This window comes from Streptomyces sp. NPDC107765, from assembly GCF_055657085.1.
On record NZ_JBVKBL010000005.1, the window covers coordinates 280,408 to 336,326 of the forward strand.

Genomic DNA, 55,919 nt, shown 5'->3' on the forward strand with positions numbered 1-55,919 from the left:
GCCAGATCACCCGGGCGCACAAGACCAAGATGTAGGCCCGCGCGTCCCGGCTGCGGCCGGGCCGCAGGGTCATCTGACCGGCGGGGGCGTCCGCTCCTTCCGGGCGGCGAACAGTTCCGCCTGGCGGTCCGGCGGCAGATTGCCCAGCGCGATCAGCGCCGGGGCCTGCGCCCGCGCCTGTGCCCGGCCCGCCTCGTGGGCCGCCCACAGGGCCCGTACGGTGCCCTGGACCGCCTCGGTCGGCTGGGCGGCGAGGGTGGCGGCCCGGCGCAGCGCGACCTCGGCCGCGGCGCCGGGCGCGGTCAGCTCGGAGACCAGGCCGATCGCGTACGCGCGCGGGGCGCCCAGCCGCTCGGCGGTGCCCATCAGGGCCAGCCGCGCGGCCTCCCCGTAGGGCATCCGCTGCGCCATGGTGAGCGACTCGTAGGCGCTGACCATCCCGTAGGTGGTGTGCGGGTCGAAGAAGGTGGAGTTCTCGGAGGCGACGATGAACTCGGCCTCGCCCAGCAGGTAGAAGGCGCCGCCGCAGGCCATGCCGTCGACCGCGGCGATGACCGGCTTCCACAGGTCGTTGGCCTTCGGGCCGATGGTGAGCAGCGGATCGTCGAGGGAGTAGGGCGAGGACGGCTGGGGGACGTCGGCCGCGCGGTCGATGCCGGTGCAGAAGGCGCGGCCGCCGGCGCCGGTGACGACCGCGGCCCGTACGGAGTCGTCGCACCGGAACTGCCGCCATACGGCGGCGAGTTCACGGGCGGTGGCCAGGTCGATCGCATTGTGTCGCGCCGGCCGGTCGAGGGTGACCAGCGCGACGCCGTCCTTCACCTCGATGCGCAGGGTCATGGCCGCTCCAGGACCCAGCGCGGCACGGTCATGCCTCCGGGCGGCGTGTGGAAGACGGCCTTCACCGGGGCGCCGATCCGCAGCCGGTCCGGGGCGACGGAGTTGAGCGGGGCGTCCGCGGCGGTGACGAGGTTGCCGACGAGGCGGATGCGGGGGGCGTCGGCCAGTTCCACCACGATCGCGTTGTAGCCGGGCAGGTCCGCGTACGCGGGCAGCAGCGGCGGGTGCGGGACGACGTAGGACCAGATGCGGCCGCGGCCGCTCATCTTCCGCCAGTGGGCGGCGAAGGACTGGCAGTGCGGGCAGCACGGACGGGGCGGGAAGCGGAGCTCGTCGCAGTCGGCACAGGACTGGACGCGGAGTTCGCCCCGCGCGGCGTACTCCCAGAAGGGGGCGCCGTCGTCGTCGACGACCGGTGTCAGCAGCATCTCAACTCCTCAGCAGCAGCGCGGAGGTGGGCACACCCTCGCCCGCGGTGACCAGGCAGGTCGCGGCGTCCGGCACCTGTGCGGTGCTGGTGCCGCGCAGCTGCTTGACGCCCTCGGTGATCAGGTTGAAGCCGTGCACGTACGCCTCGGAGAGGCCGCCGCCGCCGGTGTTGAGCGGCAGCCGGCCGCCGATCTCCAGGGCGCCGCCCTCCGTGAAGGCCGCGCCCTCGCCGCGCCCGCAGAAGCCGTAGCCCTCCAGGGAGAGCGGGATGAGCGGGGTGAAGGCGTCGTAGATCTGCGCGACATCCACGTCCTGCGGCCCGAAGTCGGCCTGTTTCCACAGTTGCCGGGCGGCGGTCCAGGCCGGGCCGGTCAGCGGGTCGTCGTTCCAGTAGTTGACCATCCCGTGGTGCTGGGCGGGCAGGCCCTGGGCGGCGGAGTGGACGTACACGGGTCGGTGGCGGCAGTCGCGGGCCCGCTCGGCGGAGACGAGGACGCACGCCAACGCCCCGTCGGTCTCCAGGCAGTTGTCGAAGAGGCAGAGCGGTTCGCTGATCCACCGGGAGGTCATATACATGTCCCTGGTCAGCGGGCGGTCGTACATCATCGCGGCCGGGTTCTGGTTGGCCCGGTTGCGGCAGGCGAGCGCGACGTTGAAGAGGTGGTCGCGGGTGGCACCGTATTCGTGCATGTAGCGGCGGGCCAGCATGCCGATCTCGTCGGCCGGGCGCAGCAGTCCGAAGGGCCGGGTCCACTGCCCGGGGGTCGGCAACTGCACCTGGGTGTTCTTCCAGGGCCGCGGCCCCGAGCCGCGCTTGCGGGAGCGCCAGGCGACGCCGACGTGCGCCTGGCCGGTGGCGATGGAGGCGGCCAGATGGGCGACCGTCGCGCAGGAACCCCCGCCCCCGTAGCCGACCTTGGAGAAGAAGGTGACGTCCCCGGCGCCGATCGCCTTGGCGATCTCGACCTCGTCGGTCTCCTCCATGGTGTACGAGGCGAAGGCGTCCACCTCCGAGGCGGCGATCCCGGCGTCGTCGAGTGCGGCGACGATCGCCCGGCAGGCCAGCGTCCGCTCCGGATCCTGGAGCCGTTTGGCGAACGGGGTCTGTCCGATGCCGGCTATCGCCGTCGCGTCCTTGAGGGTCGCCCCCATCGCCACCTCCGGGGTTCGTCGTCCGTACTGACAGCCGAGGAGGCTACCGCTAATCTGACGGACAGTCAGCTACCGGGCGGCGACCGGTCTCCGGTCGGCGCCGGAACTTCTTCCGCGGGAGGCAGTGCGATGGGCGACGACGCGGCGGTGCGGGCGGACCTGGAGCACGGCACCATCCCCCGCCTGGTGCGCGCCGCCGCCCGGCGGTACGGCCCCCGGGAGGCGGTGGTCGAGGGCCGCACCCGGGTGACCTACGCCGAACTCGGCGCACGCGTCGAGCGGGCGGCCGCCGCCTGCCTCGCCTCCGGAATCACGCCCGGCGACCGGGTCGCCGTCTGGGCCCCCAACACCCTCGACTGGATCGTCTCGGCCCTCGGCGCGGTCACCGCCGGCGCCGTCCTCGTCCCCGTCAACACCCGCTTCAAGGGCGCCGAGGCCGCCGACCTCCTGCACCGCACCCGCGCCCGGCTGCTCTTCGTCACCGGCACCTTCCTCGGCACCTCCTACGTGGCCGCCCTGCGCCGCGCGACCGCGGAGACCACCGGCGGACTCCCGCACCTGGAACAGGTGGTGGTGCTCTCGGACAGCGCCCCCGAGGGCTACCGGACCTGGAAGCAGTTCCTCACCGCCGGCGACCGCATCACGAACGAAGAGGTCCGGCGCCGCGCCGACGAGGTGCAGCCCGCCGTTCCCTCCGACATCATCTTCACCTCGGGCACCACCGGCCGCCCCAAGGGCGCCGTCATCACCCATGAGCAGACCCTGCGCTGCTACGGCATCTGGAGCGAACTGGCGGGCCTGCGCGCGGGCGACCGCTACCTGATCGTCAATCCGTTCTTCCACACCTTCGGCTACAAGGCGGGCATCATCGCCTGCCTGCTCCGGGGCGCGGTGATGGTGCCGCAGCCGGTGTCCAGCGTGGACACCACGCTGGCCAACCTCGCCGCCGAACGCATCTCGGTGCTGCCCGGCCCGCCCACCTTGCACCAGTCCCTCCTGGACCACCCGGCCCGCGGCACGCACGACCTGAGCGCACTGCGCCTGGTGGTGACCGGCGCGGCCGTGGTGCCGCTGCAACTCGTCGAGCGGCTGCGCGGCGAACTGGGCGTCCGCACGGTCCTGACGGCGTACGGGCTCTCCGAGGCGAGCGGCCTGGTCACGATGTGCCGCCGCGACGACGACCCGGCGGTCATCGCCGCCACCTCGGGCCGCGCGATCCCCGACACGGAGGTACGGGTCCTCGCCGGGCCGGGCGAGCCCGGCGAGGTGCTGGTACGCGGCCACCAGGTCATGCGCGGCTACTTCGAGGACCCGGAGGAGACCGCCAAGGCCGTGGACGCCGACGGCTGGCTGCACACCGGCGACGTCGGCGTCCTCGACCCGGCGGGCAATCTCCGGATCACCGACCGCATCAAGGACATGTTCATCGTCGGTGGCTTCAACGCCTACCCGGCCGAAATAGAGCAACTCCTCGGCCGCCACCCGGACATCCTCGACGTCGCCGTCATCGGCATCCCCGACCCACGCCTCGGCGAGGTCGGCAAGGCCTACGCGGTCCGCCGCCCCGGCGCGGCCCTCACCGCGGACGACCTGATCGCCTGGTCCCGCCGCGAAATGGCCAACTACAAGGTTCCGCGGGAGGTGGCGTTCGTGACGGAACTGCCCCGCAACGCCAGCGGCAAGCTGTGCAAGCGGTTGCTTTGACTCCCCACGTACCTGGCCGTCCCGCCGCGGGGCTTGCTCGCCGTTGCGCTTTGCGGTGCCGCCCACGTACCTGGCTGTCCCGCCGTGGGGGTTGCTCGCCGTTGCGCTTTGCGGCGCGCCGCACGTGGCTGTCTGCGGCGCCGCGGGTGGTCTCGCCGTTGCGCCTGCGGCGGGCTGGGTGGTTGTCGGGTGCGGTGACGGGCCTGCGGGGCCTTGTTCGTGGACTGCTGGCGCTTTACGTCCACGAACAAGGCCCCTCCGGCCCGTCCCCTCCCGTTGGGGGAGTGTGCGGGTGTGTGGGGGCGCGCGTTGTTGAGTGAGCATCTGGTGTTGTGAGGTTTTGGGAATGCCTTGCCCGGCCCGGTTGGTTGTGGCCCCGCAGGGGGCCCTTGCGACCCTTAGGGGTTCTGTTCGACCGTCCCGTAGGGGTTCCCAGGCTCCCTTGCATGCCTCAACGCCCGCCCCCACGCACCGCATTCCTTCTCCCTCAACGGGAGGTGACGGGCCGGAGGGGCCGGTTGTGTGGACGTAAAGCGTCAGCAGTCCACACAACCGGCCCCGCAGGCCCGTCACCGCACCCACCACAAACCCAGCCCGCCGCAGGCGCAACGGCGAGACCACCCGCGGCGCCGCAGACAGCCACGTGCGGGGCGCCGCAAAGCGCAACGGCGAGCAACCCCGACGGCGGGACAGACGGGTACGTGGGGCTAACGCACTGGCGGCTGCCAGTGTGCGCGGCGGCCCGCGAGGCCCACGACCTTGTCGAGGAGGGGCGCGTCCTCCGGGACGGGGACCACCGGTCCGAACAGTGGCCCGGTCGTCGCGTCGCTCTCCGCCCAGGAGGTCAGGAGCGCGTACGAGACCTGGAGGGCGTCGGGGTCGGGCACGTACTCCTGGCCGGTGGCGCGGGCCAGGTCCCAGCCGTGGAGCACCAGCTCGTTGAGTGCGACCTGGCCCGCGACCGCGCCCGGGAGCGTGACGCCGCCCGCTTGTGTCTCGCCCTGCCAGGCGTCCGGGGCCCGCCAGGCCGCCGTCATCCCCGCCAGGTTCCGGTCCAGCTCCGCCCGCCAGCCGGGGTCCACGTCCGGCCGCATCGCGTCGGGGGACAGCCGGGTGGCCGGTCCGAGTTTCTTGCGGGCCACGTCCTGGAAGGCGGCGGCCAGGCCGACGAGATGGCCCAGCAGATGGCGTACCGCGTACTTCTCGCACGGCGTGGGCGCATCGAGCTGCTGCTCGGCCGTCCCGGCGGCCAGCCGCGAGACCTCCCGGGCCTGCGCCGCGAAGTCGATCATCTCGGTCATCGTGCGGTTCCTTCCGTCCTGCGGGGCCCTTGTCGGCTGTCTGCCGGCGGCTGTCGTATCCGCCGTACCGCCGGCCACCTCCACAGTGCAGACCCCACCCCGGAAGAACTCCGCGCCACACCGGGCCTCCGGCGAGGTCGCCCCGCACCGCCCCGGGTCCGGCCCGGACCCGGACCCCCGGCGGTGGGCCGAGCGGCTCACCGCCGGTCGTACCGCTCCCGCAGCGTCGTCTTCAGCACCTTGCCGAGTGGGCCGCCGCGTGGCAGCTCGGCGGTGATTTCCAGCTGTTCCGGCAGCTTCTGCGTCATCACGCCGGCCGCCCGCAGATGCGCGGTGAGCGCGTCGAGGGTGAGGGGCGGGGCGGCCGGGTCGGCGGGTGTGATCACCGCGCAGACCCGTTCACCGCGCTCCCGGTCCGGCAGTCCGATGACGGCCGCCTCGGCGACCGCCGGATGGGTCTGCACCAGTTCCTCGACCTCCTGCGCCGAGATGTTCTCGCCCTTGCGGATGATGATGTCCTTGAGCCGCCCGGTGAGCACGAGGTGCCCGTCGGGGCGCAGTCGGCCCAGGTCACCGGTGCGGAAGTACCCGTCGGCGTCGAACGCCTCCGCGGTCAGTGCCGGGTCGGTGTACCGCCGGAAGAGCATCGGGCCCTTGAGGGTCACCTCCCCGGTCTCCCCCGGCGCCGCCGCGCTCCCGTCGGGCCGGACGATGCGGATCCGGGCGCCCGTCACCGGCCGGCCCACCGTCCGCGCCAGCTGGTCGTCGCTGTCGTACGGCGTGCCCATCGCGATCATCGGGCACTCGGTCATCCCGTAGCCGTGCACCACCGCACAGCCCAGCTCCCGCCCGGCCGCCGCGTACAGCTCCGGCGACATCGGGGCGCCGCCGCCCGACAGCACCCGGAGCGTCGGGATCAGCCGCCCGGCGTCCGGCCGGGCCCGCCGGTACCGCCGTGACGCGTCGAGGAACGCCTGGTAGAACGCGGTACTGCCGCCGGCCATGGTCACTCCGTACCGGCGGTAGACCGCGGCCGCCCGGTCCGGCTCGAAGGTGTCCAGCACGACCGCGGGAAAGCCGCTGACCAGCATGGCGATGACGTAGTCCGGCCCGGCGATGTGCGCGTAGGGGAAGGCGATCGAGCCGATGTCCTCCGCGGACATCCCGAGCGCGGTCGCCAGCCCGACGCCGCCGGCGATCAGGCTCGCGTCGGAGTGCTCCACGCCCTTGGGCGACGAGGTGGTCCCGGACGTGTAGTAGATCCACCGCGTCCCGTCGCGCTCGGGTGCGGCGACGTCCGGGAGCTCCGAGGGGTCCCCTGTGGGTAGCCCGGCTTCTACCGCTACCACCCGCACGCCGTCCGGGGCCGCCTTACGTGCCATCGCGGCGTAGTCGAACCCGCGCCACTCGCCCGGTACGAGCACGTACTCCGCCGCCGACTCCGCCAGGATGAAGCCGACCTCGCGCTCCCGGTGCAACGGAATGACCGGCGTCTGCACGGCCCCGAGCCGGGCCAGCGCCAGCGAGACGATCACCGTCCCGATCCGCGTCGGCAACTGCCACGCCACCCGCGTCCCGGCCCCGATCCCCAGCCCCCGCAACCCGGCGGCCACCCGCAACGCCTCGTCCCGCGCCCCGTCGAAGCTGACGCTCCGCCCCTCCGCGTCGAAGAACATCGGCGCCCCCCGCGACGCCTCGGCCCGGTACTCCACCAGCTCCCACAGCGACCGCACACGACCAACTTCGAACACGACGCGCCTCCTGGCTGCCGGGGTCGGGTGGGCGCACTGTAGCAGCGGAGCTGATGGAGCGTCAGATGCCTTGCGCGCGCCGGATGGCGTGCACATGCGACGGCAGCGGGACCATGCGCCGTGGCATGGTCCCGCTGCCGAGATGCTCCGGCCGTGCCGTCGCTCGGCCTGCGCCGGTCAGGGCGTGTGATTGTCGCCCTGGGCGACGGCGGTGCCGGACGTGACCTGGCTCCCGGTGATCGGGGCGTGGTGGTCGAACGTCGAGACCTGGCCGGTTACCGGGCGGGTGCTGTCCGCCATCGCCGGGGCGGCGGCCGCACCCGCGGCGGCGACCGCGAGAGCGGTGAGAAGGGCGGCCTTGTAAGCGCGGGTCATGCTGGTTCCTCCGTTAGCGATGGGGTGGCAGTGCATCGAGCGTAAGGAGGGTTCCGCGGACTTCAGCGCACTCGTTCGAGCGCATGGCCGGAAACCGGTGCAGGTCGGCCGGATTGCCGAAGTCTGTGCAGATATGCGCGTGCGCGGAAAGGCCGCAGGGACCGTTGCCGATGGCTCCCCTCCGTGCCATCGGAACGGCCCCTGCGATCCCCCGAAACCCCTCCGCTGTGCGCTACTTGGGATCGCCCAAGATGTCACCGCGCGGCGTGCCGATGGGCTGGTGGTGGTCCAGCGGCTTGATGATGTCGTCGCCGGGCGTCACCGGCTGGTCGTTCTTGCCCACGATGCGACGGCCCTTGGGACCGGCGATGGGCTGGTGGTGGTCGAGCGGCTTGATGATGTCCCGCTCGTCGGGCTGGGTGTTCTCGGTGGCCAAGCTGATCAACTCCAGTGTTTGGGCGCTTGTTTCCGGCCACCCGGCCGGCGACTCCCCCGTGGGTCGCCGGACAGGTGCGTCGGGGCCGAACACCATAACGGTGGGGCCAACTGACCGAACCGCTTGCCCCCCGAGGCGGCGGGTCGGTGAGTAAAAGACTGGCCTGACGCGATGAACGATCGATAAACGTCCGCGTCCAGCGCCGTCGCCGCGTGCGGCCGGCCGCGGTTGGCGCAGGTCAGGCGGCTGCCACCGGACGCAGCAGACGGCGCACCGCGGCGGTTTCCGGGGAATCCAGCCGTTCGTAGACGCTCAGCGCCTCCTGCCAGCACACCCGGGCCCGGCCGGACTGCCCCACCCCGTCCAGGGCGCGCCCGAGCAGGGTCAGGACGTTGGCGTGCCACCACTCGCCGCCGATGGCCCGAAGGGCGGTCAGCGCCTGTTCGGCGTGGTTGGCGGCCTGTGCGGGGTGACCGGCGGTCAGGTCGGTCTCGGCCAGGCGGAAGTACGTCATGCCCTCCCAGAAACGCTGCCGGCTCGCCTGGAAGATCGCCAGGGCCTTGTTGAGCTGCTCGGTGGCGTCCTCCAGCCGCTGGGCGCGGGTGAAGGCCAGCCCGAGCGCGTACATGCCGTTGGCCAGCCGCCGGGTGGCGCCCAGCTCCCGGTAGATCGCGATGCCTTCCTGCGCCAGCCGGATCGCGGTGTCCACCCGGTCGGTGGCCAGGTGGACCCGCGAGAGGTTGCACAGGGCGCTGGCCTCCGACGGCTTGTTGCGGTCCTCACGGAACGCACTGAGCGCCTGCGTGAGGTACGCCTCGGCGTCGGCGTGGCGGCTCTGCGAGTTCGCGATGATGCCGCGGTCGTTGGGTGCGTACGAGGAGGCGAAGGCGTCCTCGGTGGCCAGGCCCAGCAGCATGGCCGACTGGGCGTGTTCGTCCGCCTTGTCGAACCGGCCGGCGAGGGTGTGCACGTTGGTGAGCGCGACGTGGATGCGGGCCTGGGCGCGCTGGTCGTCCATCGCCCGGGCGGCCTCCAGCAGGGCCATGTTCACGTGCTCGTACTGCCGGGAGTCCGCACCGGATTCGGCGAGGTCCTGGGCCAGCAGCAACAGGTCCACCGCCCGCCGCAGGGTCTTCGGCCCGGCCGACTGCTGGGCGCACGCCAGCAGGCACCGGGCCTCGGCGAAGAGCCACTCCAGGGCTCCTATGCGGTCGGTGAAGGTGAGCCCGGCGTACTGCGGGCGCGCCATGTGGTCGGCCAGCCGGTCGCCCGGGCGCTCCAGGGTGTAGACCTCCTTGGCCGTCGCCAGGTAGAAGTCCAGCAGCCGGGAGAGTGCCGCGTCCCGTTCCGTGGGCGGGTGTTCGTCCCGTTCCGCGCACACCCGGGCGTACAGCCGGACCAGGTCGTGGAAGCGGTAGCGGCCCGGCGCCGCGGACTCCAGGAGGCTGGCGTCGACGAGGGATTCGATCAGGTCTTCCGCGGACTCGACGTCCATGTCGAGCAGGGCGGCCGCGGCGGCGAGTGAGATGTCCGGGCCGTCGGCGAGGCCCAGCAGCCGGAACGCCCGGGCCTGGTGCGGCTCCAGCTGCCCGTAGCCCAGCTCGAAGGTGGCGGTGACCGCGAGGTCACCGGCGCGGAGCTCGTCCAGCCGGCGGCGTTCGTCGGCGAGCTTGCGGGCGAGGGTGGAGACCGTCCACGTACGGCGGGCGGCGAGCCGGGAGGCGGCGATGCGGATCGCCAGGGGCAGGAAGCCGCAGGCGCCGACCACCGCCATCGCCGACTGCCGTTCGGCGCCGACCCTTTCCTCCCCGACGATGCGGGTGAAGAGCTTCAGCGCCTCCTCGGGGCTCATCACGTCGACGTCGATGAGGTACGCGCCCGCCAGGTCGATCAGCCGGGCGCGGCTGGTGATCAGCGCCGCGCACCCTTCCGAGCCGGGCAGCAGCGGCCGTACCTGCGCCGCGTCCCGGGCGTTGTCCAGCAGGGCCAGCACGCGGCGTCCGGCGAGGGTGGAGCGGTAGAGGGCCGAGCGTTCCTCCAAACCGTCCGGAATGGAGGAGTCCGGTGTGCCGAGGGCGCGGAGGAAGGAGCCCAGCACGGCTTCGGGCTCGGACGGGGTGTGGCCGGCGCCCTGGAGGTCGACGTAGAGCTGGCCGTCGGGGAAGTGCTCGCGGGCGGCGTGCGAGACGTGTACGGCGAGGGTGGTCTTGCCGACGCCGCCGATGCCGGTGAGCGCGGAGACGGCCATGACGCTGCCCTCGGCGGTGGCCAGTTGCTTGCCGAGCTCGTCGACGAAGGCGCTGCGGCCGGTGAAGTCGGCCACCGTGGCCGGAAGCTGCTGTGGCCGGACCACCACGGGGTCGGCGGCGTCCGGGCCGTCGATGACGACGGGCGGCGCGTCGAGGTCGGTGTCCGCCCGCAGGATCCGCTGCTGCAGCTCCGACAGCGAGGCGCAGGGCTCGACGCCCAGTTCGTCGTCGAGGAGCCGTCGGGTGTCGGTGTACACCGCGAGTGCCTCCGCCTGGCGGCCGCTGCGGTACAGGGCCAGCATCAGCAGTTCGCGCAGGCGCTCGCGCAGGGGGTGGGCGGCGGTGAGGGCGGTGAGTTCGGAGACCGCGTCGGCGTGGTGGCCGAGTTCCAGGTCCAGTTCGAGGCGGGCCTCGATGAGGGACAGCCGCCATTCGTGGAGGCGGGTGCGCTGGGTCTCGGCGTACGGGCCGGCCAGGCCGGCCAGCGGCTCGCCGTCCCACAACGCCAGGGCTTTGTCGAGGAGTTCGCGGGCGCGGGCCCGGTCGCCGGCCGCCCTGGACTTCTCCGCCTCGGCGGCGTACTGCTCCGCGTGGTCGTGGTCGAGGTCCAGCGGGTGGCCGTCCACCGGCCGGATCGCATAGCCGCCGGACTCGCTGACCAGCGCCTCGGCGTCCGCACCCAGTGCCTTGCGGAGCCGGGAGGCGTACGTCCGCAGCGCGGCGAGCGCGGCGTGCGGCGGTTCGTCGCCCCACAGGGCGTCGACCAGCTCGGGCGCGGTGGCGGTCCGCCCGCCGCGCAGCAGTAGTGCGGCCAGCAGCGCTCGCTGCTGCGGGGAGCCCGCCGCCAGCGGCGTTGCGCCGCGCCAGGCCCGTACGGGACCGAGCACGGTGAAGCGGAGCCGCTCCCGCCCCGGACCGTCGTCCATGGTGTCCCCCTGCCCTGTGGCGTCCATCCGCGCTGTATGCGCCCTCTCGCTGTATGCACCTTCTCGCTGTGCGCAACGGCCAGTCTGCCTTGTCGCGGCCCCTTACGTCAGTAGGGGTCCGGACCGTGCACAAAGCCTCCCCGGCTGACGGGGCCGGGGGCGCCGGGGGCGCACGGCAGGGGCGCGGAGGGTGACCTTCCGTGCGCCCCTGGGGGGAGTTGGCCCGGCGCGCGTGGCGTCCGGGCCGCACCGGGAGGCCGTCCGCAGTAGCTGACGGTACGTCAGATAAGCGCTACCGTGGCCGCTATGGAGACCTTCCCCAGGATCATCTCGGTGGACGACCACACGGTGGAGCCCCCCACCGTCTGGCGGGACCGGCTCCCGTCGAAGTACCAGGACACCGGCCCCCGCATCGTCCGGGCACCGCTCGCGGAAATGACCTTCGTGGGCGGGAAGTTCGCCCCGAAGATGGGCGCCCCGGGTGACGACGGGCCGATGGCCGACTGGTGGGTCTACGAAGACCTGCACCGGCCGCTGACCCGCCTCGACACCGCCGTCGGCTACGCCCGCGACGAGATCAGGCTCGAAGGCATCACGTACGAGCAGATGCGCCCCGGCTCCTACAGCGTCCCCGAGCGGCTCGCCGACATGGACGTCAACCACGTGCAGTCCGCCTTGTGTTTCCCCACCTTCCCCCGTTTCTGTGGCCAGACCTTCACCGAGGCCAAGGACCGCGAGCTCGGGCTGCTGGGGGTGCGCGCGTACAACGACTGGATGGTGGAGGAATGGTGCGGCCCCGAGGCGCAGGGCCGGCTGATCCCGCTCACCCTCGTCCCCCTCTGGGACGCGGAACTGGCCGCCGCGGAAGTACGGCGCAACGCGGCCCGCGGCGTACGGGCGGTCTGCTTCAGCGAGATCCCGCCCCACCTGGGGCTGCCCAGCATCCACACCGACCACTGGGACCCGTTCCTGCGGGCCTGCGACGAGACCGGCACCGTCATCGCCATGCACATCGGCTCGTCGTCGAAGATGCCGTCCACCTCGGCCGACGCGCCGCCCGCCGTCGGCTCGACGATCACCTTCGCCAACTGCTGCTTCTCGATGACCGACTGGCTGATGAGCGGCAAGTTCGACCGCTTCCCCCGGCTGAAGATCATGTACGCCGAGGGGCAGATCGGCTGGATCCCGTACATCCTGGAGCGCGCCGACGTGGTCTGGGAGGAGAACCGCGCCTGGGGCGGCGTCGCCGACAAGGTCCTCCGCCCGCCCTCCGAACTCTTCGCCGAGCACGTCCACGGCTGCTTCTTCGACGACGCCTTCGGCCTGCGCAACCTGGACGCGATCGGCGTCGGCAACGTCCTGTACGAGACGGACTACCCGCACTCCGACTCCACCTGGCCCAAGTCGCGCGAGGTCGGCGAGACGCAGATGGGCCATCTGCCGCCGGACGTCGTGGCACGCATCGTCCGCGGCAACGCGATCGACCTGCTCGGCCTGACGCCGGAGGGCCTCTGGGCGGGCTGAGCGGAGGGCCGCGCGCCCGCCCCTACGGCCGGCCGGTACGTGGGGCGCTACGTGCGTCGGCACGCGGGCCGGTACGTGAGCCGGTACGCGGGTCAGTACGTCTTCCAGGGCCAGTGCGGGTCGTCCCAGCGGTCCTCGCCCGTGAGGCCGAGCAGCCGCACGTGGTGCAGCAGCTCCTCCGGGGCGCCCTGGGACCGCAGCCGGGCCGGTGCGTGCCGGACCAGCCAGCCGGTGAGTTCGGCACACCGCTCGTCCCTGTCCTCCTGGGAGTCCCAGGCGTCCCAGGGCAGCTCGTCCCGGAGCAGGTCGTACTCCCACCGGTCCACCGCCTCGACCAGCTGCCGGTCGGCCACGGCACCGCTCTGCTCCGCCCACGCCGCCAGCCACGGGGCGAGCGTGCCGGAGGCCTCGGCACAGCAGGCGAGGACCTCGTGGGCGGGGACGGCGGCGCTGGGGTCCGTGAGCGTGTGCGCCCACCAGGCGCGCAGGAACTCCCGTACCGCCGCGGCCTGCCCGTCCGGCCACGCCTGCCACCGCCCGCGGGCGAACGCCCGGCCGAGCTCCTCCATGCCGGAAAGCGCCTCGATCCGCCCGGCAACGATCTCCCCGGTGAGCTGCGGCAGGATCCGCCGCAGCACCTGGTCGGGGAAGGACCAGTCGACCGCCTGCCACGTGCGCCGCAGCAGATCGGGCTCCAGCACCACGTCCGGCACCTTCAGCTGCGCCAGCTCCTCGGCGCTGCCCCAGTGGCAGTCACAGTTGGATTCGTCGGGATGGGCCGTCATCCCGCGGAAGGCGACGGCCACGCCCTCCAGCGCGACGTCGAGCCGAAGCGGGATGCGGGAACCGCCTGCGCTGACTGTCACCGTGAACCGGCTTTCCTGACTCCGCACACCGGCTCCCGCCGGGCGAAGAGAGCGACCTTACCGGACGGGGAGCGGTTCGGCGACGCAGCGGCCTTGTCTGCTGACGCGCCAGGCACGACGATGTCCGCGCGAGGCGTAGCTGACGGAGTGTCAGCCAAGTGGTGCGTCCGGGCGGAGGCAGCAATGGGCGGTGGAGGCGTGTGGCGGCCTGGGGGTGACGGGCGGCTGGCGTACGGGATGCAGTTGCCGGTGCAGGCGCAGAGCAGGGTTTTCGCGGAGGGGTGGGAGGCCGGGGCGGGGCCGCGGGACCTGGTGGAGATCGCGCGGGCCGCGGACCGGTGCGGGTTCGCGTATGTCGCCTGCTGTGAGCATCTGGCGATTCCGCGGCGGCTGGCGGAGGCGATGGGGACCGTCTGGTACGACCCGGTGGCCACGCTGGCGCATCTGGCCGCGGTGACCGAGCGGGTGCGGCTGCTGAGTCATGTGGCGGTGGTCGCCTTCCGGCATCCGCTGCTCACGGCGAAGCAGTACGCGACGCTCGACCGGCTGTCGGGCGGGCGGCTGGTCCTGGGCGTGGGCGCCGGGCACGTGGCGGAGGAGTTCGAGGCGCTGGGGGTGGATTTCGCGCGGCGGGGCGCGGTGCTCGACGAGACGATCGACGCGCTGAAGGTGGCGCTCGGGCCGGAGGAGTTCCCCGCGTTCGCGGGGGAGCGGTTCGCGTTCGAGGGGCTGGGGCAGGCGCCGCGGCCCGTACAGGCGCCCCGGCCGCCGATCTGGGTGGGCGGCTCCTCGCCCGCCGCCGTACGCCGGGCCGCGGTGCGCGGGGACGGCTGGCTGCCGCAGGGGGACCGGCGGGAGCAGCTGCCCCGGCAGATCGCGCGGCTCCGGGCGGCGCGGGAGGCGGCGGGGGTCACGGAACCGGTGGTGGTCGGGGCGATCGCCGAGCCGGTGTACGTGGGGGAGCCGGGCTGGGACGTCGGGCGGCACACCGTCCGGGGCAAGCCGGAGGCCGTCGCCGAGTCGTTGCGGGCGTACGCGGAGATGGGCGTGCAGCAGATCCAGGTGCGGTTCCGCAGTCGGAGCCGTGCCGAACTCGTGGAGCAGATGGCGGCGTTCGCGGCGGAGGTCGCCCCGCAGCTCTGTGTGTGACATCCGGATCGCCCACCGATGTGGCTCCGCATCGCAAGCGCGGAACGGCCCGGGTGGCCCGCATCTTCGGCGGCGGGAGGAGTCCGCACCTTCATCCAGTAGGGAGTACCGGCATGGGCAAGCTCGACGGGCGGGTCGTCCTCATCACCGGGGCGGCGCGTGGGCAGGGTGAGCAGGAGGCGCGGCTGTTCGCGGCGGAGGGGGCGGGGGTCGTGCTGGCCGACGTCCTCGACGAGCAGGGCGAGGCGGTCGCCAAGGAGATCGGCGACGCCGCCCGCTATGTCCATCTGGACGTGAGCCAGGAGGAGCAGTGGGTGGCCGCGGTGGCGGCCGCCGAGCGGGCGTACGGGAAGGTCGACGGGCTGGTCAACAATGCCGGGATCTTGCGGTTCAACGAGCTGACCGCCACCCCGCTGGCCGAGTTCCAGCAGATCGTGCAGGTCAACCAGGTCGGGGCGTTCCTCGGGATCAAGACGGCCGCGCCGGAGATAGCGGCGGCCGGCGGCGGCACGATCGTGAACACGGCGTCCTACACGGGCGTGACGGGGATGGCGTACGTCGGGGCGTACACCGCGACCAAGCACGCGATCGTGGGGCTGACCCGGGTCGCGGCCCTGGAGCTCGCGGCGAAGAAGATCCGGGTGAACGCCGTCTGTCCGGGCGCGATCGACACCGCCATGAGCAATCCGGCCCGGCTCGACCTGGCCGCCGACGCCGACGGGTCCTCGGCGGCGCTGGACGAGCTGTACCGCAAGCTGGTGCCGCTGGGGCGGGTGGGGCGGCCGGAGGAGGTCGCGCGGCTCGCGCTGTTCCTGACGTCCGAGGAGGACTCGGCGTACATCACGGGCCAGCCGTTCGTGGTGGACGGGGGGTGGCTGGCCGGGGTGAACGTCTTCTGACGCAGTGTCAGGTATGCCGTCCGGTGCTCTTGACGGTGCCGGGTGGCGGTGCCACAGTCGGCGCAATCGAGTAGCTGACGGAGTGTCAGATGATGTCGGGCTACGGATACCAGGGACGGTGATCCACTGTGGAATTCGGCCTCTTCGTACAGGGATACGTGGGCAAGCGGGCCAGGACCGACCCGCTCGCGGAGCACAAGGCGCTGATGGAGGAGACCGAGTACGTCATCCAGGCGGACGCCTCCGGGTTCAAGTACGCCTGGGCGTCGGAGCACCACTTCCTGGAGGAGTACTCCCACCTCTCCGCCAATGACGTCTTCCTCGGCTACCTCGCCCACGCGACCGGGCGGATCCACCTCGGGTCCGGGATCTTCAACCCGTTGGCGCAGGTCAACCACCCGGTGAAGGTCGCCGAGAAGGTCGCGATGCTGGACCACCTCTCCGAGGGGCGCTTCGAGTTCGGCAGCGGGCGGGGCGCCGGGTCGCACGAGATCCTCGGCTTCCTGCCGGGCATCACGGACATGAACCACACCAAGGAGATCTGGGAAGAGACCATCGCCGAGTTCCCGAAGATGTGGCTCCAGGAGGAGTACCCCGGGTTCCAGGGCAAGCACTGGCAGCTGCCGCCGCGGAAGGTCTTCCCCAAGCCGTACGGGGCCTCGCACCCGGCGATGTGGTACGCGGCCGGGTCGCCGTCCTCGTACGCGATGGCGGCCCGGAAGGGGCTGGGCGTGCTCGGCTTCAGCGTCCAGAAGGTCGCCGACATGGAATGGGTGCTGGAGCAGTACAAGACGGCCGTCCGGGACGCCGAACCGGTCGGCGACTTCGTCAACGACAACGTGATGGTGACGTCGACGGCGATCTGCGCCGAGACGCACGAGAAGGCGGTGGAGATCGCCGTCAACGGCGGGCTCAACTACCTGCAGTCGCTGGTGTTCCGGTACCACGACACCTTCCCGCGGCCGGAGGGCATCCCCGAGTGGCCCGAACTGCTGCCGGACTACACCGCCGAGATCATCGAGCTGCTGATCGCCGAGGAGCTGATGATCTGCGGCGACCCGGACGAGGTGCTCCGGCAGTGCAAGCGCTGGGAGCAGGCCGGCGCGGACCAGCTGAGCTTCGGCCTGCCGATCGGCATCCCGTACGAGGACACCATGAACACGATCAAGCTGATCGGGGAGCACGTCATCCCGAAGATCGACACGGACCCGGTGCACCGGACGACCCGGTTCCGCCAGGCGGCCGGCAACTGAGCCGCTGACGCGACCGGCCCGTGCCGGCCACCGTGGCGCCACGGGACCGGCACCGCGCCCGGCAAGCGAGCCGGCAGCGAGCCGGCCACTGAGGGGAGGCAATTGCCGCCATGCTCGACCACCTGATCAAGGGCGCGACCGTCGTGGACGGTACGGGCGCGCCCGCCTACCGCGCCGACGTCGGCATCCGGGGCGGCCGGATCGCCGTCGTCGCCCGGCCGGGCGACGTGCGCGAGGAGTCGTCCTCCGCGGAGGACGCGACCGGGCTGATCCTCGCCCCCGGCTTCGTCGATCCGCACACCCACTACGACGCCCAGCTGTTCTGGGACCCGTACGCGACGCCCTCGCTCAACCACGGCGTGACGACCGTGGCGGGCGGCAACTGCGGATTCACCCTCGCGCCCCTGAACCCCGACCGCCCCGAGGACGCCGACTACACCCGGCGGATGATGTCCAAGGTGGAGGGCATGTCCCTGGTGGCGCTGGAGGAGGGCGCACCGTGGACATGGCACTCGTTCGGGGAGTACCTCGACGCCCTGGAGGGACGGATCGCCGTCAACGCCGGTTTCATGGTGGGACATTGCGCGCTGCGCCGGTACGTGATGGGCCCGGACGCGGTGGGCGGGCAGCCGACCGGCCGGCAACTGGCCGAGATGCTCGCCCTGTTCCACGAGGCGATGGACGCGGGCGCCTGGGGGTTCTCCACCACCCAGTCGTCCACCCACTCCGACGGTGACGGCCGCCCGGTCGCCTCCCGGCACGCCGGGCCGGACGAACTGCTCGCACTGTCCCGCGCGGTCGCCGAGCACGAGGGCACCCAGATCGAGGCGATCGTGGCCGGCTGCCTCGACCGGTTCAGCGATGCCGAGATCGACCTGTTCGTGGAGATGAGCGCGGCGGCCGGACGCCCGCTGAACTGGAACGTGCTGACCATCGACGCGGTCGTGCCGGACCGGGTGCCGCGGCAGCTGACGGCGAGCGAGCGGGCCCGTAAGGCCGGCGGCCGGATCGTGGCGCTGACCATGCCGATCCTCACGCCCATGAACATGTCGCTCGGCACCTTCTGCGCCCTGAACCTGATCCCCGGCTGGGGCGAGGTGCTCGGGCTGCCGGTCGACGAGCGGATCGCCCGGCTCCGTGACCCCGCCGTCCGCGCCGAGATGCTGCGGCGCGCGGGCAGCGAGGAGGCCGGCGTCTTCCGCCGGCTCACCGACTTCGGCCGGTACGTCATCGGTGACACCTACTCCGCGGCGAACGAGGGCCTGACCGGCCGGGTCGTACGTGACATCGCCGCCGAGCGCGGCCAGGAGCCGTTCGCCTGCCTGGTGGAGATCTGCGCCAACGACCGGCTGCGCACGGTCCTGTGGCCCATGCCCACCGACAACGACCCGGACTCCTGGGCGCTGCGCGCCGAGACCTGGCAGCACGAGGACGTCCTGCTGGGCGGCTCGGACGCCGGGGCGCACCTGGACCGGATGTGCGGGGCGCCGTACACCACCCGGTTCCTCGGCGACTGCCTGCGCGGCCGGAAGCTGGTGGGCCTGGAGCAGGCGGTGAAGATGCTGACCGACGACCCCGCGCGGCTCTTCGGACTGCGCGAGCGCGGCCAGATCCAGGAGGGCTGGCACGCGGACCTGGTCCTCTTCGACCCGGAGCGGATCGACGCGGGGAAGGCCACGCTGGTGCACGACCTGCCGGGGGACAGCCCGCGGCTGGACTCGAAGGCGCTCGGGGTCACGGCGGTGTGGGTCAACGGCGTCGAGGCGATCCGCGCGGACCGGGTCACGGGCGCGACGCCCGGCACGGTGCTGCGGTCGGGGCGGGACACCAGGACGGTGAGCACGCGGTGAGGGGGACCGGACCATGGGCGCGGGGACGTGGGCGGTGAAGAGGGCGGTGGGGTCCCGGTGAGGGCGGCGGCCGTGAGTGCGGCGAAGAGGGCGGTGAGGTCCCGGTGAGGGCCGCCGACCAGCGGCTCTTCATCGGTGGTGAGTGGGTCGCGCCCGACGGCGGCCACTACGAGGTGATCGACCCGGCGACCGAGGAGACCGTGGGGCTCGCGCCCGAGGCGAGCCGTGACCAGGTCCGTGCGGCGGCCGCGGCGGCCCGGGAAGCCTTCCCGTCGTGGTCACGGACCAGCCCGGAGGAGCGCGCGGCTGTCCTCTCCCGGGCCGCGGACCTCATGCACCGCAACGCCGGCCGGTACGCCGAGCTCGCCCAGGCGGAGAGCGGCGCCACGACCGCGACGGCGCGCGGGATGCAGGTGGCGGTGGCGGTGGCCCGCTTCCGGCGGTACGCCAAGGGTGCGCTGGAGCCGGTCGAGACGCCGCTGCCCCCGCAGATCAACGAGGCGGGCCCGATGGGCCGGGGCGGCGTGCTGGGCGCGCTGGCGGTCCGGCAGCCGGTCGGGGTGGTCACCTGCATCACCTCGTACAACAACCCGTGGGCCAACCCGGCCGGCAAGGTCGCCCCGGCCCTCGCGATGGGCAACACCGTCCTGGTGAAGCCCGCCCCGCAGGATCCGCTGTCGGTGTACCGGATGGCCGAGGCGCTGGCGGAGGCCGGGATTCCGCCGGGCGTGGTGAACGTCGTCAGCGGCACCGCGGTCGCCGTGGGCGAGGCCGCCGTCGACTCGCCCGACGTCGACATGGTCAGCTTCACCGGCTCCACGGCCGTCGGGCAGCGCATCGCCGAGGTGTGCGGGCGCGGAATGAAGCGGCAGCTGATGGAGCTGGGCGGCAAGGGCGCCGCGATCGTCTTCGGCGATGCCGATCTGGACTCCGCCGTCACCGGGATCGGGACGACGTACGCCTTCTACAGCGGCCAGATCTGCACCGCGCCGACGCGGGCTCTCGTGCACCGCTCCGTGTACGACGCGTTCGTCGCCAAGCTCACCGCGTACCTCGGGTTCCTGAAGGTCGGAGATCCGCGGGCGCGGGGGACCGTCGTCGGGCCCGTGATCTCCGGCGCGCACCGGGACCGCGTCGAGTCGTACGTGGAGCTCGGTCGCAAGGAGGGCGCCACGGTCGTCGCGGGCGGGGAGCGGCCCGCGCATCTCGACAAGGGGTTCTACGTCGCGCCGGCACTGCTCGCCGACTGCACCCGCGACATGCGCGTAGTCCGGGAGGAGATCTTCGGGCCGGTGGTCGCGGTCGTCCCCTTCGACGGGGACGAGGACGAGGCCGTCGCGCTCGCCAACGACAGCGACTACGGCCTGATCGACTACGTCTGGTCGGCCGATGCGGCCCGCGCCTTCCGCGTGGCCCGTCGGCTGCGGGCGGGGGGCGTGGGGATCAACACCGTCGGCCGCAACATGGAGGCGCCGTTCGGCGGCTTCAAGCGGAGCGGCGTGGGTCGCGACGTCGGGTCGTACGCGCTCCATGCGTACAGCGAGCTGCAGGCGATCGTCTGGCCGGGGTGAGGGCCGGTTGAGGGGAGGGGAAGGGGAAGGGGGAAGGGAAGAGAGAGGCTCAGGGGGCGACCCCTCGGCCAGGCCCGTCCCTCAGTCCTTGCGGTCCAGGAACACCGGGTTGGTCAGGGCCGCCATCGGGCCCGGGAGGCCGGGTGTGGTGGCGGGGTGCCGGACCTCGGCGCGTATGTAGGCGGCGTGATCGGGCGTGGTCCGCCAGGTCACGGTGTCCGCGCCGGACGCCGGCAGGGCGGCCGTATGCAGGCGGCCCTGGTCGGTGACGAAGGAGACCGTGCAGCCCGGGGCGCCGGAGACCGTGAGCCGCGCGGTGACCCCGGACGCTCCGGGCAGCGCCAACCGCTCGCCGATACCGGCGTGTTCGCCGCGTTCGCCGGTGACCGAGAACGACAGGTCGATCTTCGAGGACTCGGCGATCCACACCCGGCCCGCCCGTATGCCGTCCTGAAGGGCGCGGCGGGAGAGGTCGTCGGCCAGCACCACCGTCTGCGGCAGGCCGACGACGTCCGGGTCGCGGTGGGCATCGCTGTGCCCGACGGCCGGCAGCCAGTCCCCGCGGCCGCGGGCGTGCGCGACCAGGGTGTTGTCCCACTCGGCGAGGGTGACCTCGTCGTCGGGGCCGTACGGGCCGTTCCAGACCTCCACCGCATCGGCTTCGTCGAGCCCGAACTTCCAGTTGCAGCCGATGCAGGTGGCGTGCGGATGCGCCGGGATGACCAGGCCGCCGGCCCGCCGGATGGCGCGCGCGTACTTGCCGAAGGCGTTGTCCCGGGCGCGGTAGCGCCAGTCGATGAAGACCCCCGGGTCGGTGCCCATCGCGACCACATGGCCGTTGCGGGTGGTGATCTCCTCGCCGGTCAGGATCAGCAGGTCGTCACCCCACAGCCCCTCCCAGGCGCGGTGCGCCGAGGTGGTGTTGTGCTCGGTGGTGGTGAGGAAGTCCAGCCCGGCGGCGCGGGCCAGCGCCGCGATCTCGGCGGGCGTGCGCCTGCCGTCGGAGTGGACCGAATGCAGATGGCTGTCACCGCGGTACCAGGCGCGGCCGCGGCCCCGGGCGCGCTCCGGTGGGTAGGCGGGCCGGGGCGTCCGCCCCTGGGGGCCGTACCGCAGGGTGATCGTGACGTCGTAGGAGAGCCCCTGCGGTGCGACGGTGTACGGGCCGAGGGCGATGTGCCAGAGGCCCTCGTTGACGGGGCCGGGGAGGTAGCCGGGGGTGGCGTCGTCGGCGCGGAGGAAGAACTCCGAGCGCGCCCCGCCGGACCAGCCGCGGAAGCCGGCCCCGCCGAGGTCGGTGCCCCGCTCGTCGAAGATGCCGATGTCGCAGGCGTTGCCGACCGTGCCCTCGGGGACGGTGGGTCTGTCGTAGCTGTAGGAGACGGCGATCTCCCGTACACCACCCGGCACTTCGACCGGCAGGTGGACGAAGTCCGGTGCGCCCATGGGCAGATGGCCGGTCACCCGCCGGGTCTGCTCGTCCGTCCCGCCGTCCGTCCCGTCGCCCGGCCCGCTTCCCTGCCCGCCTCCCGTCCCGCCGCCCGGTGCTCCGGCCGCCGGCGTCGCGTCGGCGAAGCTCACCCGGCCGAGCGTGAGCGCACCCGTGGCGCCCGCGAGCGCCGAAAGCCGCAGAACCTCACGTCGTTCCATCCCGCTCCCCCCTTCCGTGGTCCGTCCTGCTCCCGTGTTGCCTCCCGTGAAAACTGTTGTACGCGGCCGTGACGCGCAGGGAAAGGCCTGTGGATAACCGTCGGACGGTGCGGCAACATGCCGTCATCCACCCGCCTGACGGAGGTCCCCACCATGCGGATCGCGACCACGATCTTCCTGACCGACGAGACGATCCGGCCGGTCCGGCTGGCCCGCGAGCTCGAACAGCGCGGCTTCGCCGGTCTCTACCTCCCCGAACACACCCACATCCCGGCCAGCCGCGACACCCCCGCCCCCATGGGCGAGCCGCTGCCCCGCGAATACGGCCGCACCCTGAACCCGTTCGTCGCCCTCGCCCAGGCCGCCGCGGTCACCGAACGGCTCGCCCTCGGCACCGGCGTCACCCTCGTCGCCCAGCACGACCCGGTGGACCTCGCCAAGCAGATCGCGACCCTGGACTTCCTCTCCGGCAGCCGCTTCACCCTCGGCGTCGGCTACGGCTGGAACGTCGAGGAAGCCGCCGACCACGGGGTGGAGTGGTCCACCCGGCGTGCGCTGACCCGCGACCGGATGGCCCTGATGCGCGCCCTGTGGGCCGACGAACCCACCGCGTACGAGGGCCCGTTCGGGTCCGTACGGGCCTCCCTGGCCCACCCCAAGCCGGCCCACGGCGCACCGCGCACCCTCCTCGGCGGCGCGGCCGGCCCCCAGCTCTTCGGGGAGATCGCGGCCTCGGCGGACGGCTGGCTGCCGATCGGCGGGCGGGGGCTGACGGAGACCCTGCCCGTCCTGCGGCGGGCCTGGACGGAGGCCGGACGCGCCGGCGATCCCGTGGTGGTCCCGTACGCGGTCCGGCCGACCCCGGGGAAGCTGGCCCACTACCGCGACCTGGGCCTTACGGAGGTGGTGCTGCAACTGCCGCCGGCAGAGGAGAGCGAGGTCCTGCGCACGTTGGACGACTTCGCGCAGTACTTGTGAGCGAGGCCGGAACGGGCGGGTGGATGCGCGACTGCACACCGCACCTGCGGCGATACACGACGTGACCGAGGGCGGATGCCCGTCGAGCACGGGACGGGCCTCCGTACGGCGCCGCCCTGCCCTAGGTCCATCGGCCTACGGGCCGCCCGAACGGCTGGGACCGCAGACCGATCCGCGACCGGCCCTCGCGGACGTAGCGTCGAAGGTGAACGGACTTCCGGAGTCGAGACCCACGAATCCGGACCACCAAGCGGGATCCACGGATCTGGACCCACACAACGGGGCGCCCGGACCGGGACCCATGAAGAGCCTCGGCAGATCAAGGAGATCTCATGCCCAGCCTCGACCACACCATCGTGCACAGCACCGACCGCTTCGCCTCGGCCCGTTTCCTCGCCGGCCTTCTCGACGCGCCGGAACCCAAGGCGTTCGGCCCCTTCGCCGCCCTCAAGCTGGACAACGGAGTGACGCTCGACTACGCCGAGCACGCGGCCGGCGGCAAGGAGTTCGTGCCCACGCACTACGCGTTCCTGGTGACGGAGGACGAGTTCGACAAGATCCTGGGGCGGATAACGGACCGCAACCTGCCGTACTGGGCCGACCCGCAGCACAGCAGGGCGCAGGAGATCAACACCCGGGACGGCGGCCGCGGCCTGTATGTCGACGACCCCGACGGCCACAACATGGAGTTCCTGACCCGCACGTACTCCGACGAGCTGCTGTCCCACCTGTAGGAGCCCGGTCCGGCGGCCCCGCACCCGGGCCAGTGATCAGCGGCACACCGGGCCGTCGTTCTCCCGCGGCGGCGCTGTCAGTCGGCGCTCGTATGCTCGGAGGATGACTTCCAGCGCGCAGGGACCTGACCAGGTATCCGACGAGGCGTCCGGGCCGGCGGCCGACCGCGGCACGGGCGCCCGGCCCGCCCCGGAGAGCCGCCCGACGGCGAACGCCATGCGCAGGGCGCTCAAGCGGGCCCGTGACGGCGTGGCGCTGGACGTCGACGAGGCCACGGTGCTGCTGCAGGCCCGCGGCGCCGACCTGACGGACCTGTGCGCCTCCGCGGCCCGGGTGCGCGACGCCGGCCTGGAGGCCGCCGGCCGCCCCGGCGTCATCACGTACTCCAAGGGCGTCTTCATCCCCCTGACGCGGCTGTGCCGGGACACCTGCCACTACTGCACCTTCGTCACCGTCCCCGGCAAGCTGCGCCGGGCGGGCCACGGGATGTTCATGTCGCCCGACGAGGTGCTGGACATCGCCCGCCGCGGCGCCGAACTCGGCTGCAAAGAGGCCCTGTTCACCCTCGGCGACAAGCCCGAGGACCGCTGGCCCGAGGCCCGCGAGTGGCTGGAGGCGCACGGCTACGACGACACGCTCTCGTACGTCCGCGCCATGGCCATCCGCGTCCTGGAGGAGACCGGCCTCCTGCCGCACCTCAACCCCGGTGTGCTGTCCTGGACGGACTTCCAGCGGCTCAAGCCCGTCGCCCCGTCCCTCGGGATGATGCTGGAGACCACCGCCGAGCGCCTGTGGAGCGAGCCCGGCGGTCCGCACCACGGCTCACCGGACAAGGAACCGGCCGTCCGGCTGCGCGTCCTGGAGGACGCCGGCCGTTCCAACGTCCCCTTCACCAGCGGCCTGCTGATCGGCATCGGCGAGACCTACGAGGAGCGCGCCGAGTCCCTGTTCGCGCTGCGCCGCATCCAGCGTGCCTACCACGGCATCCAGGAACTGATCATGCAGAACTTCCGCGCCAAGCCGGACACGGCGATGCGCGGCATGCCGGACGCCGAACTGGAGGAGCTGGCCGCGACGATCGCGGTGGCCCGGCACATCATGGGCCCCTCGACCCGCATCCAGGCACCGCCCAACCTCGTCGACGGCGCCTACGCGCTGCTGATCGGCGCCGGTATCGACGACTGGGGCGGGGTCTCCCCGCTGACCCTGGACCACGTCAACCCCGAGCGGCCCTGGCCGCAGATCGAGGAGCTGACCGAGCACTGCGCCGCCGCCGGCTTCCGCCTGCGCGAACGCCTCCCCATCTACCCCGAATTCATCCGGCGCGGCGAACCCTGGCTCGACCCCCGCCTGCTGCCGCACGTCACCGCCCTCGCCGACCCCGAGACCGGCCTGGCCGTCGAGGACGCACCCGTCGTCGGCCGGCCCTGGCAGGAGCCCGACGAGGGCTTCACGATGAGCTCCTCGGGCCGCACGGACCTGCACCACACCATCGACACCGAGGGCCGCAGCGCCGACCGCCGGGACGACTTCGACGAGGTCTACGGCGACTGGGAGGCGCTGCGCGAGGCCGCCGCGCCCGGTATGGCGCCCGAGCGGATCGACGCGGACGTACGGCAGGCGCTCTCCCGGGCCGCGGACGACCCCACCCGGCTCACCGACCCCGAGGCGCTGGCCCTGCTGCACGCCGACGGACCGGCCCTCGACGCCCTCTGCAACATCGCCGACGACCTGCGCCGCGCCACGGTCGGCGACGACGTCACCTACATCGTCACCAGGAACATCAACTTCACCAACGTCTGCTACACCGGCTGCCGTTTCTGCGCCTTCGCCCAGCGCCGCACCGACGCCGACGCCTACACCCTCTCCCTCTCCCAGGTCGCCGACCGCGCCCAGCAGGCCTGGGACGTGGGCGCCGTCGAGGTGTGCATGCAGGGCGGCATCCACCCCGACCTGCCCGGCACGGCGTACTTCGACATCGCCCGCGCCGTCAAGGAACGCGTCCCCGGCATGCACGTACACGCCTTCTCGCCCATGGAGGTGGTCAACGGCGCGACCCGCACCGGACTGTCGATCCGTGAATGGCTCGGCGAGGCCAAGGCGGCCGGCCTCGACAGCCTCCCCGGCACCGCCGCCGAGATCCTCGACGACGAGGTCCGCTGGATCCTCACCAAGGGCAAACTGCCCACCGCCACCTGGGTCGAGGTCATCAAGACCGCCCATGAGCTGGGCATCCGCACGTCCTCGACGATGATGTACGGCCATGTCGACCAGCCGCGCCACTGGCTCGGCCACCTCCGGCTGCTGGCCGGGATCCAGCAGGAGACCGGCGGCTTCACGGAGTTCGTCACGCTCCCGTTCATCCACACCAACGCGCCCGTCTACCTCGCCGGGATCGCCCGCCCCGGCCCGACGACCCGCGACAACCGCGCCGTGACCGCCATGGCTCGGATCCTGTTGCACCCCCACATCACCAACATCCAGACCAGCTGGGTCAAACTGGGCACGGAAGGGGCGGCCGAAATGCTCCGCTCCGGCGCCAACGACCTCGGCGGCACCTTGATGGAGGAGACCATCTCCCGTATGGCGGGCTCCAGTTACGGGTCCTACCGCTCCATCCAGGACCTGATCGCTATCGCCGACCTGGCCGGCCGCCCCGCCCGCCCCCGCACCACGACCTACGGCCCGGTCCCCGAGGAGCGCCGGGCGGCCGCCCTCGCCTCGGACGGCCACCTGCCGGAGCTGCTGCCGGTGGTGGACTGAGCCGCCGGCCGTAGCGGCCCGTGCCCCGGCTCAGTCCCCGTCGTACTCCGACTCGTGCTGGAGGATGCACTGCTGCCACTGGGACAGCGCCTCCTCGCGGTCACCCCCGCTGTCCTGGGCGGCGACGATCAGGGCGTCGGCGGCCATCGCGGCGAGCCGTACGGCGATGTGGCAGACGTCGCTCTGGGGGAGCGGCCGGAGGAGTTCCACCGCGCCGTCGCTGTCCCCGGAGAGGGCCGAGGCGACAACGGCCATGGTGGTGCGATCCCACTCGTACTCGGACATGGGGAGAGCATGCCCACCGTGCGGCGCCGCCATCATCGAACGGATGAGCCCCGGCGCTGTCGCGCATCAGGTGAGTTGACGCACCGGACTGCCCGCCAGGAAGGCGGTGATGTCCTCGACGGCCTGCTGGAAGTAGCCCTCGTAGTTGCGGCGGGTGACATAGCCGAGGTGCGGGAGCGCCAGCACGTTCGGGAGGGTGCGCAAGGGATGCCCGGCCGGCAGCGGCTCCTGGTCGAAGACGTCCAGGCCGGCCCCGGCGATCCAGTTCTCGCGCAGCGCCCGCAGCAGCGCCTCCTGGTCGACGATCGCGGCGCGCGAGGTGTTGACGAGGTAGCTCGTGGGCCGCATCCGGCGGAGCTCGTCCGCGCCGAGCAGCCCCCGGGTGCGGTCGCCGAGCACCAGATGGACGGAGACGAAATCGGCCGCCTCCAGGAGCTCTTCCTTGCCGGCGGCGGCGCGTACGCCCACCTCCGCGGCGCGCTCGGCGGTCAGGTTCCGGCTCCACGCCACCACGTCCATGCCGAAGGCCAGCCCGATCCGGGCGACCCGGCTGCCGATCTTGCCCAGGCCCAGCAGCCCGAGCGTGCGGCCGTGCAGATCGGCACCGAGGGTGGACTGCCAGGGGCCGCCGGCGCGTATCGCGGTGTTCTCGGTGACGACGTTGCGGGCGAGGCCCAGGATCAGCGCCCAGGTCAGTTCGACGGGCGGCTCGGTGTTGCTGGCGGTGCCGCACACGGTGATCCCGTGCCCGGCGGCGGCCGCCAGATCGATGGCGGCGTTCCGCATCCCGGAGGTGATCAGCAGCCGGAGCCGGGGCAGCCGGGCGAGCAGCGGAGCGGGGAACGGGGTGCGCTCGCGCATCGCCACGACGATCTCGCAGTCGCCGATCGCCGCGACCACTTCGTCCTCGGAGCGGAACGGCTCGCGCAGCGTACGGACCTCGACGGCACCGTCCAGCGGTGACCAGTCGGCCACGGAGCGGGCGACGTCCTGGTAGTCGTCGAGTACGGCGCAGCGCAGTGTCATGGCGGATCTCCCGGAGGCGCAGTTCGGCTTTCATCCGGACCGTAGCGCCCAAAAGCCGCCTAGCCAGCGACTATGCGCATACTCACCTGGCTGGAAATCGATCAATCCCGGTCGATTACAGTGCTGCGCCAGGGGCCTCCGCGATGGCCCGCGACATGGTGAGCTTCGGGAGGCACAGTGAGCGCAGCGGGAGGCGGCGCCGCCATCTGGGGGCGCGCGGAACAGCAGGACTTCCGCAGCCGGGTACGCGGCTGCCTGCTCGGTGGCGCCATCGGCGATGCGCTCGGTGCCGGCATCGAATTCGACTCGCTCGATGCGATCCGCGCGGCGCACGGCCAGGAGGGCGTGACGGACTTCGTACCCGCCTTCGGGCGGCGCGGCGCGGTCACCGACGACACCCAGATGACCCTGTTCACCGTCGACGGACTGATCCGGGCCCAGGTGCGCCGCGACACCGGCGCCTGGCACCCGCCCACCGACGTCCACCGCGCCTACCTCCGCTGGGCCGCCACCCAGCACGACTGGGGCCCCGACGAGCGCAAGACGGACGACGGCTGGCTGGCCCGCGAGGAGTGGCTGTACTCCCGCCGCGCGCCCGGCCGGGCCTGCCTGAGCGGCCTCGGCGACGAGGTGATGGGCACCGTGGAGGCACCGAAGAACCCGGACTCCAAGGGGTGCGGCGCGGTGATGCGCTCGGCGCCGTTCGGGCTGTTGGTCGGCTGGGAGCCGCAGCTGGTCTTCCAGCTCGCCGTGGAGTGCGCGGCGCAGACGCACGGACACCCCACCGGCTATCTGGCGGCCGGCGCGTTCGCCGTCATCAGCCACTCGCTGGCCCGCGGCGAGGACCTCGACGGCGCGGTGCAGAAGGCGCTGGCCCACCTGGCCACCCGCCCCGGCCACGAGGAGACCACCGACGCCCTCAAGCGCGCGCTGGGCGCCGTACGGCAGGGCATGCCGACGCCGGCCCGGGTGGAGTCGCTGGGCGAGGGCTGGACGGCCGAGGAGGCGCTGTCCATCGGCGTGTACTGCGCACTGGTCGCCGAGGACGTCCGGCACGGCCTGCTGCTCGCCGTCAACCACAGCGGCGACAGCGATTCCACCGGCTCCATCTGCGGCAACCTCCTCGGCACCCTGCACGGCGAAACGGCGCTGCCGCCGGTCTGGCTGGTCGAACTGGAGGGCCGGGCCACGATCCTGCAACTCGCCGACGACTTCGCCATGGAAATGACCCAGGGCCCCGCCCTGCACGGGCCCGCCGGCTCGTCCCCGGGATGGCTGGCACGGTACCCGCGGGCGTAGCGGGTAGGGCGAACGGCCAAAGGGGCGAAGAGGCTGGGGGCTCCGGATCCCCTACGGGTAGGTCGAACACTTTCCCTAGGGGACGCGAACGCCCCCTCGGGGCCACAACCGACCAGGACCGGCGGGTATTCCCGTACGGCCGTAAAGGGCCGCACAGGGCCGTACAGGGTCGGAATGCGTCCCCTACCGCATCAGCTCGCCCGCGTTGACCAGCAGTGACTGGCCCGTGATGGCGCGCGCCCGGTCGGACGCCAGGAAGACCGCGGTCTCGGCCACCTCGGCATCCGTGGCCAGCTCCGGCAGCGCCATCCGCTCGGTGAGCCGCCCGAGCACCTCGGACTCCGGTACGCCCTCGGCCTGCGCCTGGAACCGTACGTACGCCTCGACCGGCGGGCCCCACATCCAGCCCGGCTGCACGGTGTTGACCCGTATCCGGTCCGGGCCCAGCTCGCGGGCGAGTGAATACATCGCGGAGACCAGCCCGCCCTTCGACGCCGCGTACGCCGCCTGCTGCACCTGCGAGGGCGCCGCGACCGACGACTGGGTGCCGATGAACACCACCGCACCCCCGCCGCGCGCGGTCAGCGACGGCAGGCAGGCCCGGGTCATCCGCAGTGTGCCGAAGAGGTTGACGTCCACGACCGCGCGCCAGGAGTCGAAGTCGGCGTCCCGCAGTCCGCCGAACAGCGAGTCCAGCGCGGCGACATGGATCACCGCGTCGATCCCGCCGAACCGCTCCACCGCCAGCGCGGCCAGCGCCGTGCACTGCGCCTCGTCGCCGATGTCGGTCACCCGCCAGGCCGTACGCGTCCCCGAAGGGTCGATCTGCGCCGCCGACTTGGCGAGGTTCGCCTCCGTGCGCGCGCCCAGCACCACCGACGCGCCGTCCCGTACGCAGGCCGCCGCGACCTGATGGCCCAGGCCGGCCCCCACGCCCGAGACGACGACGGTCTTGTTCCGCAGCAGCATCTCCGCCTCCGGACCCCGAGCCCACCACGCATTATGACGGTGAGTCAGATTAGGGCGGTGTGGTCCCGAAAGGAACAGCCAGCCCCTGCATCCCCCCACGGATTTCTCGTGCGGGCGGGCCGCTGCCCGTCAGTGCGCGTGGCCCCGGCGCAGGCGGGCGACGGACCGCAGCCGGCGCAGCACGGCGACCACCCGCACCCGGGCACCGCACAGCCGGGCCCACAGGCGACGGGCGAGGGAAGGCGGCGGCTCGGTCGGGTAGTCGTCGGAGGAATCGGGGGCCGGCGCGCCGCCCGTCGGGTCGTCCGCGTCGTGGGGGCCTTGGGTGCCGTGGCTGCCTCGGGTCATCCGTCCTCCCGGAAAGGTGTTCCCACCTCTGTTCTTCCCCATGGCGGCCGCCCCCAAGCCGCGGCTCTCCCGGCGCCCCGCCCTCACCCCTCCCCGCGCGCCTCCTCCAGCGCTCCGCGCAACCGCCCCAGGCCCTCGCGGATCTCACCCGGCGTGTGCGTGACGAACGACAGGCGGACCGAGGCCGCGTCCGGTGTCCCGGCGAAGAACGGCGCCCCGGGAACGTACGCGACGTCATGCCGCACGACCTCGGGCAGCAGCGCGGTCGCGTCGTAACCGGCCGGCAGGGTGGCCCACACGAACATGCCGCCCGACGGCCGGTTCCACCGCGAGCCCTCGGGGAGCGCCGCGGCGAGCCCGTCGACCAGCGCGTCCCGGCGCTCGCGGTACGCATCGCGCACCCGCGCCAGATGGGCGTCCAGGTCCGTGGTCGCCAAGTACCGTGCCGCGGCCGCCTGATCGACGGTCGAGGTGTGCAGGTCGGCGGCCTGCTTGGCGATGACGCACGGGCGCCGCAGCGGGGCCGGCAGCCGCAGCGTGCCCAGCCGCAGGCCGGGCGCCATCACCTTCGAGAACGAACCCAGCAGCACCGTACGGTCCTCGGCCCCCGGGAACGACGCCACCCACGGCACGGCCCCGCCCTCGAAGCGGAGCTCGCCGTACGGGTCGTCCTCGGCGATCCACAGTCCGCGCCGGGCGGCGATCCCGGCGACCGCGGCCCGTCGCTCGGCGGAGAGCGTACGGCCGGTCGGGTTCTGGAATGTGGGGATGACGTAGAGCAGCTTCGGCCGCTCCCGGGCGGCGAGTTCGTCCAGTGCGGCCGGGTCGATCCCCTCGTCGTCGGTGGGCACCGGCACCACCCGGGCGCCCGCCAGCGAGAAGATCTGCAGCGCCGCCAGATAGCAGGGGTCCTCGACCAGCACCGTGTCGCCCGGCTCCAGCAGGACGCTGGCCAGCAGCGACAGTCCCTGCTGGGAGCCGGTGGTCACCAGCAGCTCGTCGGGATCGGTGGGCAGCCCGCGGGCGGTGGTGCGCGCCGCGACGGCCGCGCGCAACGCCGGGTCGCCCTCGCTGGTGGAGTACTGCAGGGTGCGCCGCGGGTCCTCGGCGAGCACGTGCTGGAAGGCGGCGGCCATCCCCGCCGCGTCGAACAGCTCCGGAGCGGGCAGCCCGCCGGCGAACGAGATGACCTCGGGCCGGGCGGTGAGCGCCAGGATGTCGCGTACGGGCGAGCCGCCGGTGCGCGCCGCCCGCGCGGCGAGCTCGGGGAGCGGCGTACGGGCGGGCGTACGGAGGGTCGTACGGGCATCGGCGAGGATCGCATCCGGCATGGCGACTCCCATCACTCCGGGCCGCGGGTTAACCCGCGTTAGCTGTAAGTGCCAGGCAGCTTAAGCGGGAGGGGAACGGATGTGCAGGGATGCCCACATGGTGAGCATGACGGACCCCTCCCGTTCTGACGCTACGTCAGCTACACCTGTTCCCCATGACCGCAGACCGCGAGAGCACGAGCCGGACCACGCCGGAGGACACCCCCGCCGACCACCTCACGACCCACCACCTCACGACCCACCACCTCACGACCGGCCACCTCACGACCAACCACCTCACCTCCTACGCCGAACTGGCCTCCGTCGGCCCCTACGGCGTCCGCCCCGGGCACGCGCTGATCACCATGGTCGAACCGCACCCCGGCCATGAGTACGCCTACAACCGCTGGTACGAGGACGACCACTACATCGCCGGCGCCATGGCGATGCCCTGGATGTTCGCGGGACGCCGCTGGGTCGCCACCCGCGACCTGCAACTCCTGCGCTATCCGAAGGAGTCCGCCGTCGCCCGTCCGGTCACGGCCGGCTGCTACCTCTCCACGTACTGGCTCACCGAAGGCCGCTACGACGAGCACATGCGGTGGACGGTGGCGATCAACCGGCGGCTCAACCGGGACGGCCGGGTCCACCAGGACCGTACGCACGTCTTCACGGCCTTCCAGGACCACCTGGCGACGGTCTACCGGGACGGTGCGGCGGGCCCCCGGGACTTCCATGCGCTGGACCACCCCTATGCGGGGCTGGTGCTGGAAGTGGTCGACGCGGCCGGGCCGGAGGAGCGGGCCGGGCTGCTGGAGTGGCTGCGGGACCGGCAGCTGCCGCGGCGGCTGGCCGGCTCACCCGCGGCGATGGTCACGGTCTTCCGGCCGACCCCGCTGCCCGGTGACCGGATGTCGTACGTACGGCAGGTCGAAGGCGTCGACACCCGGCTGACGCTGCTGTGGTTCCTGGAGCGCGATCCCCGCGACGACTGGGCGGCGCACTTCGCGGGCCTCGGGGAGGAGGTGGCGGACGCGGGGCTCGGGCGGGTGGAACTGGTGGCGCCGTTCGTGCCGACCGTGCCCGGGACGGACCGGTACGTGGCCGAATTGCGCTGACGCATGCTGACGCGCGGTGACGGGGACGGCAGGGAATGCGCGGAGGGCGGGCAAGGCCGAGCCCCCTCGGCCGGGACGGCGATCCAGTCGAGAGGGCTCGTATCCGCGGATGCGGACTGTGGAGCGTGTCGGCTCAGGTCACGCGACGTCGAACCCGCCATCGGCGACGTCCGACAGGAAGCGGCTCCAGGAGGCGTTGTCGAACGTGAGGCGCGGCCCCTCGGGGTCCTTGGAGTCGCGCACCGCGATGGCTGCGGTGGTCGGTACGGCGATTTCCACACAGGCGCCGTTACCACCGGAGTACGAGGACTTGGTCCAGGAGAATGCGGAATTCGGCTGCACGGCCATGATCACTCCAACTTACTCTGAGTTACCGCGGATTCGGTAGTCATGACGCTACGCGCCAACATCACCAACCGCAGGGGCCGTTCACCCGTCCGAATGGCATATTCCTTGATCTCTTTTCGTGGCGGTAGGGGCAGGTGTACCGTGCGAACCCGCTATCCGGAAGCTCGCATTCCGCACCCTTTCCGCCGTGCCCGGTCCGCCCTCCCGGTCGACCGTTCCGGTCTCACCTCACTTCGGGTCACCTCACCTCCGGGCACCTCACCTCAGGTCACCCCATCGCATCCGCATGGGATTTCGCCGCTTCCGCGATGAACTCCCGGCTCGCTTCCGCACTCAGGGCCTGGGCCCGCAAATGCTCGTACATGATCGTGTATTTGTGCACATCATTGGTTTTCTCCAGATAGAGGTCACTGGTGACGCCCTCGATGTACACCACGCTGGAATCCGCGGCATCGTCGAATTCCAGGATGGAGAACGTCCCCGACATTCCGGCGTGCGCACCGGCGTCATAAGGGAGCACCTGCACGGTCACATGCGGGAGATGGCTCACCTCGACGAGATGGTCGAGCTGTTCGCGCATGATCAGGTGGCTGCCGACCACCCGCCGCAGCGCGCTCTCGTCCAGTACGACCCACAGCCGCAGCGGCCGCTCGGGCTCGTTGACCCGCTCCTGGCGGCGCATCCGCACCTGGATGCGCTTCTCCAAATGGTCCGGCGCCAGCTCGGGGACCGTGCCGGGAATGACCGCCTCGGCGTAGCCGGGCGTCTGCAGCAGCCCGGGCACGAGCAGCGACTCGTAGATCCGCAACGAGGCGGCCTCGGTCTCCAGACCGATGTAGACGCTGTACGGGATGTCGCCGAAGGCGTGCCACCAGCCCTGCTGGCGGGAGTCCTTCGCCATCTGCATCAGCGAATCGACTATCCGGTGGTCCTCGACCTCATAGACCCCGCAGAGATCGCGGACATCACGCTGGCTGATGCTGCGGCGGCCGTTCTCGAGTCTGCTGATCTTCGATTGCGAGACCAGCAGCCGCTCGGCCACCTCTTCCGCCGTCATGCCCTTGAGCTCGCGGAGCCTGCGCAGCTCCTGGCCCAGCCGGCGTCGCCTGACGGTGGGATTGACGTGGGACGCCACGGGATGTGCACCTCCGGCTCCGTACTGCTGTCATTTCCTGGTCAGCAGACTGCCACTCCGGAGTGACGCCGCGCAGTGAAATGCGCACACAAGGCGAGCGAGCGTGTGCGCGGGGTGGCGGGCCGGCCGTTGTCCGTAACGGCCGGCCCGCCACCCCGCGCTTCCTTGCTGCGGCTCCCGAACGGGATCGTGGGGCGGTGGTGCGCTGGTGGTGCTGGTGCGGCACTGGTGGAACGGTGGGCGTCCTCGCAGGGCGCCCGGTCGTACGGGCCTTCAGGGCGTCAGCGGGCGCCCACGCGGGCCATCCTGCCGTGGCCGTGCCGCGACTGGCCCGGCGTGCCGGACGCGTTCGCCGTGGCCCGGGCCGCCGGTTGGTGTACGGCACCGCCGGCGGCGACCTGCGACCGCCGTGGTTGCGCCGCGGCGCCGTTCTGCACGTCCATGACGGCGTGGGCCACCAGCCCGCCCATCGGGTCGTGCCGGATCAGATCCCGGAGGCGGGAGCGCGATGAACGCCCCTCGTTCCCCGGGTAGAGGTGCTTGCCGAGTCCGACCGCATGGGCCAGCGCGGCGAGCGCCGCGGTCCGCGGGTCCGGGGGTACGCCGGTGCGGATCGCGTTGTCCAGCCGGGCCCTGATTTCCCGGCTGATGGCCGTCTCCGTCGCTTGGTAGCGCGTCGTCGGCAGCACCCCGCACATCTGACCCGCCACGGCATGCACCATGCCGCACCGTTCGAGATGCGTGAGGTACGTCTGGCGAAGCCCCAGCCGGGGTCCGCCGATCCAGTGGACCGCGCGCACCGGACTGCCGCGTCGGCGCAACAGTTCGAGCGCGGAGTCCAGAGTCGGATCTCCTGTCGGCCGTGCCATCACCACGGCGATACGATCCCCGTCTGGGGCTATCCGTCCTGCCAGAGCCAGCTCTACTAGCTGGGCCCCGGCCAGGCCGAGGTCGAGCGACTGCGGCTGCGCTGTGGTGCCCGTCGCCGGGTCCAAAGCGAGCAGCAGAAGCTCCTCCGGAATTGTTCTGCGGCTCCTGCCCATCCATGCCTCCCCGCGTGGATGAATGACAGGGTGACCCCTCTCACATTCATCTGTCGAGAGTGCGTGGGGGGTTCGGTAGGGAACCGGTAGGTATGTCGTTCTCGTCTTGCACGTTGGCGACATCTATCCATGGGGTGCGGCGCGCACCGATTCGCGTGGCGGCGAGGTGTTGCCACGGGAACACAGGACACTTGGAAACACTGGGCCAATGCGGCAGTGCGACATATGAAGGAGACATCGGTGGCGGGCGAGTCCCCCGACAAGTCGGACAAGAAGCAGTCGTCGGGGGAGACGGCGCGGAGCGAACGTGATCCGCGCCTGTCCGTCCTCCGAAGGGAGCCGGCCGAGCCGGCGGAGGAAGGGGCGACGGGCGAGGGCGAGGACTCGAATCCGTCCGAGCCGTCCGAGGCGTCAGAGGCGGGCGAGGCGGGCGAGGCGTCCGGGCTGAACGGGGATGCCGAGGCGCCGGAGACGTCCGACGGGGCGCAGAAGGCCGCCGGCGACGAGGAGGACTCCGACGCCGGTGACGCGCGTCTGCGGACGGCTGTGGCCGCCTGGGTCGCCGGGAAGGACGACGAGGACGCCGAGGGCGGGGACGAGGGCGGTGCCGAAGTCGGCGCCGAGGGCCGCGCCGAGACCCATGGCGGGGGCGCGAAGGACGACGAGGTGCGCGCGGAGACGGACGACGCTACGGGCGACGCTTCCGCAAAGCCGGAGGGTGATGCCGCGGCTGAGGCTGAGGCTGAGCCCGGTGTGGACGAGTCCGAGGGCGACCAGTCCGAGGGCGGCGACAAGCCTGCGCCCAAGGGTGGTGCGGTGGACGAGGCCGAGGTCAAGTCCGAGGCGAAGCCCGAGTCCCAGCCCGAGGCCAAGGTCAAGGCCAAGACCAAGTCCCGGTCGTCGTCCAAGGCTGAGGCCAAGGCTGAGGTTGTTGATCAGCCGACCGCCGTGTTCAAGACCGTCGGGCCGCAGAAGGGCAAGCCCGTAGAGGCGGCCGACGAGGAGGACGGGGCCGACGGGTCGGCAGTGGATGACGCGACCCGGGTGTTCGCTGTTGCGAAGGTCAAGGGGAAGAGCGCCTCCACCGACGCGTCCGCCCCGGTCGACCAGGCGACCACCGCTCTCAAGATCAACCCGCCTGCCAAGGCCCCCACCAAGTCCGCCACCGAGGCCCCCATCAAGGCCGCCGCCAAGGACTCCGACTCCAAGAAGGATCCCGAGAAGGGTTCTGAGAAGGGCTCCGAGAAGGACTCGGCGACGAGCTCCGGCAAGGACTCGACGAAGAGCGCCGGCAAGGACTCCGAGAAGAGCTCCAAGAAGGACTCCGGCAAGGGAGAGGACGGGAAGGGCGCCAAGAAGGACGACAAGGCGCCCGCTGCCGAGAGTGACGCGGAGCGGACCAGCCAGTTCGTGGCGCTGAAGTCGGCGGACGACGGTACGGCCGGCAAGTCCCTCGGCAAGACGGCGCCCCGGACCCCCCTCGGGGCGCCCGGCAAGCCCGCCGACAAGGCGGGGGAGAAGGCGACGGGCAAGCCCGCGGACAAGGCCGGGACGAAGGAGAAGGCCTCCGGAGCCCAGCCGGCCGCCGCGTCCGCCGCGCCCGCTGCCCCGTCCAAGCCCGCCGGTTCGCCCGGTGCCCTGCCGCCCGCCGCTCCGACGGGTGCCACGGCACCGGCCCGTCCCGACGCGCTGCCCGAGTCCGAGCGGACCAAGCAGCAGCCGCTGCCGCCGCTCGACCTCCTGGCGAAGCTCACCAACACCCCGCCGCCGCCCGAGACCCCGCTGCGCACGGTCGTCCGCCGGTTCAAGATCTGGACCCCGCTGGTGGTACTGCTGGCGATCATCTTCGTGATCGTCCAGGGCGTCCGCCCGCTGCCCAACCCGACGCTCACCGTCGGCGACGCCAAGTCCTCGTTCACCTTCGAGGGCGGCAAGCTCACCATCCCGTGGCCCGCGGAGGGGCAGGCAGCCGTCAAGGTGGTGGGCTCCGGGGACCTGGGGACGTTCGGCCCGCAGAAGCCGACGCCGACCGCGAGCGTGGCCAAGATCATGACGGCCTATGTCATCCTCCGGGACCACCCGCTCAAGAAGGACGAGAAGGGCCCGCAGATCGAGGTCGACGCCAAGGCGGTGACCGAGGGCGGCTCCAGGCACGAGTCCCGGATCGAGGGACTCAAGCCGGGGCAGAAGTTCAGCGAGCAGGACATGCTCAAGATGCTGATGATCCCGTCCGGCAACAACATCGCCCGGCTGCTGGCCCGTTGGGACGCCAAGTCCGCCGACGAGGCGGCGTTCGTCACGAAGATGAACGACGCCGCCAAGGAACTGGGCATGAAGAACACCACCTACACCGACCCCAGCGGCCTGGACCCCAAGACCGTCAGCACCGCCGTCGACCAGCTCAAGCTGGCCGAGGCCGTCATGAAGTACGACGCCTTCCGGCCGATCGTCGCCATGACCAACGCCGACATCCCGGGCGTGTCGGGGCGGATCAACAGCAACATCGACAACTTGCTGCTGGCCGGCCTGAGCATCAAGGGCATCAAGACCGGCTCCAGCACGGCGGCCGGCGGCACGCTCTCCTGGGCGGCCTACAAGACCGTCGATGGCAAGGACCGGCTGATTCTGGGCACGATGATGGCCCAGCACTTCAAGGGCCTGGACCCCGACGGCGCCAACAGCCTCACCCTGGTCAAGGAGAACAGCCAGAAGGTCATCCAGGCCGTACGCGATGCGCTGACCTCGGCCACGGCGGTGAAGAAGGGCCAGGTCGTGGGCTATGTCGACGACGGCCTGAACGGACGCACGCCGGTCGTCGCCACCAAGGACCTGAGGGCGGTGGGCGTCCCGGGCCAGAAGCTGGAGTTGAGTGTCGGTGACGGGGGCAAGACCGTCCCGCACACCGCGAAGGCCGGTACCGAGGTCGGTGTGCTGACCGTCGGCAACGGCCAGAGCATGCAGAAGGTGCCGGTCGCCCTGCAGAAGGACCTCGTCGAGCCGTCCTTCGGAGCGAAGCTGGTCCGCATCACCTGAGCGAGCCGGGGGCCGCGGGCGTCCGGCCCGCGGCCCCCGGATCACTGCGGCCCGGCGAATGTACCCGGCTCGGCTGACCCGGCTCGGCTGAGCCGGCCCGGGCTCCGGGAACGGCCCGGAGACGATCCACGCGGCGCGCCCGGAACCCGGGCGCGCCGCCACTTACAGTGTGCTTGCCCGTTTCTCCTCCGTCCCGGACGTGACCGGAGCCCGTCATCGACGTAGCGCAAGCACCGAAGCCGGCCTATGCGTCCGCCGTCGCCACCCGCCGAGCGTGGGCGGCGCAGGGCGCGGTGACGCTGATGCCCTCCGGGCTGATGCTGCTCCTGGGGGCGTGGGGGATCCGCCGCCAGGACGCCATATGGCGCGACGAGGCGGTCACCTACGACATGGCCCACCGCAGCCTGCCCGACCTGTGGCACACGCTGCTGCACGTCGATGTCGTCCACGGCCTGTACTACGCGCTGATGCACGTCTGGTTCCGGGTCTACGACGCCACCCTCGACGGGACCTTCGGCGAGGTGGTGGGGCTGCGGCTGCCGTCGGTGGCCGCGATGACCGCCGCGACCGCGGGCGTCGCCCTGCTCGGGCACCGCCTCGTCGGCCGGCGGGCGGGCCTGCTGGCCGGCTTCACGTTCGCGTGCATCCCCGTCGTCCAGCAGTACGCGCAGGAGGGACGCTCGTACGCGACCGTCTGCGCACTGGTCGTCTGGGCCACGTACCTGCTGGTCCTGACCGGTGCCGCGGCGGCACCCCCGCACGCGCTCCCGCACCCGCGTCCGCGTCCACACCCGCGCCCCCGGCTGTGGCTCGGCTACACGGTGCTCATGCTGGCCGCCTGCCTGCTGCACGAGTTCGCGTGCCTGGTGCTGCCCGTCCACGCCGCCGCGCTGATCCTCGCCCGGCTGCCCCGCCGCGTACTGCGCGCCTGGGCGCTGTCCGCGGCCACCGTCCTCGCCGGCCTGGCCCCGCTCGCGGTCTTCAGCACCCGGCAGGCGGCACAGATCAGCTGGCTGATGTGGCCGGACCCGGTGCAGCTGCTGACCTTCGCCGTGCTCGCGGTCCTCGGCCTGGCCTGCGCCCGCGTGCGGATCCGCTCCCGCGGCCCGATCGGCCTGCGCGCCCTGGGCATCCCGCTGCTGCTCCTGCCCACTCTCCTCCTGCTGCTGCTCTCGCACGTCGAACCGGCCTACGTCGACCGCTACGTCCTCTACTACGTCGTCGGCTTCGCCCTGCTGGCCGGCGCCGCGCTGGCCCGGCTGCTGCGCCCGGCCGGCGAAGCGGGGCAGACCCGGGCCCGCCGGCTGCGCCGGACCGCGGCCGGCGCGCTGGTGCTGGCCGCCCTGCTGCCCATAGACATCCATCTGCGCAGCCCGGACAGCCGGGTCGACGACGTCACCGCGGTCGCCCAGGCCGTGCGCGCGGCGGCCGAGCCGGGCGACGGCCTGCTCTTCATGCCGGCCCGGCGGCGGATCTGGACCGCGACCCGGCCGCACGACTTCCGCGGCCTGACCGATCTCGCCCTGGACAAGAGCCCGTTGGCGTCCCACACCCTCTACGGCACCGAACGCTCCGGCGACGCCATCCGCGCCCGGATGCTGGCCAGCCGCCGGATCGTGGTCGCCGGTGACCCGGACGGCCAGCCCGCCGACGACAACGACCAGGAAATCGCCAAACGGGCCACACTGCGCGACGCCTTCGAGGTCTGCAGCACCACGGAGGTCCGGGGCGCCCGCATCACGGTGTACGGGCGGGACGGGGCGTGCGGCGCGGGAGCCGCCCGGCAGGGCACCGGACCGGGGGCCCGGGCCTGACCGGGGCCCCCGGGCCCCTCACCGCAGCCCCGCCGCCGCCCCGTCGAGCCCCAGCAGCTCCTGCAGGGCCGCCGCGCCGGCGTCGGTGAGGCGTACCGCCCGGCCGCTGCCGATCCGGCGGACCCAGCGGCGGTCGAGCAGCCGGTCGCAGAGCCGGGCGCCGGCCGTGCCCGCGAGGTGGCTGCGGCGCTCGGTCCAGTCGAGGCAGCCGCGTGCCTGCGGCCGGCGGCCGGTGCGCAGGTCGGCCGGTTCGACGCCCAGCGCGTCGGTGAACCAGTCCCGGCCGGCGTCGGTGAGCGCGAAGCCGCCGTCCTGGTCGACCAGGCCGCGGGCGGTCATCGCGTCCGTGATCGCCACCCCGAGCCGGCCCGCGAGGTGGTCGTAACAGGTGCGGCCCCGGGCCAGCGCCGCGGAGGCGGACACCGCGCGCAGCCCGCGCGGCGCACCCTGCGGTGGATCGAGGTGCGCGGTCAGGGATTCCAGCAGCTCGGCGACGCGCGGGCCGGCGAGCTGGAGGTAGCGGTGGCGGCCCTGGCGCCGTTCGACGAGCAGACCGCCCTCGGTCAGCCGGGTCAGGTGCTCGCTCGCCGTCGAGGGCGCGACCTGCGCGTACGCGGCCAGTTCGCCGGCCGTCCAGGCCCGCCCGTCGAGCAGGGCCAGGCAGAACGCGGCCCGGGTGCGGTCCGCGAGCAGCGCGGCCAGCCGTGCCAGCTCGGTGCTGTACGGCGGGGTGCCGGCCGCCGGGGTGCGGTGCGTCGCGGTCCGGTGCGTCGCCGCCTGGCGCGCCGCGGTCCGGTTCGTCGCGGTGCTGTACGCCGGAGTGGTCATGACTCGATTGTCCGCCGCGAGTCTTCGGTGCGTACCGAAGGGACTCGTGCCTACGGTGCCGGTATGAGCACCTCCCCGGAGTACGCCACCTTCCACTTCCACGCGCTGCACCACGCCGACCAGCCGCTGCTGCTTCCCAACGCCTGGGATGTCGCGTCGGCGGTCGCCCTCGCCGCGGCCGGATTCGCGGCGGTCGGCACGACGAGCCTGGGGGTCGCGGCGGCCCACGGCTATCCGGACGGCCGCGGGCTCGCCGAGGTCAAGGACGCCACCCTCGCCCTGGCGCTGCGCCTCAACGGCCGGCTGGCCTGCCCGTACACCGTCGACATCGAGGGCGGGTTCGGCGGCGGGCCACAGCAGGTGGCGGAGCTGGCGGCGGCGCTGGCGGAGGCCGGCGCGGCGGGGCTCAATCTGGAGGACGGGCTGCCCGGTGGCGGGGGGCTGCAGGAGACGGCGCGGCAGGCCGAGGTGCTCGCCGCGGTGAAGCAGCGGGCGCCCGGACTGTTCCTGAACGCCCGGATCGACACCCATTGGCGGGTAACCACCCCGCCCCCGCTGTCGGAGACGCTGGCCCGCGCCGAGAGCTATCTGACGGCGGGCGCGGACGGGGTGTTCGTACCGGGGATCGTCGCCGACGAGGACATCGCGGTGCTGGTGCGCGAGGTCCAGGCCCCGCTGAACATCCTCTTCACGCCGGGCCGGCACACCCTCGCCCGGCTGGCGGACCTCGGCGTGCGCCGGATCAGCACCGGTTCGCTGCTCTTCCGTACGGCCCTGCAGGCCACCCTCGGGGCGGCGGAGGCGATCCGCACGGGACAGCCGCTGCCGGAGCCGGGCGGTGCGGCGCTGATGTACGAGGACGTCCAGCGGATGGTGGGTGAGGAGCAGGGGGAGTAGGTCCCCCTGCTCGGCGCTCAGACCTGCCGGCCCCGGCCCGCCTGGCGGCGGCGGTGGACGGCGACGGCCGCGCCCGCCACGCCCAGTGCGCCCGCGCCGCCGATCAGGCCCGCCTTGGGCAGGTGCCCGGCCCTCTCGGCGAGGCCGGCCAGCCCGTTGTCGGGAAGCATGATCGACGTACGGCTTTCCGTGGGCGCGGTGGAGTCCGCGGCGAAGGCGGCACCCGTGGGCAGCAGCAGGACGGCGAGCGCACCGGTGGCGACGGTGGCGGTACGGATCATGGAGCGGCGCTGGGCCCGCATGGGTACTCCTCGTCGGGGGCGGCTCGGGCCGCCCGGGGTCACGGTACGGGAGGCACCTTACGGAGTGTCCTTAACGGCAATCCGTACGTTGTGTAACAGTCAGCAAGATCTCTGGGATCGGTCCCGTGACAATGCGCCCGCCAGTCCGGGCCAAAGGCCGCAACCCCGGCAAGGCGCTCGGGTCGCCGGCGGGTCGTCGGACGGGTGCCGGCGGGGCTTCGGGCGGTTGCCGACGTGGCTTTGTACGGGCTCCGGCGGGGCTTTGTACGCGCGACGGCGTGGCTTTGGACGGGCGACGGCGGCTTCGCCCGCGCCCCGCCGTCGGATGGCCGCGCTGAAGGTTCCCCCGCCCGCCGCGTTGGATAGCTTGAGGAACGGGCCCGACGGGAGGCGGTGACGACGGGATGCGAGGCGGCGAGGACGGCTGCGCGCGAAGACGCCTCCGCCCGTGGGGGCGAGTCAGTTCGCGGCGGCGCACCGGTTTCTGGCGGTGCATCCGCCGTGCCACCGCCCTCTGCACCCTCCCGCTCCTCACTCTTCCCCTCCTCGCCGGATGCGCCGGTCTGGAGGGCCTGGAGAGTGACGGACCGGCCCGCGACGTCAAGGCGCCGCTCGCGCTCTGGCCGGAGTACACCCCCGCCCCGCTCGGCCGGGAGGACAACCCGGCCGCCCTCAAGCCCGTGACCGGTGTGCCGCACGTCCAGAGCGGCAGCATGGCGGACGCCGACCCGCTCGCCGTCCTCGACGCGGACATCTCCGCGGAGGGGCAGCATCCGCCCGCTCCCCACGCCGTTCGCCGCCCCGCGCTGCACGACCTCACCGGCGACGGCGAACCCGACCTGATCACCGTCATCGACCTCGATCCGCGCACCAGCGAACTCCGCGTCTACAGCGTCCGGAAGACGGTGGTGACCCGGGTGCTGGTCCTGCGCGGCGTGCTGGCCGGCGTGGAGCTGGCGGCGGGTCACCTGGCGGTGCGTGAGCCCACCAAGGACCCGCGCTATGTGAGCGTCACCGACCTGGTCTGGGACGGCAGGGCGATGGCGCTGTGGGACCTCACCCTCGACGAGGTCCGCAGACACCAGACCCGCCAGGCCGACGGCGGCAGCGGGAGCAACGGGAGTCACGGGAGCGGTCCATGAGGCGCCCGGCGGTCTCCCTCCGCTGGAAGATCGCGCTGACCGTGATGGCGGTGAGCTGCGCGGTCGCCGCCGTGCTCGGCGTACTCGTCCACAATGCGGTGGCCCGTCAGACCGTGGGCCAGGTACGGAAGGAGACCCGCGCGAACCTCGACACCGCGCTGGACCTCTTCGAGTACGGCACCTCGCGCGAGGGCATCAACTCCCTCCTCGACCCGGCCGAACTTCCCGAGCCACTACGGGAGTTGGCGCGTTCTGGACAGCGCGGCAGCATGGTCGGGACGTATCGCGGCCACCCGGTCATGTGGGCCGCGGCGCCCGCCGACGGTCAGGTCATGGCCGTCTGGTCGCCGTACGGCAACACCCGCCGCTCGCTGGAGAACTTCGACACCGCGATCCTCGGCTCGGCCGTACTCGCCGCCGCGGTCGTCGCGCTCGCCGGGCTGTTCCTCGCGCACCGCATCAGCCGCCGGCTGGCCACCACGGCAGCGGTCGCCCGCCGCATCACCGCCGGCGACCTGGACGCCCGGGTCGGTGGTGATGACGGTGGCGGTGACGGCGCGAGCAGCGGCAGAGGCGGTGGCGGTGGCGGTGGCGGTGGCGGTGGCAGGGACGGTGGCGGTGACGGCGCGGGCGGCGGCCGGAAGGCGGGCGGCGGACCGGCGGCGCGGGACGAGGTGGCGGCGGTGGCCGCCGCCCTCGACTCGGTGGCCGGCTCCCTGCAGAGCCGACTGCGGGCCGAACAGCGGTTCACCGCCGATGTGGCCCATGAACTCCGTACGCCGCTCACCGGCATCCTCGCCTCGGCCGACCTGCTTCCCGAAGGCCGGCCCAAGGAGATGATCAACGACCGGCTGCGGGCGCTGCACCGCCTCACCGAGGACCTGCTGGAGATCTCCCGGCTGGACGCCGGCGCCGAACACGCCGATCTCGCCGCGTACGAACTGGGCGCCCTGGTCACCCGCTCCGTGCGCGCCACCGGCCTCGACACCGACGTACGGGTCGCCGCGGACACCGTCGTCGAGACCGACCGGCGGCGCCTCGACCGCATCCTCGCCAACCTCGTCCTCAACGCGCACCGGCACGGCCGGCCGCCGGTGGTGGTCACCGTGGACACCCCGCCCGGCGGCCCGCCGACCATCGAGGTTCGCGACCACGGCCCGGGCTACCCCGTCGACCTGCTGCACCACGGCCCGCAGCGCTTCCGCACCGACGCGCCCGGCCGGGGCAGGGGCCACGGCCTCGGCCTGACCATCGCCGTCGGCCAGGCCGCCGTCCTGGGCATCGACCTCCGCTTCACCAACGCCCCCGACGGCGGTGCCCGCGCCGTCCTCCGCCTCCCCCAGGAAGAAGCCCCGGCGCCCTCCTGAGCGGCTCACCGGTCGATGCGGCCTGATCACCGGCCGACGGTGTCCGCTCACCAGTCGATGTCGTCCGGCGGCTCCGGCAGCACCTCCTCGTCCGTGGGCCCGGGCTCGGGCTCGGGCACGGCCTTGGGCTTGGGCCCGGGCGCAGGATCGGCGACCGCCGCCGCGCGCCCACTGCCCGTCTCCTCCCCGTCGCTCTCCCGCCCCGCCAGCACGTCCAGAATCGGCTGGCCGTACTTCACGAGCTTGTTCTCGCCCACCCCGTTGACCGTCCCGAGTTCGGCCGTCGTCGCCGGCCCCAGGAGGGCGATCTCCCGCAGCGTCGCGTCATGGAAGATCACATACGCGGGCACGCCCTGCTCCTTGGCCGTACGGGCCCGCCAGCTCCGCAGCGCCTCGAAGACCGGCAGCGCCTCCTCGGGCAGATCCACCGGCGCCCGCTTGCCCTTCGCGGTCTTCGCCTTCGCGGCCCGTGCGGCCTTCTCCGGCTCCCGCCGCATCGGCACCTCGCGCCGGCCGCCCAGCACCTCGCCGCTCGTCTCCGTGAGCACCAGCGTGCCGTAGTCACCCTCCACGGCGAGCAGTCCCTGCGCCAGCAACTGCCGTACGACACCGCGCCATTCGGCCTCGCGGAGGTCGGCGCCCACCCCGAAGACGCTCAGCGCATCATGATCGAACTGGATGACCTTCGCGGTCTTCTTCCCCATCAGGATGTCGATGATCTGGCCCGCGCCGAACTTCTGCCCGCGCTCGCGCTGCAGCCGTACGACCGTCGACAGCAGCTTCTGCGCGGCGACCGTGCCGTCCCAGGTCTGCGGCGGAGTCAGGCACGTGTCGCAGTTGCCGCAGGTGGTGCCGGCGCTCTCCTGCCCGAAGTAGTCCAGCAGCCGGGCCCGCCGGCACTGCACCGTCTCGCACAACGCCAGCATCGCGTCGAGGTGGGCGGACAGCCGCCGCCGGTGCGCCTCGTCGCCCTCCGAACCGTCGATCATCTTCCGCTGCTGGACCACGTCCTGCAGCCCGTACGCCAGCCAGGCCGTCGACGGCTGGCCGTCCCGCCCGGCGCGCCCGGTCTCCTGGTAGTAGCCCTCCACCGACTTCGGCAGGTCCAGATGCGCCACGAACCGCACGTCCGGCTTGTCGATCCCCATCCCGAACGCGATCGTGGCGACCACCACCAGCCCGTCCTCCCGCAGGAACCGCGCCTGGTGCTCCGCGCGCGTACGGGCGTCGAGGCCGGCGTGGTAGGGCACCGCGGCGATGCCGTTCTCCACCAGGAACTGCGCGGTCTTCTCCACGGAGGCCCGCGAGAGGCAGTAGACGATCCCGGCGTCCCCGGCGTGCTCGCTGCGCAGCAGCTCCAGCAGCTGCCGCTTGGGCTCGCTCTTGGCCACGATCCGGTACTGGATGTTCGGCCGGTCGAAGCTCGCCACGAAGTGCCGGGCCTCCGCCATCTTCAGCCGGGAGGTGATCTCGGCGTGCGTGGCGTCGGTCGCCGTGGCCGTCAGCGCGATCCGCGGTACGTCGGGCCAGCGCTCGTGCAGCATCGACAGCGCCAGATAGTCCGGCCGGAAGTCGTGCCCCCACTGCGCCACGCAGTGCGCCTCGTCGATCGCGAAGAGGGAGACCTTCCCCCGGTCCAGCAGGCTCAGCGTCTGCTCCACCCGCAGCCGCTCCGGCGCCAGATACAGCAGGTCCAGCTCACCGGCCAGGAACTCCGCCTCGACGAGCCGCCGCTCCTCCAGGTCCTGTGTCGAATTGAGGAACCCGGCCCGCACGCCGAGCGCCCGCAGGGCGTCGACCTGGTCCTGCATCAGTGCGATCAAGGGCGAGATCACGACCCCGACACCCGGCCTGACCAGCGACGGAATCTGGTAGCAGAGCGACTTGCCGCCACCGGTCGGCATCAGGACGACGGCGTCGCCGCCCCCTATGACGTGCTCGATGATCTCCTGCTGACTGCCCCGGAACGCGTCGTACCCGAAGACGCGGCGCAGCACCTGCACCGCCTCGCCCGCCTCCGGAGCGCCTGCTGCATCCATGTCCTCGACCATTCCCACGTCCACCAGAGCCACCCCGAAAGCCTACGAGCTCCGCCACCCTTCCCGCGGCCCCTGTGGATAACTCCGGGCTCGGCCTCCCCGGCACCCCCGGTGGCCGGTGCGGTACGGCGCCCGTCCCCGCACAGGCAAAAGGGCCGGTCAACGAGGTTCAACCCTCGTGACCGGCCCTTCTCGGGGTGCCCCCGGCAGGATTCGAACCCGCAACACCCGCTTCAGGGGTTTTGCCAAGGGTCCCCGCCCCGTGCCCTGCTCCGGCTTCGGCGAGTCGGCGGTTCGCGCTCATCGAAGGAGGGCCGATTCTCCGGCGGGGCGTGCCGGCGGGTGCCCTTGGTCACAGCCCGCAGGAGCCGCGGTCGAGGTGGAAGTACCGGGCGTTGGCCCAGCGGCACAGCCGGATGCCGACGGTGACGCCGACGATGGTGACCAGAGCGGGCAGGTATCCGCTGGCGACCTGGACGATGGGGATGGCCGGGCACCCGCCTGAGATCGCCCAGCCCGTACCGAACATCACTGCGCCGGGGACCACGCCGGCGTGGATGCGCCCCGGGGTGCGGCGGACCCGCAGCAGGGCGAATGCGCACACGATGATCACGACGGCGCCGGCGAAGGAGAGGAGCATGCGCAGGTCCTGGAAGGTGAACATGCGGTTCAGCTCGGTGTAGTCGCCGAAGCCGATGTTGGAGACGGTGTAGCCGAGGGTGAGGCCGGTGAGGATGTTGGCCAGCAGAATCGCGCCCCGAGTACGCATCAGATCACCTTCCACAGCAGGAACGACACCGCGACGGCGGTGCCGAAGAACACGGCGGTCGCGACGAGGCTGACCGGGCGTAGACGGCCGCAGCCGTTGAGTCCGTGGCCGGAGCTGCACCCACCGGCCAGCCGGGTGCCGAAGCCGACCAGCACGCCTCCGACGAACAGCAGGCCGATCATGGTGATCGGATGTGCGGTGACCACGTTCCGGAACCCCGGGCCCATGTCGAAGCGGAGGTGGAACCGCCCGGAGGTGAGCGCGGCGATCAATCCACCGACGAAGATCGATACCAGCAGGGCAGCCTGGGTGACCAGCGGGGCCGGGCTCGGGCCCGTGACCGGGGGGTCCTCATCCGCCGCCGGTTCGACGTCCGTTTCGAGCAGGTGCGACGTCCCGGGCGGAGCCGGCGGGCCGGCGGGCGCGGCGGGGCCGGTGCCGAAGTGCTCCGCGGTGGCTGCGGCGAGAGCGTCAGCGAGAGCACGCTCGTCGGTGAACTCCTCGTCCATCCGCTCGAGGCGGCGCTCCCTGCGCCAGTGCAACACGCGGTCCCACGCGGACGACACGCCGAAGGACCGATCCGTGGTGAGGGCGTAGTTGATGGTGATCAGAGCGAGCCCGGCAGCGCCGGCCCACCAGGGCCAGTAGTTGCTCATGCGGGGCCTCCCATCCATTCGGTGAATCTGGCCCACCAGCCGCGCTTCGAGCCGGCCGCCTGCCGAGAGCCCCGGGACGGGCGGTCCGGAGGCCGGGGGCTCTCCGGAGGTGGTGACGGTTGGTCATGCCAGACCGGTATCGGCGGAGACGCCGCCCCGAACCGGGTCGTGGTCTCCGGTGCCGCGGTCACGGGTTCTGACGGCTGTGACGGCTGTGACGGCTGTGACGGCTCTGATGGCCGGGCAGCCGGTGCGGGCTGCGACCAGGACGCGCTCTCCGGTGCCCCCTGATAGTGCTGGGGTGGGCGGGCCTGCCGGGGTCTCTGCTCCGGGTGGGGGGCGCCGGAGCGGTCCGCGTCGGTGGCGGCGGCTTCGAGGTGTCGCGCGCTGGCTCCATTGGGCAGCAGGCTGATCGGCACGCGCTCACCGGTGAGTGACATCTGGTAGCGGGCGCAGTCGAGCCACTGATTCCCGCTGTCGCAGTAGTAGTCGCGCCAGCCTTGCAAGCTCGCCCTGAGCAGCGGGAAAAGGGGGCATCCTGCGGCGTGCGAGCAACCCACGTTGCTCCCTTCTGAGCGGCGCACACCACCCATTCGGTGAGGGTGGTTGCCGTTCTCGATTTCGGGCCTTCGCCGCGTCAGGGTCGATCTCAAAGCGACGCAATGACGGCCTGTCACAATGCGGAACTGTGCCCTCCACTCCTTCGACCGGGCGTGATGGAACCACTGTTTCGCCGTCCCGAGCAACCTCAAGGGAGTTTCTGACCGTGACCACGCGACGTCGTTGAGTAAGAATTGCCGCGCCGTGTTTATGCTCTATGTCTCTCATATCTGGATATTCGCGGCCGATAAGGAGCCTGCTTGGAGTGTGCTGTGCCCTCATGGCCCACACTCCTTGTGGCGGGAGTCAGTTGTTCGTGAAGACCGTGCACATCTCGGCGTTGGTTATGGCGAAATTGTGAATTCGACTGTGACGAAACTGTTGAGGTCGCAGGTCGTAAAGCGGAGACGTTATGGGAGGGAAATCATGTGCCAGCGTGCTGTCTGCCGGTTGTGCCGGAAGATCACCTATGAGGGCTGCGGGAGACACGTGGAGCAAGTGCTCGCCGATGTGCCGACACCTCAGCGGTGCACGTGTGAGCCTGCGAAGCCCGAGCCTGCGCGCGCGGGGGAGCCGATGACTCGAACGGGGCCGACGCCGGCGCCTGCTCCTCGAAGCCCGGACGGTTCGCGGGACCGATCGACGAAGGGCTGGTGGGCCCGGCTCGTCTCGTGGATGAAAAGCCCGGCATGAAAGAACCGGCATGAAAGAAGTCGACGGCGGCCACCTGCGCTCGCTGCGGGAGGGGCCGGGGACAGTCGGTCGGCCATGCCTTCCTCGACGGGCGCACGCCCGCCGCCGCGGGCCATCCCGCAGCGGCGCCGAACCGAGACAAGGCGGAAGAGTCCGCGTCGGACGATGCTGATCCGTCGGGCGGTATTCGGGAGACCAACCTCCCCTTCGCTCACGCACCGCTCACGCAAACGGCCCCGGACGAGGAGTCCGAGGCCGAGCAGAACCTCTCCCTGGGGAGACCCCCCCCGGGCAGAACGGTGTTGCCTGGTGCCCCCGGCAGGATTCGAACCTGCGACACCCGCTTTAGGAGAGCGGTGCTCTATCCCCTGAGCTACGGAGGCGTGGATCACGGCGTGATCCGGCGACTAGCCTAGCGGATAAGGGATCCGCGCTTGCAAGGTTTGCGTTTCCGCAGGTCAGCGTGGTCGCGGCGGGGTCATGGCAGGGGTGTGGCGGGGGCGTGTGGGGGGTGCCTCCCGCCTGGGTGTCAGCCGGCGATGTGCCAGCTCACCGTGCCGTCCGTGGTGACGAGGAGGGCGAGCAGGAGGAGGTCCGTGGCGCCGAGGGCGAGGCCCAGGAGGGCGCGGCCGCGGCGGGTGGTGCCGCGGGCCAGGGCGAGGCCGCCGAGGATCAGGGCACAGGGGCCGAGGACGAGGTTGAGGACCAGGGTGCCGAGCAGGCCGAGGATGAAGGAGGCCACGGCCATGCCGTCGGCGTGCGAGCGGGCGGCGCGGGTGGCGGCGGCCGGTGCGGGGGAGGCCGTCCGCGGGGCTTGGCTGAGCGCGGTCATCGGGAGGTCACCTCGGTCTTGTGGCGGCGTTCGCGGAGGAAGAAGACGAGCAGCCAGCCGCTGATGACGGCGGCCGCGATGAGGGTGACGGGGACGGGGAGGTGTGCCGCGGTGCCCAGCATGATCCCCATCAGGAGGAGGGCTGCGACGAGGAAGAGCATGATCTGCCTTTTCCACTCGGAGGACACTTGTTCACTCAGTGCCTCCAGCATACGGCGGTTCAGGGGTGGAGAAGTTAAGAGAACGGTTGTTTACTGGATGACATGAGTCACACCCCTGGGGTCCGCCAGGCCCAGAAGCAGAAGACCCGGCAGGCACTGCTCGACGCGGCGCTCGGCCTGTTGGAGGAGCAGAGCCTGAGCAGCCTGGGCCTGCGCGAGGTGACGCGGGTGGTGGGGATCGCCCCGGCCGCGTTCTACCGGCACTTCAAGGACCTGGGGGAGCTCGGCGTCGCACTGGTCGAGGAGGCGCTCGGCAGCCTGCATGTGATGGTGCGGGCGATCCTCGCCGAACAGGACGGCGCCGAGGAGCGGATAGACCGGACGGTCGCGGTCGTCGAGCGGCACGTACGGGCGTACCCGCTGCACATCCGGTTCATCGCCCGCGAGCGGCACGGCGGCGTACGGGCCGTACGGCAGGCCATCGCGGACGAACTCGACCGGTTCGCCGAGGAGGTCGCGGCGGCGCTCAAGTCCCAGCCGGTGTCGGAGGGGTGGCGGGACGACGACGTCCGGATGCTGGCCGAGCTGTACGTGGACCGGCTGGTCACGACGGCCGCCGCGCTGCTCGACGCCGACGAGGACGGGGCGCCCGGGGCCGCCGAGCAGGTGGTGCGTACGGCGCGCCGCCAGCTGCGGCTGATCAGCATCGGGCGGCAGCACTGGCAGGAGGACGGGGACCTCTCGTGAGAGTGCCCCGTGGTCAGGCGCGGGCCGGGGTGACGCGGACGCGGTAGGTGCCGTCCTGGTTCTCCGTCAGGACGGTGACCGCGGCCCCGGTGGCACGGTCGGTGTAGGTCTCGCCGGGGAGGAAGGTCGCATCGGTCAGTTCCGGGTCGACGTAGGGGCTGTCCCGGTAGCAGCCGCCGCTGTGCGGGGTGGCGTCCACGATCCGGAGCGGTCCGCGGCCCGAGGGCACGTCCGTGGCGACCCGGTAGATCAGGATGCCCGGCCGGCAGACCGCGGGTTCGAGCAGGCCGTGGCCGCGGGCCTCGGCCACCAGGGCGGTGTGCGGCGAGGTCGGAATGACGACGATCTTGGTGCCGCCCGGTGTGGAGACCGGGGTGAGGGTGTGCTCGCCGGGCGTCCCGTGGGGCAGCGCGCAGTGCACCTGTTGGGGTGCCAGCCAGCCGAGCTTCCACTTGTGCCAGCCGACGAAGTCGTTGTTCGGCCCCCAGTCCTCGTCCATCGGGTCCCAGTGGCCCACCGGTGGCGGCTCCTGGCGGCCGTCGGTGTAGTAGAGGTCGGGCAGGCCGAAGCTGTGCGCGTTCTCGTGGTTGAGGACCCGGAAGGCGCTCAGGCCCGACTGCCGGCTCCAGATGAAGGACGCGTTCCGGAACGGCACCCCGTCGGCCGTCTTCATCCCCATGTCGCCCCCGCTGAAGGTGACGGACAGGACCGTACGGGTGGCGGGAGGCCCCGCGTTGGGCGCCGCGATGATGTTGATGACGTCGTAGTCGCGGAAGTTGACGATCGGGTCGACGGCGCGCACGACCTCCTGTGACAGGGCGTGGTAACCGCCGTCCGAGGCCGGGTCGAAGTTGGTGCCGCGCTGGATGCCGTACGCCGCCAGCGGCCGGGACATCCGGATCCACCGGAACAGCGGCATCGGCAGGTAGGTCAGCCTGCCGTACGAGCTGGTGCGGAAGAAGTCCGTGGTGGCCGGGAAGAACTCGGCGAAGCGGGCGCTGGCCGGCATCGTGGCGCGGGCGTCCGGGAAGTCGATGAAGAGCGTCAGGGCCCGTACGACGCCGGACGAGCGGGCGAAACCGGCGGGGGTGTCGGCCGATTCGGCGACGTCGTTGGTGATGCCGTGCAGCGCGCAGGGGCCGCTCGGCGGGGCGCCGGGCCCGGGAGGTATGGCCACGGCGTTGGGGGGCGAACCCAGCGCTATGGCCGCCGCCGCGGTGGCCGCGCCGGCGGCCAGCACCGCGGATACCTTGAGCTTCATAACGATCACCTTGGGGCGCAGGGTGATCGCTCGCGCGCGGAGTTACATCAATCGGAGGCACCGGGCCACCCGGGACACCCAGGGGCAGCCGTGTGCCTCAGGTCACATGCCGGCGGGAAATATCCGGGGAGCGGTTCCCCGTTTAACCAGTCGTCCGGCTGAAACGGGGAGGCTCTCCCCGGTTGGTCGGAGTCACTGGACTGCGAAGCCGGAAGCCGGAAGTCGGAAGGGGTGAGTCGGATGGCCGTGGGCGTCGGCGCCACGAGTGCCAAGACGGCGAAGTGCGGTGCGTCGTCACCCCGACTGCGGGCCGACGCGCTGCGCAACCGGGAGCGGATCATCGCCGCCGCCCGCGAGACGATGGTCGAGTTCGGGGCCGATGTCCCCTTCGATGAAATCGCTCGACGCGCGGGGGTCGGCAATGCGACGCTTTATCGTCACTTTGCGGATCGCCTGGAGTTGATCCACCACGTCACGCTCTCCGTCATGTCCCGTACCGCGGACCAGGCGGAATCCGTCCTTGCCGAGGAGTCCGATGCCTTCCAAGCGCTGAGGCGCTTCGTCCACGCTGCGGTGGAGGAGAAGATCGGGGCCCTGTGCCCCCTGCTCTCCGACGGCGTCGACCGTGACCACCCCGATCTGCTCGCCGCGCGCGATCGCCTGGAGGCGGCCGTCGAGGCCCTCATGGGCGCGGCGCGGGACAGCGGTCAGCTGCGCACCGACATCGCCGTCGGTGATCTGATGATCGCGATCACCCAGCTCACCCGGCCGCTGCCGGGCAGCGGCTGCGTCGATTTCGACAGGTTCGTCCACCGGCACCTGCAGCTGTTCCTGGACGGCCTGCAGGCGCCCGCCCGCTCCGAACTCCCCGGCTGTGCCGCCACGTTGGAGGACCTCAGGCGCCGGAAGTCCTGACCGGACACCGGAAGTCCTGACCGGACGCCGGAAGCCCTGACGCGCCACACCTCCTCGCACCGCCCGTTACCTCCCTTCCCCTGCTTATCGCCTCTTCCGTTTCACCCGTCCTGTTCTTTTTGCTCCGTCCCGCCCTGCTCCCTCCCGTCCCGTTCTTCGCTCCTGTTCGCTCACGCCCCACTAGGTGGATCCCGCCATGCCTGAAACCGTCCCGTCCGTCGATCCCCGGCGCTGGAAAGCGCTGATATTCATCGCGCTCGCCCAGCTGATGGTCGTCCTCGACGCGACCATCGTGAACATCGCGCTGCCCTCCGCCCAGAAGGACCTCGGCATCACCGACGCCAACCGGCAGTGGGTGATCACCGCCTACGCGCTGGCCTTCGGCGGGCTGCTGCTGTTCGGTGGGCGGGTCGCCGACCTGTGGGGCCGGAAGCGGACCTTCATCACCGGGCTGGCCGGATTCGCGCTCGCCTCCGCGCTCGGCGGGGCCGCGGCCAACGAGGGCGTGCTGCTCGGTGCGCGGGCACTGCAGGGCTTCTTCGGCGCGCTGCTGGCGCCCTCCGCCCTCTCCCTCCTCGCCGTGACCTTCACCGAGGCCAGGGAGCGCGCCAAGGCGTTCGGCATCTTCGGTGCGATCGCCGGTGGTGGCGGCGCCGTGGGTCTGATCCTCGGCGGTGTGCTCACCCAGTACATGAACTGGCGCTGGACCTTCTTCGTGAACATCCCGTTCGCCGTGGTTGCCGCGACCGGTGCCTACCTGGTCATCCGGGAGCCCGCGGACAGCCGCAACCCCTCCCGGCTGGACATCCCGGGCGTCGTCCTGGCCACGCTCGGTCTGGTCTCGCTGGTCTACGGGTTCACCCGCGCCGAGTCCGACGGCTGGCTGGCCGGCCCGACGCTCGGACTGTTCGCCGCGGCCGCCGTGCTGCTGCTGTCCTTCGTCCTGGTCGAGTCCAAGGTCAAGGCCCCGCTGCTGCCGCTGCGGGTGGTCGCCGAGCGGAACCGTGCCGGTGTCTACGCGTCGCTCGGCCTGGCCGTGATCGGGATGTTCGGCCTCTTCCTCTTCCTGACGTACTACCTGCAGATCGTGAAGGGCTACACGCCGGTCGAGACCGGTCTGGCCTTCCTCCCGATGGTCGCGGGCATGATCACCGGCTCGACGCAGATCGGCGCCCGGCTGATGACCCGGATCCGGCCGCGGCTGCTGATGGCCCCCGGCTTCGTGGTGGCCGCGACCGGCATGCTGGTGCTGACCCAGATCGACCTGGACACGTCCTACCCGGCGCTGATCCTGCCCGGCTTCCTGCTGATGGGCCTCGGCATGGGTACGGCGTTCATGCCCGCGATGTCGCTGGCCACCTACGGGGTCCAGCCGCGCGACGCCGGTGTCGCCTCCGCGATGGTCAACACCTCGCAGCAGGTGGGCGGCGCGATCGGAACGGCCCTGCTGAACACGATCGCGGCGAGCGCCACCACGGCGTACGCCACCTCACACGCGGCCGGTGCGCGCTCCCGCGACCTGCTCAAGCTCCAGTCGATGGTGCACGGCTACACCTCCGCCATCTGGTGGGCGGTCGGCATCCTGCTGCTGGCCGGCGCGATCGCCTTCACCCTCATCAACACCGGGCGTCCCGGCGCCGGTTCGCCGGCGGCCTCCTCGGCCGACGGCAGGCGCGCGGCCGAGGACGCGGACGAGGTCCCGGTCCCGGTGATGGCCCACTGAGGCGCTCCGCGCCGACTCTCACCGATGCGGCCGCGCCCGACTCTTACCGGACTCCTACGCGCCGCTTACCTCGCTCGGACGGGTGACCCCCTCTACGGGGCCTCACCCGCCCCTCCGGGCGCCGGACGCCGGCCTTCCCCGGCTTCGCTGAACGGTCAGCGGAGCCAGGGGAGGTCGGCGCCTTGGGGTTGCAGTCCTTCGGCCATCACCTGGCAGATTTCGGCCAGGTGGCCGACCTGCTCCGGCGACAGGCGGTCGAAGATCGCGGCGCGGACGGCGGCGACGTGTCCCGGGGCGGCCTTCTCCAGCATCCGCATGCCCTCGTCCGTGAGGTACGCGTTCTGGCCGCGCTTGTCGGACGGGCAGTTCTCGCGCCGCACCCAGCCGTTCCTCTCCAGGCGGGCGATCGCGTGCGAGAGCCGGGAGCGGGTGATCTTGGCGTTCTGGGCCAGCTCGGTCATCCGCATCCGGCGCCGCGGTGCCCGGGAGAGCTGGACGAGCAGCCCGTAGTAGACATGCGGCATCCCGGCGTCACGCTGGAGCTGACGGTCGAGGTGGTCCTCCAGGAGCGTGGTGGCGTGGAGGTAGCACTGCCAGGCGTATTGCTCCTCGTCACTGAGCCAACGCGGCTCGACTGCGGGTTCGTTGCTCATGCCATCCACTCTCTCACCGCTCGGAGAGTTATTTAAATTTTAACAACGTCGGGGGTAGACTGGAAGTCGATGCTTGAAGATTCAAGTAATTGCCTGCGGTGGCCGGATGTTTTGCCTCACCGACTACCGCCAGTGTGACGCCATGGAGATGTGATGTCTGTAATGCCGGCTCTCTACCTCAGTCATGGCGCGCCCCCGCTCGCCG

Annotated in this window: 49 protein-coding genes and 1 tRNA gene (2 of these 50 only partly in view); 22 read left to right on the top strand and 28 right to left on the bottom strand. The window is 72.1% G+C overall.

Annotated features, from left to right (window positions below):
• Positions 1-35 carry the end of a hypothetical protein gene (locus tag ACZ7MX_RS15250; RefSeq protein WP_472132171.1) on the top strand. Its footprint begins 520 nt before the window's first position, so only the last 35 of its 555 coding nucleotides appear in the window; the start codon falls outside the window, past its left edge; the stop codon is at positions 33-35.
• Positions 36-69: 34 nt separating this feature from the next.
• Here the strand turns inward: ACZ7MX_RS15250 and ACZ7MX_RS15255 are convergent, their stop codons facing one another.
• Genes ACZ7MX_RS15255 through ACZ7MX_RS15265 form a run of 3 tightly spaced genes read right to left on the bottom strand, consistent with a single transcriptional unit; the run spans position 70 to position 2,421 of the window.
• On the bottom strand, positions 70-840 hold the full coding sequence (locus ACZ7MX_RS15255; protein WP_472132173.1) for an enoyl-CoA hydratase/isomerase family protein: 771 nt from the start codon (positions 838-840) through the stop codon (positions 70-72).
• Entirely contained in the window at positions 837-1,268 is a 432-nt protein-coding gene (locus tag ACZ7MX_RS15260) for a Zn-ribbon domain-containing OB-fold protein (protein WP_472132175.1), read from the bottom strand. Before ACZ7MX_RS15260 ends, ACZ7MX_RS15255 begins: the two co-directional genes overlap by 4 nt.
• Before the next feature lies 1 nt (position 1,269).
• Positions 1,270-2,421, bottom strand: coding sequence for a lipid-transfer protein (locus ACZ7MX_RS15265; RefSeq protein ID WP_472132177.1), 1,152 nt, complete (start codon positions 2,419-2,421; stop codon positions 1,270-1,272).
• 129 nt (positions 2,422-2,550) lie between these two features.
• Between ACZ7MX_RS15265 and ACZ7MX_RS15270 the strand changes: the two genes are divergently transcribed.
• Positions 2,551-4,125 carry a FadD3 family acyl-CoA ligase gene (locus ACZ7MX_RS15270; RefSeq protein ID WP_472132179.1) on the top strand — a complete coding sequence of 525 codons (1,575 nt, stop codon included), beginning with the start codon at positions 2,551-2,553 and terminating at the stop codon, positions 4,123-4,125.
• 707 nt (positions 4,126-4,832) lie between these two features.
• Here the strand turns inward: ACZ7MX_RS15270 and ACZ7MX_RS15275 are convergent.
• The 5 genes from ACZ7MX_RS15275 to afsR form a co-directional block, all read right to left on the bottom strand.
• On the bottom strand, positions 4,833-5,426 hold the full coding sequence (locus tag ACZ7MX_RS15275; RefSeq protein ID WP_472132181.1) for a TIGR03086 family metal-binding protein: 594 nt from the start codon (positions 5,424-5,426) through the stop codon (positions 4,833-4,835).
• A gap of 197 nt (positions 5,427-5,623) precedes the next feature.
• Positions 5,624-7,177 (bottom strand): class I adenylate-forming enzyme family protein, encoded by a 1,554-nt coding sequence (locus ACZ7MX_RS15280; protein ID WP_472132183.1) that lies wholly within the window; start codon positions 7,175-7,177, stop codon positions 5,624-5,626.
• A 177-nt stretch (positions 7,178-7,354) separates the two neighbouring features.
• The gene (locus ACZ7MX_RS15285) at positions 7,355-7,552 is read right to left on the bottom strand and encodes a hypothetical protein (RefSeq protein WP_472132184.1); all 198 of its coding nucleotides are present in this window, start codon (positions 7,550-7,552) and stop codon (positions 7,355-7,357) included.
• A 232-nt stretch (positions 7,553-7,784) separates the two neighbouring features.
• Complete coding sequence (locus ACZ7MX_RS15290; protein ID WP_472132186.1) at positions 7,785-7,988, bottom strand: hypothetical protein; 204 nt, start codon at positions 7,986-7,988, stop codon at positions 7,785-7,787.
• 238 nt (positions 7,989-8,226) lie between these two features.
• Entirely contained in the window at positions 8,227-11,163 is a 2,937-nt protein-coding gene (gene afsR, locus ACZ7MX_RS15295) for an SARP-family global regulator AfsR (RefSeq protein ID WP_472132536.1), read from the bottom strand.
• 297 nt (positions 11,164-11,460) lie between these two features.
• On the opposite strand from afsR, the gene ACZ7MX_RS15300 reads away from it, so the two are divergent.
• Entirely contained in the window at positions 11,461-12,687 is a 1,227-nt protein-coding gene (locus ACZ7MX_RS15300; RefSeq protein ID WP_472132188.1) for an amidohydrolase family protein, read from the top strand.
• Positions 12,688-12,779: 92 nt separating this feature from the next.
• On the opposite strand, the gene ACZ7MX_RS15305 is transcribed toward ACZ7MX_RS15300, so the two are convergent.
• A complete protein-coding gene (locus ACZ7MX_RS15305) occupies positions 12,780-13,553 on the bottom strand; it encodes a hypothetical protein (RefSeq protein ID WP_472132190.1) in 774 nt (257 codons plus the stop codon).
• A gap of 183 nt (positions 13,554-13,736) precedes the next feature.
• On the opposite strand from ACZ7MX_RS15305, the gene ACZ7MX_RS15310 reads away from it, so the two are divergent.
• The 5 genes from ACZ7MX_RS15310 (at position 13,737) to ACZ7MX_RS15330 (ending at position 20,275) form a co-directional block, all read left to right on the top strand.
• Positions 13,737-14,702: a TIGR03619 family F420-dependent LLM class oxidoreductase gene (locus tag ACZ7MX_RS15310; protein ID WP_472132192.1), complete on the top strand. Its 966-nt coding sequence runs from the start codon at positions 13,737-13,739 to the stop codon at positions 14,700-14,702.
• 113 nt (positions 14,703-14,815) lie between these two features.
• Positions 14,816-15,601 carry an SDR family NAD(P)-dependent oxidoreductase gene (locus ACZ7MX_RS15315; protein WP_472132194.1) on the top strand — a complete coding sequence of 262 codons (786 nt, stop codon included), beginning with the start codon at positions 14,816-14,818 and terminating at the stop codon, positions 15,599-15,601.
• Between the two features lie 128 nt (positions 15,602-15,729).
• On the top strand, positions 15,730-16,854 hold the full coding sequence (locus tag ACZ7MX_RS15320; RefSeq protein ID WP_472132196.1) for an LLM class flavin-dependent oxidoreductase: 1,125 nt from the start codon (positions 15,730-15,732) through the stop codon (positions 16,852-16,854).
• A 110-nt stretch (positions 16,855-16,964) separates the two neighbouring features.
• A complete protein-coding gene (locus ACZ7MX_RS15325) occupies positions 16,965-18,704 on the top strand; it encodes an N-acyl-D-amino-acid deacylase family protein (protein ID WP_472132198.1) in 1,740 nt (579 codons plus the stop codon).
• Between the two features lie 104 nt (positions 18,705-18,808).
• Positions 18,809-20,275, top strand: coding sequence for an aldehyde dehydrogenase family protein (locus ACZ7MX_RS15330; RefSeq protein WP_472132200.1), 1,467 nt, complete (start codon positions 18,809-18,811; stop codon positions 20,273-20,275).
• 81 nt (positions 20,276-20,356) lie between these two features.
• Here the strand turns inward: ACZ7MX_RS15330 and ACZ7MX_RS15335 are convergent, their stop codons facing one another.
• Complete coding sequence (locus ACZ7MX_RS15335; protein ID WP_472132202.1) at positions 20,357-21,925, bottom strand: CehA/McbA family metallohydrolase; 1,569 nt, start codon at positions 21,923-21,925, stop codon at positions 20,357-20,359.
• 153 nt (positions 21,926-22,078) lie between these two features.
• Between ACZ7MX_RS15335 and ACZ7MX_RS15340 the strand changes: the two genes are divergently transcribed.
• The 3 genes from ACZ7MX_RS15340 to ACZ7MX_RS15350 all read left to right on the top strand — a co-directional run bounded on the left by ACZ7MX_RS15340 (position 22,079) and on the right by ACZ7MX_RS15350 (position 26,401).
• Positions 22,079-22,903, top strand: a complete 825-nt coding sequence (locus tag ACZ7MX_RS15340; RefSeq protein WP_472132537.1) for a TIGR03619 family F420-dependent LLM class oxidoreductase — start codon at positions 22,079-22,081, stop codon at positions 22,901-22,903.
• Positions 22,904-23,235: 332 nt separating this feature from the next.
• Positions 23,236-23,637, top strand: a complete 402-nt coding sequence (locus ACZ7MX_RS15345; RefSeq protein WP_472132204.1) for a VOC family protein — start codon at positions 23,236-23,238, stop codon at positions 23,635-23,637.
• Positions 23,638-23,740: 103 nt separating this feature from the next.
• Entirely contained in the window at positions 23,741-26,401 is a 2,661-nt protein-coding gene (locus ACZ7MX_RS15350) for a bifunctional FO biosynthesis protein CofGH (RefSeq protein WP_472132206.1), read from the top strand.
• A gap of 30 nt (positions 26,402-26,431) precedes the next feature.
• Here the strand turns inward: ACZ7MX_RS15350 and ACZ7MX_RS15355 are convergent, their stop codons facing one another.
• On the bottom strand, positions 26,432-26,686 hold the full coding sequence (locus ACZ7MX_RS15355; RefSeq protein WP_030415575.1) for a hypothetical protein: 255 nt from the start codon (positions 26,684-26,686) through the stop codon (positions 26,432-26,434).
• Between the two features lie 66 nt (positions 26,687-26,752).
• Positions 26,753-27,712, bottom strand: a complete 960-nt coding sequence (locus tag ACZ7MX_RS15360) for a D-2-hydroxyacid dehydrogenase family protein (RefSeq protein ID WP_472132208.1) — start codon at positions 27,710-27,712, stop codon at positions 26,753-26,755.
• Positions 27,713-27,889: 177 nt separating this feature from the next.
• Here ACZ7MX_RS15360 and ACZ7MX_RS15365 point away from each other — a divergent pair, with 177 nt between their 5' ends.
• Positions 27,890-29,011, top strand: a complete 1,122-nt coding sequence (locus ACZ7MX_RS15365) for an ADP-ribosylglycohydrolase family protein (protein WP_472132210.1) — start codon at positions 27,890-27,892, stop codon at positions 29,009-29,011.
• Between the two features lie 183 nt (positions 29,012-29,194).
• Here ACZ7MX_RS15365 and ACZ7MX_RS15370 read toward each other — a convergent pair whose 3' ends face one another.
• The 3 genes from ACZ7MX_RS15370 to ACZ7MX_RS15380 form a co-directional block, all read right to left on the bottom strand.
• Complete coding sequence (locus ACZ7MX_RS15370; protein ID WP_472132212.1) at positions 29,195-29,980, bottom strand: SDR family oxidoreductase; 786 nt, start codon at positions 29,978-29,980, stop codon at positions 29,195-29,197.
• Positions 29,981-30,109: 129 nt separating this feature from the next.
• Positions 30,110-30,328, bottom strand: coding sequence for a hypothetical protein (locus ACZ7MX_RS15375; RefSeq protein ID WP_472132214.1), 219 nt, complete (start codon positions 30,326-30,328; stop codon positions 30,110-30,112).
• Positions 30,329-30,411: 83 nt separating this feature from the next.
• Complete coding sequence (locus ACZ7MX_RS15380; protein WP_472132216.1) at positions 30,412-31,659, bottom strand: aminotransferase-like domain-containing protein; 1,248 nt, start codon at positions 31,657-31,659, stop codon at positions 30,412-30,414.
• 155 nt (positions 31,660-31,814) lie between these two features.
• Here ACZ7MX_RS15380 and ACZ7MX_RS15385 point away from each other — a divergent pair, with 155 nt between their 5' ends.
• Positions 31,815-32,756, top strand: a complete 942-nt coding sequence (locus ACZ7MX_RS15385) for a hypothetical protein (protein ID WP_472132218.1) — start codon at positions 31,815-31,817, stop codon at positions 32,754-32,756.
• Between the two features lie 138 nt (positions 32,757-32,894).
• Here the strand turns inward: ACZ7MX_RS15385 and ACZ7MX_RS15390 are convergent, their stop codons facing one another.
• The 3 genes from ACZ7MX_RS15390 to ACZ7MX_RS15400 all read right to left on the bottom strand — a co-directional run bounded on the left by ACZ7MX_RS15390 (position 32,895) and on the right by ACZ7MX_RS15400 (position 35,282).
• Entirely contained in the window at positions 32,895-33,104 is a 210-nt protein-coding gene (locus ACZ7MX_RS15390) for a DUF397 domain-containing protein (protein WP_030415568.1), read from the bottom strand.
• Between the two features lie 268 nt (positions 33,105-33,372).
• Positions 33,373-34,239, bottom strand: a complete 867-nt coding sequence (locus ACZ7MX_RS15395; RefSeq protein WP_030415567.1) for a helix-turn-helix domain-containing protein — start codon at positions 34,237-34,239, stop codon at positions 33,373-33,375.
• A 281-nt stretch (positions 34,240-34,520) separates the two neighbouring features.
• The gene (locus ACZ7MX_RS15400) at positions 34,521-35,282 is read right to left on the bottom strand and encodes a GOLPH3/VPS74 family protein (RefSeq protein WP_472132220.1); all 762 of its coding nucleotides are present in this window, start codon (positions 35,280-35,282) and stop codon (positions 34,521-34,523) included.
• A gap of 240 nt (positions 35,283-35,522) precedes the next feature.
• On the opposite strand from ACZ7MX_RS15400, the gene ACZ7MX_RS15405 reads away from it, so the two are divergent.
• Together ACZ7MX_RS15405 and ACZ7MX_RS15410 are read left to right on the top strand one after the other, a co-directional pair.
• Positions 35,523-38,315, top strand: a complete 2,793-nt coding sequence (locus ACZ7MX_RS15405) for a D-alanyl-D-alanine carboxypeptidase (protein ID WP_472132222.1) — start codon at positions 35,523-35,525, stop codon at positions 38,313-38,315.
• A 302-nt stretch (positions 38,316-38,617) separates the two neighbouring features.
• Positions 38,618-40,129, top strand: a complete 1,512-nt coding sequence (locus ACZ7MX_RS15410) for a glycosyltransferase family 39 protein (protein ID WP_472132224.1) — start codon at positions 38,618-38,620, stop codon at positions 40,127-40,129.
• A gap of 18 nt (positions 40,130-40,147) precedes the next feature.
• Here ACZ7MX_RS15410 and ACZ7MX_RS15415 read toward each other — a convergent pair whose 3' ends face one another.
• Positions 40,148-40,957, bottom strand: coding sequence for an ArsR/SmtB family transcription factor (locus tag ACZ7MX_RS15415; RefSeq protein ID WP_472132226.1), 810 nt, complete (start codon positions 40,955-40,957; stop codon positions 40,148-40,150).
• A 63-nt stretch (positions 40,958-41,020) separates the two neighbouring features.
• Here ACZ7MX_RS15415 and ACZ7MX_RS15420 point away from each other — a divergent pair, with 63 nt between their 5' ends.
• Positions 41,021-41,854 carry an isocitrate lyase/PEP mutase family protein gene (locus ACZ7MX_RS15420; RefSeq protein WP_472132228.1) on the top strand — a complete coding sequence of 278 codons (834 nt, stop codon included), beginning with the start codon at positions 41,021-41,023 and terminating at the stop codon, positions 41,852-41,854.
• 17 nt (positions 41,855-41,871) lie between these two features.
• Here the strand turns inward: ACZ7MX_RS15420 and ACZ7MX_RS15425 are convergent, their stop codons facing one another.
• Positions 41,872-42,156 (bottom strand): hypothetical protein, encoded by a 285-nt coding sequence (locus ACZ7MX_RS15425; protein WP_472132230.1) that lies wholly within the window; start codon positions 42,154-42,156, stop codon positions 41,872-41,874.
• 404 nt (positions 42,157-42,560) lie between these two features.
• Here ACZ7MX_RS15425 and ACZ7MX_RS15430 point away from each other — a divergent pair, with 404 nt between their 5' ends.
• Together ACZ7MX_RS15430 and ACZ7MX_RS15435 are read left to right on the top strand one after the other, a co-directional pair.
• The gene (locus tag ACZ7MX_RS15430) at positions 42,561-43,298 is read left to right on the top strand and encodes a hypothetical protein (protein WP_472132232.1); all 738 of its coding nucleotides are present in this window, start codon (positions 42,561-42,563) and stop codon (positions 43,296-43,298) included.
• A complete protein-coding gene (locus ACZ7MX_RS15435; RefSeq protein ID WP_472132234.1) occupies positions 43,295-44,665 on the top strand; it encodes a sensor histidine kinase in 1,371 nt (456 codons plus the stop codon). Before ACZ7MX_RS15430 ends, ACZ7MX_RS15435 begins: the two co-directional genes overlap by 4 nt.
• 47 nt (positions 44,666-44,712) lie before the next feature.
• Here the strand turns inward: ACZ7MX_RS15435 and recQ are convergent, their stop codons facing one another.
• The 6 genes from recQ to ACZ7MX_RS15465 all read right to left on the bottom strand — a co-directional run bounded on the left by recQ (position 44,713) and on the right by ACZ7MX_RS15465 (position 50,415).
• Positions 44,713-46,716, bottom strand: a complete 2,004-nt coding sequence (gene recQ, locus ACZ7MX_RS15440; RefSeq protein ID WP_472132539.1) for a DNA helicase RecQ — start codon at positions 46,714-46,716, stop codon at positions 44,713-44,715.
• 340 nt (positions 46,717-47,056) lie between these two features.
• Positions 47,057-47,473, bottom strand: a complete 417-nt coding sequence (locus ACZ7MX_RS15445) for a YeeE/YedE thiosulfate transporter family protein (protein WP_472132235.1) — start codon at positions 47,471-47,473, stop codon at positions 47,057-47,059.
• Positions 47,473-48,129 carry a YeeE/YedE family protein gene (locus tag ACZ7MX_RS15450; RefSeq protein ID WP_472132237.1) on the bottom strand — a complete coding sequence of 219 codons (657 nt, stop codon included), beginning with the start codon at positions 48,127-48,129 and terminating at the stop codon, positions 47,473-47,475. The genes ACZ7MX_RS15445 and ACZ7MX_RS15450 overlap by 1 nt, the downstream gene beginning before the upstream one ends.
• A gap of 1,600 nt (positions 48,130-49,729) precedes the next feature.
• Positions 49,730-49,805 (bottom strand) — tRNA-Arg (locus tag ACZ7MX_RS15455).
• Positions 49,806-49,951: 146 nt separating this feature from the next.
• Positions 49,952-50,254 (bottom strand): hypothetical protein, encoded by a 303-nt coding sequence (locus tag ACZ7MX_RS15460; protein ID WP_472132239.1) that lies wholly within the window; start codon positions 50,252-50,254, stop codon positions 49,952-49,954.
• A complete protein-coding gene (locus ACZ7MX_RS15465; RefSeq protein WP_030416736.1) occupies positions 50,251-50,415 on the bottom strand; it encodes a hypothetical protein in 165 nt (54 codons plus the stop codon). The genes ACZ7MX_RS15460 and ACZ7MX_RS15465 overlap by 4 nt, the downstream gene beginning before the upstream one ends.
• A gap of 102 nt (positions 50,416-50,517) precedes the next feature.
• On the opposite strand from ACZ7MX_RS15465, the gene ACZ7MX_RS15470 reads away from it, so the two are divergent.
• Positions 50,518-51,162: a TetR family transcriptional regulator gene (locus ACZ7MX_RS15470; protein WP_472132241.1), complete on the top strand. Its 645-nt coding sequence runs from the start codon at positions 50,518-50,520 to the stop codon at positions 51,160-51,162.
• A gap of 13 nt (positions 51,163-51,175) precedes the next feature.
• Here ACZ7MX_RS15470 and ACZ7MX_RS15475 read toward each other — a convergent pair whose 3' ends face one another.
• Positions 51,176-52,423, bottom strand: coding sequence for a M6 family metalloprotease domain-containing protein (locus ACZ7MX_RS15475; RefSeq protein WP_472132243.1), 1,248 nt, complete (start codon positions 52,421-52,423; stop codon positions 51,176-51,178).
• A gap of 240 nt (positions 52,424-52,663) precedes the next feature.
• Between ACZ7MX_RS15475 and ACZ7MX_RS15480 the strand changes: the two genes are divergently transcribed.
• Positions 52,664-53,338: a TetR/AcrR family transcriptional regulator gene (locus ACZ7MX_RS15480; protein WP_472132245.1), complete on the top strand. Its 675-nt coding sequence runs from the start codon at positions 52,664-52,666 to the stop codon at positions 53,336-53,338.
• Positions 53,339-53,534: 196 nt separating this feature from the next.
• Positions 53,535-55,061 (top strand): MFS transporter, encoded by a 1,527-nt coding sequence (locus ACZ7MX_RS15485; RefSeq protein WP_472132247.1) that lies wholly within the window; start codon positions 53,535-53,537, stop codon positions 55,059-55,061.
• A 155-nt stretch (positions 55,062-55,216) separates the two neighbouring features.
• Here ACZ7MX_RS15485 and ACZ7MX_RS15490 read toward each other — a convergent pair whose 3' ends face one another.
• The gene (locus tag ACZ7MX_RS15490; protein ID WP_472132249.1) at positions 55,217-55,714 is read right to left on the bottom strand and encodes a MarR family winged helix-turn-helix transcriptional regulator; all 498 of its coding nucleotides are present in this window, start codon (positions 55,712-55,714) and stop codon (positions 55,217-55,219) included.
• 162 nt (positions 55,715-55,876) lie between these two features.
• Here ACZ7MX_RS15490 and ACZ7MX_RS15495 point away from each other — a divergent pair, with 162 nt between their 5' ends.
• A protein-coding gene (locus tag ACZ7MX_RS15495; RefSeq protein WP_472132541.1) for a dioxygenase family protein crosses the window boundary here: on the top strand, positions 55,877-55,919 show its 5' portion. 725 nt of this gene lie beyond the right edge of the window; only the first 43 of its 768 coding nucleotides appear in the window; it begins with the start codon at positions 55,877-55,879; its stop codon lies off the right edge, out of view.

Coding starts and splice junctions, on each gene's coding strand:
- ACZ7MX_RS15475 (WP_472132243.1), bottom strand. CDS start 52,423: ATGAAGCTCAAGGTATCCGCGGTGCTGGCCGCCGGCGCGGCCACCGCG.
- ACZ7MX_RS15490 (WP_472132249.1), bottom strand. CDS start 55,714: ATGAGCAACGAACCCGCAGTCGAGCCGCGTTGGCTCAGTGACGAGGAG.
- ACZ7MX_RS15255 (WP_472132173.1), bottom strand. CDS start 840: ATGACCCTGCGCATCGAGGTGAAGGACGGCGTCGCGCTGGTCACCCTC.
- recQ (WP_472132539.1), bottom strand. CDS start 46,716: ATGGTCGAGGACATGGATGCAGCAGGCGCTCCGGAGGCGGGCGAGGCG.
- afsR (WP_472132536.1), bottom strand. CDS start 11,163: ATGGACGACGGTCCGGGGCGGGAGCGGCTCCGCTTCACCGTGCTCGGT.
- ACZ7MX_RS15415 (WP_472132226.1), bottom strand. CDS start 40,957: ATGACCACTCCGGCGTACAGCACCGCGACGAACCGGACCGCGGCGCGC.
- ACZ7MX_RS15470 (WP_472132241.1), top strand. CDS start 50,518: ATGAGTCACACCCCTGGGGTCCGCCAGGCCCAGAAGCAGAAGACCCGG.
- ACZ7MX_RS15375 (WP_472132214.1), bottom strand. CDS start 30,328: ATGACCCGAGGCAGCCACGGCACCCAAGGCCCCCACGACGCGGACGAC.
- ACZ7MX_RS15430 (WP_472132232.1), top strand. CDS start 42,561: ATGCGAGGCGGCGAGGACGGCTGCGCGCGAAGACGCCTCCGCCCGTGG.
- ACZ7MX_RS15380 (WP_472132216.1), bottom strand. CDS start 31,659: ATGCCGGATGCGATCCTCGCCGATGCCCGTACGACCCTCCGTACGCCC.
- ACZ7MX_RS15270 (WP_472132179.1), top strand. CDS start 2,551: ATGGGCGACGACGCGGCGGTGCGGGCGGACCTGGAGCACGGCACCATC.
- ACZ7MX_RS15360 (WP_472132208.1), bottom strand. CDS start 27,712: ATGACACTGCGCTGCGCCGTACTCGACGACTACCAGGACGTCGCCCGC.
- ACZ7MX_RS15480 (WP_472132245.1), top strand. CDS start 52,664: ATGGCCGTGGGCGTCGGCGCCACGAGTGCCAAGACGGCGAAGTGCGGT.
- ACZ7MX_RS15390 (WP_030415568.1), bottom strand. CDS start 33,104: ATGGCCGTGCAGCCGAATTCCGCATTCTCCTGGACCAAGTCCTCGTAC.
- ACZ7MX_RS15485 (WP_472132247.1), top strand. CDS start 53,535: ATGCCTGAAACCGTCCCGTCCGTCGATCCCCGGCGCTGGAAAGCGCTG.
- ACZ7MX_RS15340 (WP_472132537.1), top strand. CDS start 22,079: ATGCGGATCGCGACCACGATCTTCCTGACCGACGAGACGATCCGGCCG.
- ACZ7MX_RS15310 (WP_472132192.1), top strand. CDS start 13,737: ATGGGCGGTGGAGGCGTGTGGCGGCCTGGGGGTGACGGGCGGCTGGCG.
- ACZ7MX_RS15260 (WP_472132175.1), bottom strand. CDS start 1,268: ATGCTGCTGACACCGGTCGTCGACGACGACGGCGCCCCCTTCTGGGAG.
- ACZ7MX_RS15325 (WP_472132198.1), top strand. CDS start 16,965: ATGCTCGACCACCTGATCAAGGGCGCGACCGTCGTGGACGGTACGGGC.
- ACZ7MX_RS15315 (WP_472132194.1), top strand. CDS start 14,816: ATGGGCAAGCTCGACGGGCGGGTCGTCCTCATCACCGGGGCGGCGCGT.
- ACZ7MX_RS15335 (WP_472132202.1), bottom strand. CDS start 21,925: ATGGAACGACGTGAGGTTCTGCGGCTTTCGGCGCTCGCGGGCGCCACG.
- ACZ7MX_RS15420 (WP_472132228.1), top strand. CDS start 41,021: ATGAGCACCTCCCCGGAGTACGCCACCTTCCACTTCCACGCGCTGCAC.
- ACZ7MX_RS15460 (WP_472132239.1), bottom strand. CDS start 50,254: ATGACCGCGCTCAGCCAAGCCCCGCGGACGGCCTCCCCCGCACCGGCC.
- ACZ7MX_RS15275 (WP_472132181.1), bottom strand. CDS start 5,426: ATGACCGAGATGATCGACTTCGCGGCGCAGGCCCGGGAGGTCTCGCGG.
- ACZ7MX_RS15400 (WP_472132220.1), bottom strand. CDS start 35,282: ATGGGCAGGAGCCGCAGAACAATTCCGGAGGAGCTTCTGCTGCTCGCT.
- ACZ7MX_RS15265 (WP_472132177.1), bottom strand. CDS start 2,421: ATGGGGGCGACCCTCAAGGACGCGACGGCGATAGCCGGCATCGGACAG.
- ACZ7MX_RS15435 (WP_472132234.1), top strand. CDS start 43,295: ATGAGGCGCCCGGCGGTCTCCCTCCGCTGGAAGATCGCGCTGACCGTG.
- ACZ7MX_RS15450 (WP_472132237.1), bottom strand. CDS start 48,129: ATGAGCAACTACTGGCCCTGGTGGGCCGGCGCTGCCGGGCTCGCTCTG.
- ACZ7MX_RS15370 (WP_472132212.1), bottom strand. CDS start 29,980: ATGCTGCTGCGGAACAAGACCGTCGTCGTCTCGGGCGTGGGGGCCGGC.
- ACZ7MX_RS15445 (WP_472132235.1), bottom strand. CDS start 47,473: ATGCGTACTCGGGGCGCGATTCTGCTGGCCAACATCCTCACCGGCCTC.
- ACZ7MX_RS15425 (WP_472132230.1), bottom strand. CDS start 42,156: ATGCGGGCCCAGCGCCGCTCCATGATCCGTACCGCCACCGTCGCCACC.
- ACZ7MX_RS15350 (WP_472132206.1), top strand. CDS start 23,741: ATGACTTCCAGCGCGCAGGGACCTGACCAGGTATCCGACGAGGCGTCC.
- ACZ7MX_RS15345 (WP_472132204.1), top strand. CDS start 23,236: ATGCCCAGCCTCGACCACACCATCGTGCACAGCACCGACCGCTTCGCC.
- ACZ7MX_RS15410 (WP_472132224.1), top strand. CDS start 38,618: ATGCCCTCCGGGCTGATGCTGCTCCTGGGGGCGTGGGGGATCCGCCGC.
- ACZ7MX_RS15385 (WP_472132218.1), top strand. CDS start 31,815: ATGACCGCAGACCGCGAGAGCACGAGCCGGACCACGCCGGAGGACACC.
- ACZ7MX_RS15465 (WP_030416736.1), bottom strand. CDS start 50,415: ATGCTCTTCCTCGTCGCAGCCCTCCTCCTGATGGGGATCATGCTGGGC.
- ACZ7MX_RS15285 (WP_472132184.1), bottom strand. CDS start 7,552: ATGACCCGCGCTTACAAGGCCGCCCTTCTCACCGCTCTCGCGGTCGCC.
- ACZ7MX_RS15355 (WP_030415575.1), bottom strand. CDS start 26,686: ATGTCCGAGTACGAGTGGGATCGCACCACCATGGCCGTTGTCGCCTCG.